Here is a 55574-nt window from a genome sequence, read left to right on the forward strand (position 1 = left end):
TGCACACCCTGGCCGCCATCGCGCACGACAGCGGCATCCCGTTCCACACCGACGCCGTGCAGGCGGTCGGGCAGCTGCCGGTGTCGTTCGCCGACTCGGGCGCCGACGCGCTGACGGTGACCGGGCACAAGGTCGGCGGCCCGCTGGGCGTCGGCGCGCTGCTGCTGGCCCGCGGGCAGACGCCGGTCTCGGTCATGCACGGCGGCGGCCAGGAGCGCGACGTGCGCTCCGGCACGCTCGACGGGCCCGCCATCGCCGGTCTCGCCGCCGCGATCCGCGTCGCGGTCAAGGAACAGCAGGCGCTGAGCCGCCGCCTGACCGAGCTGCGCGACGACCTCATCCAGCGCGTACGCCAGGCGGTGCCCGACGTGGTGCTCAACGGCGACCCGGTGGACCGGCTGCCGGGAAACGCCCACTTCTCCTTCCCCGGCTGCGAGGGCGACGCCCTGCTCATGCTGCTCGACGCCAAGGGCGTGGAGTGCTCGACCGGATCGGCCTGCTCGGCCGGGGTGGCCCAGCCCTCCCACGTGCTGCTGGCGATGGGCGCCGACGCGGCGGCGGCCAGGGGCTCGCTCAGGTTCTCGCTCGGACACACCTCGACGCAGGACGACGTCGACCGCCTGATCGAGGTGCTGCCCGCGGCGGTCGAACGCGCCCGCCGCGCCGGCCTGAGCTGATCGCTAGTCGATGCCCAGCTAGTTGATGAAGGCCACCACCGCGGTCCACGCGGGGTCGGTCGCCACGTCGACCCGCGGCTCGCCTTCCTCCCAGCTCACGATCAGCTCCTTGGCGTGGATCGCCGCGTCGCCGGTCGGGTCGGCGTAGATGTGGATGACCCGGTGGCTCTCGGCGCTCAGGTGCGCCGCCAGCACCGCGTCGTCGTGCAGCTTGAGCAGCCGGGCCGCCAGCCGTTCCTCGAAGTCGCGCAGCGCCGCCAGCGACTCGCCGACGGGCAGCCCGTTCTCGTCGCGATGCGCGTACGGGAGCGTGATCGCGATGTGCTGGTCGAACAGCGGATAGTCGACCGGCCGCAGCGGATAGCGGGCGGTGGCGATCAGCGGCGCGCCTGCCGCAGTCTGGCCCTCCAGCAGCGCCCACTGCTCCTCTTCGTAGCCGGAGGCCAGGTCGGCCACCACGGCGGGCAGGTGCACGGCGGCGACCGAGTCGATCGGCTGGAACGTGGCCGGGGTGATCTCGCCCACCCAGCGCGCCACGTCGTCCTCGCCGAGCAGCCAGTCGAGGGCCAGCAGCGTGGCCTCCAGCCGGGTGTCCTCGTCGAGCTGGCCGAAGATCGGGTGATAGGCGGCCACGTCCACGCGCGGTGCGTTGGGCGGCACCCGCAGCCCCAGCATCAGCTTGTCCAGCGCGAACTCGAAGCCGCCCACGTCGAGCGTGAGCTCCAGCGCCTGGGGATTGACCTGGCGTGACGGATGGAACTCCCACAGCAGGTCGGCCGGCGGCGCGCCCTTGACCCAGCGGTGCGCCAGCGAGCGCAGCTCGGGGTCGCCGGCGGCGGTCACGACCAGCGCGTGCGCCGCGTTCCTGCCGGGAGCCACCTCCCAGACCAGGTCGGGATGCACCGCGGCCACGGCCGGGGCGATCCATTCCGACAGCCCCTCGGCCTCACCGGCGGCCACCAGCGAGTCGAGCCGCGGCCTGGTCTCCTCCCACCACGCCCAGAACGGCGCGATGCCGTCGGTCGGCTCGGTGGGCTCTTCTTCGTCGTCCTTGCGCCCGAACAGTCGCATGGCCTGAATACTCCCAGACGCGGAGCCCACTTGTGCAGATGGCCGGGCACCCTTGGCGGGACAGTACGCTGGAATGGTCATGGGATTGCGTGTGCTTGCCGCCATGTCGGGCGGCGTCGACTCAGCCGTGGCCGCAGCCCGGATCGCCGAGGCCGGTCACGACGTCACTGGCGTGCATCTGGCCCTGTCGGCCAACCCTCAATCCCACCGCACGGGGGCCAGGGGCTGCTGCACGGTCGAGGACTCCCGCGACGCGCGGCGCGCCGCCGACGTGATCGGGATCCCGTTCTACATCTGGGACATGGCCGAGCGCTTCCAGCGCGACGTGGTCGAGGACTTCGTGGCCGAGTACGCCGCGGGCCGCACGCCCAATCCGTGCCTGCGGTGCAACGAGAAGATCAAGTTCTCGGCGGTGCTCGACCGGGCGCTGGCACTGGGCTTCGACGCGGTCGCCACCGGCCACCACGCCAGGCTGGTGGACGGCGTGCTGTCCAGGAGCGCCGACCAGGGCAAGGACCAGTCCTACGTGCTGGGCGTGCTCACCCGCGAGCAGCTCGGCCACGCGATCTTCCCGCTGGGCGACTCGACCAAGGCCGAGGTACGCGAGGAGGCCGCCAGGCGGGGCCTGACGGTCGCCGACAAGCCCGACAGCCACGACATCTGCTTCATCGCCGACGGCGACACCCGCGGCTTCCTGGCCAAGCGGCTCGGCGCGGCCGAAGGGCCGATCGTCGACCAGGAGGGCGAGGTCGTCGGCAACCACCACGGCGCCCACGGCTTCACGATCGGCCAGCGCAAGGGGCTGCACATCGACCGGCCCGCCGCCGACGGCCGGCCGCGCTACGTGCTGTCGATCGAGCCCGTGTCCAACACGGTCACGGTGGGGCCGCGGTCGGCGCTGGAGGTCACCTCGATCACCTGCGGCCGCCCGGTCTGGAACGGGCCGACCGCGCCTGTCGAGCTGGGCGTGGGCGAGCTGAAGGTGCAGTTGCGGGCCCACGGTGAGGTCTACGGGTGCCGCTTCGAGGAGACCGGCGAGGGGCTGCGGATCACCCTCGACCGCCCCGCCACGGGGGTCGCGGCGGGGCAGGCGGCGGTGCTCTACTCAGGCGAGATCGTCATCGGCTCGGCCACCATCGCCGCAGCCAACTGAATGCCTCAGGTCAGCTCGACCGACTCGCCGACCTTGAGTCGCCGCATGTCGGCGTGCTGCTTGCCGGACTCCAGCTTCAGGTAGTTGTCGACCAGGCTGAGGCCGATGTCGTTGAGCAGCCCGTCATGGGTGGAGTACGCCCTGGCCGGCCGGACCGCGCGCAGGTAGTCGACCATCTCCAGCAGCTTCATCCACGGAGCGTTCGTGGGCACCAGGAGGGTGGGCACCTCGACCCCCGGCAGCGTCAGCGCGTCACCCGGGTAGAAGACCTCATCGTCGACCATGAAGCCGACATTCTGCACAATCGGCACGTCAGGGTGGTTCTTTGCATGCCACTCACCGAACGCCTTCACCGCGAAACCCGCCGCCGTGAAGTCGTCGCCATGCCGTACGACCTGCACCTTCGCCGGCACCTCCGTCAGCTGGGCGGCGACCGCCTCGCAGGTCCAGATCTCCAGGTCGGGAGAGGCGGCCTTGAGCCGCTCGACGTCGACGTGGTCCATGTGCTCGTGGGTGATGAGCACCGCGCCGGCGCCGTCGAGGACCGGGCCCTCGGTGAAGGTGCCAGGGTCGATGACGAGGACGTTGTCGTCCTTCTCCAGGCGTACGCACGCGTGGCCGTGCTTGGTCAGCTTCATATTTCCAGAGCCTACGCTGGTGCCATGTCGACGTTGGAAGCCACCGGAGTCGGGTCGCATCCGGGTGAGGATCATTTCGAGGCGCTTCGGGTGGTGTTCGGGGAGTTGCCCGGACTGCCGTACCTGCCGGAGCTGCCGGCCCGCGGTGTGGGCGCCGACCTGGTGGGGCGGACGGCGGGGCTGCTCGTCGACCTGGCGGTGGAGGTGCAGCCGTCGGGATGGCGGCTGGCCGACCGGCCGGGACGCGACCACCAGCGGGCCGTCGACCACCTCAGACGCGATCTCGACGGCCTGGAGGAGGTCGGGCACGACTACACGGGGCCGCTCAAGCTGCAGGTCTGCGGCCCGTGGACGCTGGCGGGCGCCATCGAGCTCAAGTACGGCGACAAGATGCTCTCCGACGCCGGAGCCGTACGCGACCTGATCGCCTCGCTCGCCCAGGGCGTCGAGGACCACGTCGCGGAGGTGCGGCGGCGCCTGCCCGGGGTCACCGAGATCGTCCTGCAACTCGACGAGCCGGGCCTGCCCGGCGTGCTCGCGGGCACCGTGCCGACCGCCTCGGGCTTCGGGCGGCTGGCCCCCGTGGAGGGCTGGCGGGTGTCGGAGTCGCTGCCCCTGTTCGGCGACCCGATCGTGCACTGCTGCGCGCCGTCGGTGCCCCTCCGACTCCTCCGTACGGCCGGCGTCCGCGGCGTCTCGCTGGACGCGTCCCTGCTCAGCCGCCGGGACGACGACGCGCTCGGGGAGGCCCTGGAGGCGGGGCTGCTGCTGTTCCTCGGGGTGGTGCCGGGCACCGACACCCGGCTGGCCGATGCCGGTGTCGTCGCCAGGCCCGCGCTGGACCTGTGGCGGCGGCTCGGCTTCCCGCCCGACAAGCTGGCCGGGCAGGTCGTGCTGACCCCGGCCTGCGGGCTCGCCGGCGCCTCTCCCAGATACGCGCGGGCCGCACTCGCCGCCTGCCGCAAGGCCGCTCAGGTGCTGCGCGACGATCCGGCAAGCGGGTTGCAACCCGGCTGAGTAGCCTCCTTTTTATGATCTTTCGTACTGTGGCGGTCGGCGTCACCCTCCTGATCTCGTCCGCGTCGCTCGCCGCTCCGGCCGCGGCCGCCGCCAACCCCGAGATATGGAACTGGGGCTCCATTTACTCGTCAGACAAGGCGGGCAAGGCCAAGGGCAAGGTCGTCCTCGACCGGCCGGGCTTCACGGTCAACGGCAAGCTCTACGACTTCCCCGGCCGGAGCGGGTGCTCGTGGCTCAAGTTCCGGTGGGTCAAGGACGACGGCGGCAGGGGCGCCAAGACGTTCCACAACTGCTCGGGGGCCAAGCCGCTGGCGTTCTCCTTCCCCACCGGCTACATGCTCTCGATCGAGGGCCGGGTCTGCCGCGGCACGGCCACGAAGGTCACCGGCAAGTGCTCGTCCTGGGACGGCGTCTGGTCCCAGGGCGGCTGACCCCGTTCACGCCGCGACCGGGCACCTCGGAAGGTGCCCGTTGCCGGTGCTCGGCGATAGCGTTTGCTCAGGGTGTTGGACGGAAGGAGACCCTGGTGAGCGAGCCAAGCGTCGATGGCGTGCCTGTGGCCGCGCGTGAGCGGCACGCCGAGGTGAGCGAGCTGGTGGAGGAAGCCCGCTATCGCTACTACGTGCTCGACCGGCCCACGGTCAGCGACGGTCAGTTCGACGAGTGGTTCAACGAGCTGCTCGCGCTGGAGGCGGCGCATCCGGGCCTGGTGACGCCCGACTCGCCGACGCAGAAGGTGGGCGCGCCGGTCGCCGGTGACTTCGCCAAGGTCGATCACCTGGCGCCGATGGAGAGCCTCGACAACGCTTTCGACCCGGCCGGGATGGCCGGGTGGCAGGCGCGGGCCGAGCGGCTGGCCGAGGGCGATCCCGGGCCGTACCTCTGCGAGCTCAAGATCGACGGGCTGGCGATCGCGCTCGTCTACCGCGACGGGCGGCTGGAGCGCGGCGCGACCAGGGGCGACGGCCGGACGGGCGACGACGTGACGCCCAACGTCCGCACCATCGAGGGCGTGCCCCACCGGCTGAAGGGCGCTGACATCCCCAGCCTGATCGAGGTCCGGGGCGAGGTCTACATGCCGGTCAAAGAGTTCGGCGGGCTCAACGAGCAGCTCGTCGAGCAGGGGATCGCGCCCTTCGCCAACCCGCGCAACGCGTCGGCCGGCTCGCTGCGCCAGAAGGATCCACGGGTTTCCGCCCAGCGTCCGCTGCGCATGATCGTGCACGGTGTCGGCGTCTGGGAGGGCGCGGCCGAGCCCAAGGCGCAGTCCGAGGTCTACGAGCGGCTGCGCGAGTTCGGCCTGCCGGTCAGCGACCTCTACCGGGTGGTCGGCGACCTCGCCGAGATCGACGCCTTCATCGAGCACTACCGCGTGCACCGCCACGACCCTCCGTACGAGATCGACGGCGTGGTGGTCAAGGTCGACGACTTCCGCACCCAGCGCGAGCTCGGCTCCACCTCGCGGGCGCCGCGCTGGGCGATCGCCTTCAAGTACCCGCCGGAAGAGGTCAACACCAAGCTGCTCGACATCCAGGTGGGCGTCGGCCGCACCGGCCGCGTCACGCCGTTCGCCGTGATGGAGCCGATCAGCGTGGCCGGTTCCACGGTCGAGCGCGCCACGCTGCACAACGCCGCGGTGGTGGCCGCCAAGGGCGTGCTCATCGGCGACACCGTCGTGCTGCGCAAGGCGGGTGACGTCATCCCCGAGATCCTCAGCCCGGTCACCGACCTGCGTGACGGGTCCGAGCGCCCGTTCGTCATGCCCACCCACTGCCCCGAGTGCGGCACGGAGCTGGCTTATGAGCAGGAGGGCGACGCCGACCTGCGCTGCCCCAACGCTCGCGGCTGTCCCGCGCAGATCCGCGAGCGGCTGTTCTTCGCGGCCCGGCGCACCGCGTTCGACATCGACGGGCTCGGCTACGTCGCGGCGACCGCGCTCACCCAGCCGCTGCCGCCGCAGGAGCCGGTCGTGCGCACCGAGGCCGATCTGTTCGACCTGACGCTGGAGCGGTTGATCCCGATCAGGTCCGTGGTCCGCGACAAGGACAGCGGCCTGCCCAAGATCGATCCGAAGACGGGCGAGGAGAAGGTCGTCTCGTTCTTCTCCAACATCAACGGAGAGGCCAGCCAGAACGCCCACAAGCTCATCGAGGAGCTCGAGCGGGCGAAGCAGGCGCCGCTGGCCAATGTGCTGGTCGCGCTCTCCATCCGGCACGTCGGGCCGCCCACGGCCCGCGACCTGGCGGTCGCCCTGCGCTCGATCGACGCCGTCATGGCCGCCTCGGAGGAGGAGCTCGCCGCGATCAAGGGCATCGGGTCGCGGGTGGCGGCCACCATCCGCGCCTGGTTCGAGGTCGACTGGCATCGCGAGATCATCACCCGCTGGCGGGCCGCGGGCGTCCGCATGGAGGACGAGCCCGCTCCCGAGAAGGGGCCGCAGACGCTGGAGGGGCTGACCTTCGTGGTGACGGGCACGCTGCCGGGCTTCACCCGCGACTCCGCCGCCGAGGCGCTCGGCGATCGGGGCGGCAAGGTCGCGAGCTCGGTGTCGAAGAAGACCTCGTTCCTGGTGGCGGGGGACAACGCCGGGTCCAAGTACGACAAGGCCGTCAGTCTGGGCGTGCCGATCCTCGACGGGGCGGGCTTCGAGGTGCTCCTGACCGAGGGACCGGACGCGGCCGCACAGGTGGCTGTCACTCCGGAGCCATAGGCCATCTACAGATTGTCGCGGGTAGCATACGAAGAGTGGTTTTGGGGTATATGTCCGAAGGATAAGTGACGGAACGTACGCGGTTGGTTTCGCGAAGTGGGGTAAAGGTCGTACCCTCCCATAGTGACCTAATGGGGGTTCTGTTACTGATGGCTGACCCAACCGACACCCGCGACACAGGGCCACGCGTCGGGACGCCTCTGTGGGCGTTCCTCGCCGGCATCACCGTGATCGGCTTCACCGCGCTGGCCGTGGCCATGCTCCGGCTCGACCCGGCCGGCCTGGCGGAGCTCGCCCGCACACCCTTGTTCTGGGTGCTGACCATCCTCGCCGTGCTGGGCGAGCTCAGGCCCGTCATGGTGTCCTCGGCGACCGCCGTCGGCGGCACGTACCCCTCCACCATGTTCACCTTCGCCGTGCTCCTGCACTTCGGCCTGCCCGTGGCGGTGCTGATGCAGGCGGTGGCCGTGACGATGAACGGCATCGTCACCCGCAAGGCGTGGCACCGGGTGATGTTCAACATCGCCCAGTCGACGCTCGCGCTGACCGCCGCCGGTGTGGTGCTCGGCCTGTTCGGCATCGTGCCGCGCCCGGCCGCGCCGTGGGTGCCCACGGGCTCCGACATGCTGGCGATCACGCTGGCCGGCATCGCCTACTTCGCCGTCAGGGCCGCGCTGGTGAGCGGCGCGGTGGCGCTGCACGAGCGCCGGTCGATCACCCGCGTGCTGCGGGCCAGCCTCGGCCCGCAGAGCCTCGTCTACGCCGCGCTGCTCGGCCTGGCGCCCCTGGTCGTCGTGGTGATGACCCACGCGCCCTCCCTCGTGCCGCTGTTCGTGGCGCCCCTGGCGGCGGTCTACTTCACCGCCACGCTGTCCATGCGCCGCGACCATCAGGCGATGCACGACGAGCTGACCGGCCTGCCCAACCGCAAGATGCTGATCGTGAGCACCGAGGAGGCGCTCGCCGAGGCCCGCCAGGACGAGCGGGTCGGCCTGTTCCTGCTCGACCTCGACCGGTTCAAGGAGGTCAACGACACGATGGGCCACCCGGTCGGTGACCGGTTGCTGCAGATGGTCGCTCACCGGCTCACCCATTCCGTACGCCCCGGCGACGTCGTGGCCCGGCTGGGCGGTGACGAGTTCGCCGTCCTGCTGCCCTCGATCAGGGACGCCCACGCGGCCCGCGAGGTGGCGGCCAGGCTGCGGGCCGCTCTCAGAGAGCCGGTACGGCTGGAGGGCATGTCGTTCGACCTCGACGGATCCGTCGGCATCGCGCTCTATCCCGACCACGCCCCCGACTTCGAGCTGCTGCTCCAGCGCGCCGACGTGGCGATGTATCTCGCCAAGGAGGGGCGTACCGGTGTGGAGCTCTACCAGCCGGACAAGGACCGCAACTCGCCCGAACGCCTCAACCTCCTCGGCGACCTGCGGCGCGCGGTCGACAACCGCGAGCTCAGGCTGCACTACCAGCCCAAGGTCGGCCTGGGCACCGGCGCCGTGCACGGCATGGAGGCCCTGCTGCGCTGGCGCCACCCGGTGCACGGCCAGCTCCCGCCGTCGGAGTTCATCCCGCTGGCCGAGCAGTCCTACCTCATGCGCCAGCTCACCGAATACGTCATCGAGGCCGCCCTGGAGCAGGCCGCCCGCTGGTGGCACAGCGGGCTGCGGGTGCAGGTCTCGGTCAACATCTCCGCCCGCGACCTGCTCGACTCGGCGCTGCCCGACCAGTTGGAGGCGGGGCTGGCCAAGCTCCGGCTACCGCCCTCGGCGATCCAGCTGGAGGTCACCGAGCGCATCCTGATGGGCGACCAGGCCTACACGCACGAGACGATCAAGGCGCTGGCCGTGCTCGGGGTGCCGCTGTCCCTCGACGACTTCGGCACCGGCTACTCCTCGCTGATCAGGCTGCAGCGGCTGGCGGTGTCCGAGGTGAAGATCGACGCGTCGTTCGTCAAGCGCATCGCCGAGTCCGACGACGACTACCGGATCGTGCGCTCCATCGTCGACCTGGTCCGCTCGCTCGGCCTGCGCTCGGTCGCCGAGGGCGTGGAGTCGGACGACGTGGCGATCCGGCTCACCGAGATGGGCTGCGAGATGGGCCAGGGCTGGCTGTTCAACGAGCCCATGCCGCCCGCCGAGGCCACGGTCTGGCTGCGCGAACACTTCGAGAGCTCGCCCGGGATCGAGTACGGCTACCGCTCCGAGGTCACTCAGACCGCCTGACCCGGCGCTTCCACCGTGGCGAGGGTTAACGGTTCGGTCTAGCTCCGTCAAGGCCCCTAGGATGACAGTGTCCCAACTCCATCCACGAAACGGGTTAAACGACTCATGTCCGCCATAACCCGCGACGAGGTCGCACACCTGGCCCGGTTGTCCAGGCTGGCCCTCACCGATGACGAACTCGCCCACTACGCCACCCAGCTCGATGCCATCATCGAGTCGGTCGCGAAGGTGGCCGAGGTCGCCGCCGAGGACGTTCCGCCTTCGTCGCACGCGCTTCCGCTGACCAATGTCTTCCGTGCCGACGAGGTGCGACAGTCCCTGACGCCCGAGCAAGCGCTGTCCGGCGCGCCAGCCGTCGAGGACGACCGCTTCCGGGTCCCGCGCATCCTGGGGGAGGAGGCATGAGTCTGATCCACAAGACCGCCGCCGAGCTGGGCGCGCTGATCGCCGGTGGCGAGGTGACCGCCGTCGAGGTGGCCGAGGCGCACCTCGACCGCATGGCCGAGGTCGAGCCCAAGATCAACGCGTTCCTGCACATCGACCGCGAGACCACCGTCGAGCAGGCGCGGGCCGTCGACGCCCGGCTGGGCGCCGGTGAGCGGCTCGGTCCGCTGGCCGGGGTGCCGATCGCGCACAAGGACATCTTCGCGACCGCCGACATGCCGACGACGGCCGCGTCCAAGATCCTCGAAGGCTGGCGCCCGCCGTACGACGCGACCGTCACGAGCCGCCTGCGCGCGGCCGGGCTGGTCATTCTCGGCAAGACGAACCTCGACGAGTTCGCCATGGGCTCCTCCACCGAGAACTCCGCCTACGGCACGACGCACAACCCCTGGGACCTGACCAGGATCCCCGGCGGGTCGTCCGGTGGTTCCAGCGCCGCCGTCGCCTCCTACGAGGCGCCGCTGTCCACCGGCACCGACACCGGCGGCTCGATCCGGCAGCCCGCCGCGGTCACCGGCATCGTGGGCATGAAGCCGACCTATGGTGGTTCGTCGCGTTATGGGTTGATCGCGTTCGCCAGCTCGCTCGACACGCCCGGCCCGTTCGCCCGCAACGTGCTCGACGCGGCGCTGCTGCACGAGGTGTTCTCCGGGCACGACCCGATGGACTCCACTTCGATCGACGCCCCCGTACCGTCCGTGGTGGAGGCCGCTCGCAACGCCGACATCTCCGGCCTGCGCGTCGGCGTGGTCAAGGAGTTCGGCGGCGAGGGCTACCAGGCCGGCGTGCTGGCCCGCTTCCACGAGGCCGTCGAGCTGCTCGAATCGCTCGGCGCCAAGGTCGTCGAGGTCTCCTGCCCGTCGTTCTCGACCGCGCTGCCCGCCTACTACCTGATCGCGCCGTCGGAGTGCTCCTCCAACCTGGCGCGCTTCGACGCCATGCGCTACGGCCTGCGCGTCGGCGACGACGGCACCCGCAGCGCCGAGGAGGTCATGGCGCTGACCAGGGCCGCCGGGTTCGGCCCCGAGGTCAAGCGGCGCATCATGCTCGGCACCTACGCGCTGTCGAGCGGCTACTACGACGCCTACTACGGTCAGGCGCAGAAGGTGCGCACGGTCATCTCGCGCGAGTTCGAGGCCGCCTTCCACCAGGTGGACGTGCTGGTGTCGCCGACGACGCCGACGACGGCGTTCCCGATCGGCGAGCGCGCGGACGACCCGATCGCCATGTACCTCGCCGACCTGTGCACCATCCCGTCCAACCTGTCGGGCAACGCGGCCATCTCGGTCCCGTGCGGCCTGGCCGACGAGGACGGGCTGCCGGTCGGCCTGCAGATCATGGCCCCGGTGCTGGGCGACGACCGCTGCTACCGCGTCGGCGCCGCCGTCGAGCGGGCCCTCGAAAGCCGCTGGGGCGGCAGCCTCCTGTCCAAGGCTCCGGCTCTCTGAACTAAGGACTCCACCATGACTGTCGGTACGCACATGCCGTACGACGAGGCGCTCGCCCGGTTCGAGCCGGTGCTCGGGCTGGAGACGCACGTCGAACTCGGCACGGCGTCGAAGATGTTCTGCGGGTGCAAGACGACCTTCGGCGCCCCGCCCAACACGCAGGTCTGCCCGACCTGCCTGGCTTTTCCCGGCTCGCTGCCCACGGCCAACGCCGTCGCGATCGAGTCGACGATCCGCATCGGCCTGGCGCTGAACTGCTCGATCGCCGAGTGGTGCCGCTTTGCCCGGAAGAACTACTTCTATCCGGATATGCCGAAGAACTACCAGATTTCCCAGTACGACGAGCCGCTCTGCTTCGACGGCTACCTCGACGTCGAGATCGACGGCCGGACCGTGCGGGTCGAGATCGAGCGGGTGCACCTGGAGGAGGACACCGGCAAGTCCACCCACGTGGGCGGCGCGACCGGCCGCATCCAGGGTGCCGACTACTCGATCGTCGACTACAACCGGGCCGGCATCCCGCTGGTGGAGATCGTCACCAAGCCGATCGAGGGCACCGAGAGCCTGGCGCCCGAGGTGGCCAAGGCGTACGCGACCGAGCTGCGCGAGATCATGCGCACGCTGGGCGTCTCCGACGTGCGCATGGAGGAGGGCTCGATGCGCTGCGACGTCAACGTCTCGCTCATGCCGCGCGGCTCGTCCGAGTGGGGCACCCGTACCGAGACCAAGAACGTCAACTCGCTGCGCAGCGTCGAGCGTTCCGTGCGGAGCGAGATCGAGCGGCAGGCGGCGATCCTCGCCGACGGCGGCCGGATCATCCAGGAGACCAGGCACTTCCACGAGGACACCGGCGTCACCACGCCCGGCAGGTCCAAGGAGGAGGCGCAGGACTACCGCTACTTCCCCGAGCCCGACCTGGTGCCGATCGCGCCCGACCCGGCCTGGGTGGCCACGCTCAAGGAAGCGCTGCCCGAGCTGCCGTCGGTCCGGCGCAAGCGGCTGCAGGCCGAGTGGGGGGTGTCCGACCTCGACATGCAGGCCATGCACAACGCCGACGCGTTCGACCTGGTCGAGGCCACTGTCGCGGCGGGCGCGCCGGCCGCCGACGCGCGTAAGTGGTGGATGGGCGAGCTGGCGCGGCGCGCCAACGAGTCCGCTGTGGCCCTGGCGGACCTGCCCATCACGCCCACCCAGATCGCCCGGGTCACCGAGCTGGTGGCCTCCGGCGCGCTCAACGACAAGCTGGCCCGCGAGGTGCTCGAAGGCGTGCTGGCCGGGGAGGGTTCGCCCGACGAGGTGGTCGAGCGGCGCGGGCTGAAGATCGTCAACGACGAGGGTGAGCTGTCGGCGATCGTCGACCAGGTCATCGCCGGCAACGCCGACGCGGCCGAGAAGGTCCGCTCCGGCAAGATCGCCGCAGCCGGTGCGCTGGTGGGCGGCGTGATGAAGGCCAGCCGCGGCAAGGCCGACGCCGGCCGGGCCCGCGAACTGATCCTGGAGAAGCTGGGCGTCTCCGAGTAAGCCCGTCGACGGGTGATTCGCCGAAGGCCCCGCCACTCGCTGAGGAAGCGAGACGGCGGGGCCTTCGTCGTAAGGCCGGTAGGGGCCGTTAGTCCTCCCGCGACGTGTGCATGACCGGTTCGACGTGGCGCCGTTCCATCAGCTTCCTGAACAGCGGCGCGAGCAGCGCGAGGAGGGCGAGCAGCAGCAGGATCACCGCGATGGGGCTGCTCACCAGCACGGTCACGTCGCCCGCCCCGATGGCCAGGGCCCGGCGTAGCTGGATCTCCGCCATCGGCCCCAGGATCAGGCCGATCACCGCCGGGGCGACCGGCAGTCCGAAGCGCCGCATCGCGTACCCGAGCAGGCCCAGCAGGAAGAGCGCGACCAGGTCCACCACCGAGCCGTTCAGGGCGTACACGCCGAGCGCGGCGAACAGCACGATGCCCGCGTACAGGTACGGCCGGGGGATGCGCAGCACCCGCGCCCAGAGCGGCGCCAGGGGCAGGTTCAGCACGAGGAGCATCGTGTTGCCGATGAACAGCGACGCGATCATGCCCCACACCAGGGCCGGGTTGTGGTCGAACAGCTGCGGCCCGGGCTGCAGACCGTACTGCTGGAAGGCGGCGAGCAGGATCGCGGCCGTCGCGGACGTGGGCAGGCCCAGCGTCAGCAGCGGCACCAGGGTCCCGGCGGCCGAGGCATTGTTGGCCGCCTCGGGCCCGGCGACGCCCTCGATGGCGCCCTTGCCGAACTCCTCCTTGGCGACGCCGCGGGCCAGCCGCTTCTCGGCCGCGTACGACAGGAAGGTCGGGATCTCGGCGCCGCCGCCGGGCAGCGCGCCGAACGGGAAGCCGAGCGCGGTGCCGCGCAGCCAGGGCAGCCACGACCGGCGCCAGTCCGTACGGCCCATCCAGGCCCGGCCCACCGGCACCACTTCGGGCAGGGAGTGGCGCAGCCGCGAGGCCACGTACAGGGCCTCGCCCAGCGCGAACAGCCCGACGGCCACGACCACCACGTCCACGCCGTCGAGCAGCTGGTCCATGCCGAGCGTGAGCCGCGCCTGCCCGGTCTGCTGGTCGATGCCGATCAGCCCGATCACCAGGCCGAACCCGAGCGAGGCCAGTCCGCGGACGACCGAGCGGGACAGCACCGACGACACCGCGGTGAAGGCCAGGATCGCCAGCGCGAAGTAGTCCTCGGGCCCGAACGCGATGGCGAAGCTCACCACCGCGGGCGCCGCCACGACCAGCAGCGCGGTCGCGATCGTGCCCGCCACGAACGAGCCGATGGCCGCGGTGGCCAGCGCCTGCGCCGCCCGGCCGCGCCTGGCCATCTTGTTGCCCTCCAGCGCGGTGATCATCGAGGACGACTCGCCGGGGGTGTTGAGCAGGATGGAGGTGGTCGAGCCGCCGTACATGCCGCCGTAGTAGATCCCGGCGAACATGATGAACGCGCTGGTCGGCGGCACGGTGAAGGTGATGGGCAGGAGCAGCGCCACCGTCATGGCGGGCCCGATGCCGGGCAGCACGCCGACGAGGGTGCCGAGGGTGACGCCGATGAGGGCGTACATGAGGTTGATCGGCGTCAGCGCCCCGGCGAAACCGTCGAGCAGGAGCTGGAAGGAGTTCACCTAGATCACCCCCCGCAGCAGCCCGCCCGGCAGCGACACGCCCAGGCCCTTGACGAACAGCAGGTAGGTGGCGATCCCCAGGATCACCCCGACGCCCGCCGCGCGCAGCCTGTGCTCCGCGCCGAGCACCAGCGACAGGCCCCAGAACAGCAGGCTCGCGGAGATGATCCAGCCGAGCACGTTCAGCACCGCGGTGAACGCCAGGAAGATCCCGCTCACCAGCCCAACGCTGCGCCAGTCGGCGGGGGCGTCCACGTCGACGTCCTCGCTCTCCTCGGGGTCGCCGCGCCCGCCCCTGAGCACGTCGGCCACGTAGAACAGGCCGACGACGATCATGGAGCCGCCCACCAGCATCGGGAAGAACCGCGGCCCGATGCCGAGCTGCGAGGCGGCGGCGGACACGTCGAGCGTCCCGATCACGACGAACACCCCGAGCGCCAGCACGATCAGCGCCAGCCCCAGCTCGGGCCGCCACCGCCAGCGGCGCTTCTCGCCGTCACCGGGGCCGGTACGACCGGCCGTGGTCTCGGACATCAGGAGACAACGCCCAGCTCGGCGATGATGGTCTTGACCTTGGCCTGCTCGGAGTTGAGGTAGTCGGCGAACTGCTGCCCGGTCTGGAAGGAGTCGATCCAGCCGTTCTTGGCCACCGCGTCCTTCCAGGCCTGCGAGTCGTGCATCTTGGTCACCAGGTCGGTCAGCGACTTCTTGGCCGCGTCGTCGATCCCGGGAGGCGCCACGAAGCCGCGCCAGTTGGTCAGCTCCACGTCCAGCCCGGCCTCCTTGAGCGTGGGCGCGTCGAGATCGGGCAGCCGCTGGGCCGAGGTCACGGCCAGCGCGCGCAGCTTGCCGGACTTCACGTGCTCGGCGAACTCACTGACGCCCGAGATGCCGACGCTCACCTTGTTGCCGAGCAACTCGTTCAGCGCCTCGCCGCCGCCCGAGTGAGCGATGTAGTTGACCTGCTTCGGGTCCACGCCGGCGGCCTTGGCCATCAGCCCGGCCGCGATGTGGTCGGTGCCGCCGGCCGAGCCGCCCGAGATGGACACCTTCTTCGGGTCGGCCTTCCAGGCGGCGACCAGGTCGGCCATCGACTTGAACGGGGAGGCCGCCGGGACCACGATGATCTCGTACTCCTCGGTCAGCTTGGCGATCGGCGTGGTCTGGGCCAGCGTGACCTTGGACTTGTTCTGCTCGATCGCGCCGACCATGACCAGGCCCATGGTCATCAGCAGGTTGCCGTTGCCCTTCTCGCCGGCCAACTGGGCCAGGCCGATGGTGCCGCCGGCACCGGGCACGTTGTACACCTCGACCCGGCGCTTCGGGTCGACGGTCTTGATCGCTTGTTCGGCCGTACGGGACGTCTGGTCCCAGCCGCCGCCTGGTGAGGCGGGAGCCATGATGCGCAGAGCGCCGGTCCCCCCGCCGTCAGAACCGGAACCGGAGCCGGCGCCGCAGCCGGACACCGCGGCGACGGAGAGCGCCGCGACGGCGGCGAGTATGCGGAGACGCATGATCACTCCAAAGGGGGGATTTCACGTAACGAGATACTGGATGGTGAAGTCCGTTGCCGATGGAGTCGACCTTTTTACGATAGCTGTCGTATAGGTCGTATTGGTCGCAACCCCCCTGTGACCTCGGCATGTTTCCATGGGCCAGGTGAGACGGGTACGTGACGCCTCCCTCGGAACCCAGCTGTTCGTGCTCCAGATGGTCATCGTGCTGCTGGCCGTCGGAGGCACAGGAGGCGTGTGGGCCAATCACACGCGCGCCCAACTGGACTCGCTGTACGAGCAGCGGGCGCTGGCGATCGCCCAGTCCGTGGCGGGGCTGCCTCAGGTCAGGGCCGCGTTCGACATCAAGGATCCGCAGAGCGTGCTGCAGCCGCTCGCGCTGAGCGTCCAGCAGACGACCGGCGCCGACTACGTGGTCATCGCCAACCGCGAGCAGACCCGGTACGCCCACCCCAACGCGGCGCTGATCGGCAAGCGGCTGTCCACCGACGGCGCCTCGGTCCTCAACACCGGCAAGAGCTGGGTCGGCACCGAGACCGGCACGATCGGCACCACGGTCAGGGGCAAGGCACCGATCTTCGACGAGTACGGCAACGTCATCGGCCTGGTCTCCGTCGGCGTGCTCCAGACCACGGTGACCAGTCAGCTCGCGGGCGCGCTGCCGCCGCTGGTGTGGACCGCGCTGGCCGTGCTGCTCTCCGGCCTCGCGGCGGCGGCGCTGATCACCGCGCGGGTCCGGCGGCAGACGTTCGGCCTGGAGCCGCGCGAGATCGCCGGGCTGCTGGAGCAGCGCGAGGGCGTGCTGCACGGGGTCAAGGAGGGCGTGCTCGCGCTCGACCTCGCGGGCCGCGTGACGCTCGTCAACGACTCCGCCCGCGAGCTGCTCGGCGAGGTGGGCGAGGACCTCACCCAGATGCCGGTCTCCGAGCGGATGCGCGACGTGCTCGGCGGGGCCGACCCGGGGGAGGACCGGATCGTGCTGCACGGCGAGCGGGTGCTGGTACTCAACCGCACGCCGGTCTCCGTACGCGGCCAGCACCGCGGCTGGGTGGTCACCCTCAGAGACCGCACCGAGCTCGTACGGCTGGCCCGCGAGCTCGACGACACCAGCAGCGCCACCGAGGCGCTCAGGGCCCAGGCGCACGAGTTCGCCAACCGCATGCACACCGTCGTCGGCCTGCTCGAACTGGGCGAGCACGACGCCGCGATCGGCTTCATCACCCGCACCACCCGCGGCACGTACGCCACCGGCCTGCGCGATCGCGTCCAGGACCCGACGCTGGCCGCGCTGCTGCTCGCCAAGTCGGCGGAGGCGGCCGAGCGCGGCGTCCAGCTCGTCCTGTCCGAGGACTCCGCCGTGGCGGAGGACGTCCTCGGCGACCCGCAGGACGCGGTCCTGGTGGTCGGCAACCTGGTGGCCAACGCGATGGACGCGCTCGACGGGGCCACGGGCACGATCGAGGTGTCGGTGCTGACCGACGCCGAGGGCCTGCACGTGCGGGTCGGCGACTCGGGCCCCGGTATCGCTCCTGACCTGGTCGAAGAGGTGTTCAGGGAGGGGTTCACCACCAAGGCCGCCCAGTCGGGACCGCGCGGGCTCGGCCTGGCGCTGACCCGGCAGGCGTGCCTGCGCAGGGGCGGCTGGGTGAAGGTGGGCAACGCGGACGGCGCCGTCTTCACCGCCCTGCTGCCCGCCCCGCTCCGGGAACCGGTGCGATGAGCGAGATCCGGGTGCTGGTCGTGGACGACGACTTCATGGTGGCGCGCATCCACAGCGGCTACGTGGCGCGGATGCCCGGCTTCCAGGTGGTGGCCGCCGCGCACACCGGGGCCTCCGCGCTCGCCATGACCGCCGAGCTCCGGCCCGACCTCGTGCTGCTCGACATCTACCTACCCGACATGTCGGGACTTGAGGTGCTCAAGGCGCTGCACGACGTGGACGTCCTCATGATCAGCGCCGCCCGCGACGTGTCCACGGTCAGGGAGGCGATGCGCGGCGGCGCGGTCAACTACCTGATCAAGCCGTTCACCGCCGCCGCGCTGACCGAGCGGCTCCAGCAGTACGCCGACACCCGCAAGCGGCTCACCGCCATCGGCGCGGAGGCCCGCCAGGACGACGTCGACCGGCTCTTCGGCACGCAGCCCATCGCCGCGCCGCTGCCCAAGGGCCTGTCGTCGGCGACATGCGCGCTGGTCGCCGACACGCTCCGGGAGTCGGGCCGCGACCTGTCGGCGGCCGAGGCCGCCTCGCTCGCGGGCCTGTCCCGCGTCAGCGCCCGCCGCTACCTCGAATACCTGTGCGTCGCCGGGCACGCCGAACTCAGGCCCCGGTACGGCACGGCCGGACGCCCCGAACATCGCTACCGGTGGCTAGGTTGACACACTTCCGTAGTCATTTCTCGTGACATATCCCATTGCGCGTGCCTTACTGTTGCCTGAGGATGTGGCTGCGGAGCGGGAGGAGATTGAGGCGTGCGTAACGCCGGACCGATCGAATCGCCGACCGACCCTTTCGCTTCGGTGCCTTTGCCCATGTCAGGCGGCAGCAAGAAGCCTCGGGTCGAGGGGCTGCCCCCAGGGGTGTCCCGTGACATCTTCGGGCCGCCGGGTCAGCCGGAGCCCCGACCGGCGACTCCCAGTGCCCCGAACAGCCCGAATGGCCAGAACGGCCAGAAGGCCGGCGGCGCTCTGCCTCCGGTGGCACCCCCGCCACAGCCGTGGCCGGTGAACGAGGGACGCTGGCAGAATCCGCCCGCGCCGCCCGCCCCCGTGTTCGGCCGGGGCGCCTCCGAGCGGCTGCCCGCCTTCATCGATCCGGAGCCGCCCCGCCGCCGTCGCCTCCTGCCCGCGCTGGTCCTGCTCGTCGTGATCCTGCTCGCGCTGGCGTACCTGGTGCCGGCCGTGCTCATGTCGGGGTCCGTCCTGCGAGGCACGCGTGTGGCCGGGGTGGACATCGGCGGACTCACCGTGACGCAGGCGGCCGACAAGCTCCGCACCGAGCTCTCGCCCAAGCTGAACAAGCCCGTCGTCGCCGACATCGGCGGCCGCAAGGAGACCATCCAGGCCGACGAGGCCGGCCTCGAGCTCGACGTGGTCAGCACGATCGGGCAGGCGCCCAGCGGCTTCCCCAGCCCGGTCGAGGTATGGCGGGGGCTCACCGGCACCACCGAGCTCCAGCCGAAGATGACGATCGACTCCTCCCAGCTGGCCAGGACCGTCGAGGGGCTGGCGGAGACCTACGACAAGAAGCCGCGCGACGGCCGGGTGGCCTTCAAGAACGGGCAGCCCGTCACCTCGGATCCGCACGACGGCGTGGTGCTCGACAAGCCCGAGGCCGTCCGCGTGATCACCGACGCCTTCCTCACCGGCCGCGAATCGGTCTTCCTCACGCTCAGGCCCGCCAAGCCCGACACCACACCCACCGCCGTCAAGCAGGCCGAGACCGCCGCCAAGCGGGCCGTCGCCGCTCCGCTCACGCTGAAGCTCGGCGCCAAGCAGGCCCAGCTGCCCCCGGCCACGATCGCCGCCAACCTGACCTTCGTCTCCGACGAGAGCGGCGGGCTGTCCCCCCAGTTCGACGCCGAAGCGGCGCTCACCTCGGTGGAGAGCAAGCTGGTCGACGCGGCGCAGGCGCCGCGTGACGCCACCTACCAGATCGTCAACGGCAAGCCGGTGCTGGTCCCCGCCCACCGCGGCAGGGGGATCGACGCCAAGCAGCTGGCCCGCGACGTGGCCAAGACGGTCGGCGGCGGCGGCGCGCGCGTCATCCCCGTGTCGCTCGCCGTGGTCTCCCCGAGGGTGAGCACCGAAGAGGTGAGCGGGCTCGGCATCAAGGAGAACATCGCCGAGTTCACCACGACCTTCGACTGCTGCCTGCCCCGCGTGACGAACATCCAGCGGATGGCGACCCAGCTCGACGGCTACCTGGTAAAGCCGGGGGAGACGTTCTCGATCAACGACGTCGTGGGCGAGCGCACCGTCGAGGGCGGCTACGTCCAGGCGGGGCAGATCGTCGGCGGCCGGATGGTGCCCATGATCGGCGGCGGCGTCTCGCAGTTCGCCACCACGATGTACAACGCGGTCTTCTTCGGCGGGTTCGACGACGTCGCCCACGTGCCGATGGACTACCACGCCGCCCGCTACCCGTCCGGCCGCGACGCCGCGCTGCTCTACCCGGACATGGACCTCAAGTGGCGCAACGACTCCGACTTCGGTGTGCTGATCAAGACGGCGTCGACCGGCACCTCGGTCACCGTGCAGCTGTGGAGCACCAAGCGCTACGACAAGATCGAGGCCGTCGAGTCGGAGAAGCGGAACTTCACCCCGTTCCGCCGCGAGACCAGCTCCGCCCCCGGCTGCATGGCCGCGATCGGCGAGCAGGGCTTCACGATCGACGTCACCCGCGTGTTCCTCAAGGACGGCAAGGAAGTCAAGCGGGACAAGAAGCTGACCACGAAGTACCGGCCGCAGGCCCAGACGACGTGCGCGACCAGTAACTAGGAGCGGCGGGGGCCGACGGACAGGATCCGGTCGTCGCCGTCCCTGGGGTCGCCCCGGCCGTCCTTGTTGCTGGTGGACATCCACAGCGTGCCGTCGGGGGCCGTGGCCAGGCCGCGGAGCCGGCCGTACGTGCCGGTGAAGTGCGCGACCGGCGTGCCGGCCGCGCCGTCCTGCCCGAGCGGGATCTGCCACAGGCGCTCGCCGCGCAGCGCGGCCACCCAGAGCGAGCCGTCGGCGTAGGCCGCGCCGGACGGTGAGGCCTCCGACGGGGGCCAGGTGATGATCGGGTTGACGAACTCCGGGTCGTCGCCCCTGCCCTCCACCTCCGGCCAGCCGTAGTTGGCGCCCGGCTTGATGAGGTTGACCTCGTCGTGGCGGTTCTGGCCGAACTCCGAGGCGTACAGCCGGCCCGCCGGATCCCAGGCCAGGCCCTGCACGTTGCGGTGGCCGAGGCTGTAGACCAGCGTGCCGAACGGGTTGCCGGGCGCGGGGGCGCCGTCCACCGTCATGCGCAGGATCTTGCCGCCGAGGGAGTCGCGCCGCTGGGCGAGCTGCCGGTCGCCCGTCTCGCCCGTGGTGGCGTACAGGAAGCCGTCGGGGCCGAACGCCAGCCGGCCGCCGTTGTGAATGGCGCCCTTCGGGATGCCCTTCAAAATGACCTTCGGGTCGGACAGCGTGTCGCCGGTGAACCGGTAACGGACGATCCGGTTGTCGTCGGCCGCGGTGAAGTACACGAAAAGCTGGTCCCCCTTGACCGCCACGCCCATCAGCCCGCCCTCGCCGTGGGCGGAGACCCCGTGGATGCGGCCCAGCTCGGTGACCTTGCCCGCCGGGGTCACGCGTAGCAGCCTGGCCGTGTCACGCTCGGTCACCAGCGCGTCGCCGCCGGGCAGGAAGGCGATCCCCCACGGCACGGCCAGATCGCGCGCCACGGTCTTGGGCTTACCGGGCGGTGGCGCCGCGGGAACGGTCGACACCGCGCCACCGGCGCTGGAGCAGGCGGTCAGCAGGGCGGACAGCAACAGGATCAGGAGCTTTCTCATGTGTTCCATACTTCCTCCCTGGCCGTAAGGTTCTCGGCATGAAGATCTGGGTCCCTTCTGGTGCTGTTGCCGATGTTCTGACCGATCTGCCCGGGGTGGAATGCGACGTTTATGACGGTACGGGGCCAATTCCTGATGGCATAGGCGAGGTGGAGGTGTGGATCCCGCCGCTGGTCACGGTGGCGGATGTGCCGGGCCTGCTGGCCGCTATGACCTCGCTGCGCCTCGTACAGACCGTCACCGCGGGCGTGGAACCGTACCGGCCGCACATGCCCGAAGGCGCGGTGCTGTGCAACGCGCGCGGCGTGCACGACGCCGGCACCGCCGAGTGGGCGGTCGGCGCGATGATCGCGGTGCTGCGGGAGTTCCCGGGCTTCGTCGACGCGCAGCGGCAGGGGGAGTGGACCTACCACCACACGGACGTGCTGGCCGACTCCAAGGTGCTGATCGTCGGCTACGGCTCCATCGGCGCGGCACTGGAGCGGCGGCTCGACGGCTTCGAGGTCGAGATCGTCCGGGTGGCCAGGAGCGCGCGTGACGGCGTGCACCCCTTCGACGAACTGCCCGCGCTGCTGCCGGACGCCGACGTCGTGGTGCTGCTCGTGCCCGCCACGCCGGAGACGGCCGGGATGTCCGACGCCGGGTTCCTGGCCCGCATGAAGGACGGCGCGGTACTGGTCAACGCGGCGCGCGGCGGTGTCGTCGACACCGACGCCCTGGTCTCTGAGCTGAAGACCGGCAGGCTGCGCGCCGCGCTCGACGTGACCGAGCCCGAACCGCTGCCGGCGGGCCACCCGCTGTGGAGCGCGCCCGGCCTGCTGATCACCCCGCACGTCGCCGGCAGCACCCCCGCGTCGGGGCGGCGCATGCTGCGGCTGATGCGCTCGCAGCTCCTCCGCTATCTGTCCGGTGAGCAGCTGAACAACATCATCACCGACGCATATTGAGAGGATTCCGGAACGTGGCTGGCCCGTGACCTTCGGTGCGTACGGTTGCCTCTAACTGAGGCTTCCTGACTCGCTGTCAAGTGAATCTTCGGGGCAATTGGTCTGTGTGGTTATCAGATCGGTGACGACATCGCCGTTGTCACCACCTGCACACCCGCAAACGCACACACTGGCGATGTGATCGACCGGACTTCGGTGATCACTGAGACAGCGTTCGAGACGGGATGGGCTAACGACTGTGATCCGCTGGCGTGGTCCACGGGCACCACTGGCCGCCGCGGCGGCGTTCGGTGCGGCGGGGTTCGCGGCTGCGCTCCTTGCGGGCGGCCCGGCTCTGCTCACCGGCGCGATCGCCGGACTGCTCGCGGCGCTGCTCGCCGCCGCCTCACTCCTGGTCGCCTCGATCAAGCTGGGCGAGCACCGCTCGACCGCGATGGGCGCCCGCTGGATGGGCAGCGGCGCCATCGTCTGGGCCGCCGGGGTCGGTGTCCGCCCGATCGTCGACAGTTCGAGCGTCGCGGTGAGTTTCGCGGACCTGCTCGTGCTGCTCGGCGGGGTGCTCACGGCGGGCGGGGTGCTCATCGCGGCCCGGCGCAGGGTGCCCGCCACGGTGGTGCTGCGGCACGTCACCGGCGCCTACCTGTGCGCCGCCTCGCTCTTCGTGATCGCCTGGGTGGTGCTGCTGCGGCAGGTCTACGCCGACGCCGGCGACCCGGCGATGTTCACCTTCGCCATGCTGCCGCCGATGATCACCCTGCTGGTGGCCTGCGCCGTGATCCCCTCCGTCATCACGAGCCGGAGCGCGGCCTGGCCGCTCGGCCTCGCGGGCATCGGCGTGCTCGCCACCACCACGGTCGCCGGGGTGGCCGCCGCGATCGCGCGCCTCACCGGCGGTGTCCCGCCGACGTGGAGCATCATGATCGCGCCCGTGGCGTTCCTGCTCCTGGCCGCCGTCCCCTGGGGGCGCCGCCCGGCCGACCCGGACGCCCGCCCGGACCGCGGCACCCTCGGCAACCTGATCGCGATGGTGCCGATGGCACTGGTCGCCGTCGCGACCTGCACGCTGCTGGTGCACCTGGCGGGCGGGCAGGCGCAGACCCCGGTCACCGGCGTCGTCGTGCTCATCGCCTCGGTGGTCCTGCTCCTGGTCATCCGGTTGTTCGTGCTCGCCTCGGCCAACATGCGGCTGCGCAGGCAGGTCTCGCTCGGCGACCGGCAGCTCAGGGAGCTGGCCGAGAGCACCGGCGACGTGGTGCTGATCTGCGACTACGAGGGCGTGGTGTACGAGATCGGCGCCGGGGTCGAGGTGACGTACGGCTACCGCCCCGAGCAGCTCGTCGGCGGGACGATCTTCGACTACATCCACCCGGAGGACGTACCCGGCATCCAGGCCGCGCTGCGCGCGATGGGCCTCGACGACGAGGGCGCCACCTCCGGCGCCTGTCTGATCGCCTGCCGCGTACGCGCGGCCGACGGCACCTGGCGGCCCACCGAGTCCGTCGCCACCCGCCACGTGGGCGGCGAGGACCAGCTGCTGGTGACCACCAGGGACGTGAGCGACGAGGAGGCCCTGCGCAACCAGGTCGCCCACCTGACCTTCCACGACGGCGTCACCGGGCTGCCCAACCGTTCCTACTTCGAGGAGCGCACGCGCGAGGTGCTGTCCGGCCGGATGTCCGGCAACGTCGCGGTCATCTTCCTCGACCTCGACGGGTTCACCTCGGTCAACGACTCCGTCGGCCACGCCAGCGGTGACTACCTGCTCGGGCAGGCCGCGCGCCGGCTGCGCGGGGCCGTACGCCCCGACGACACGCTCGCCCGGTGGGGCGGCGACGAGTTCGCGGTGCTCCTGGAGACGGGCGGCGAGGCGCAGATAGCGGTCGACCTGGCCGAACGGCTGGTCAGAGCGGTCTCGCAGGAGCCGTTCCGGGTGGCCGACCGCGACGTGGCGCTCACCGCGAGCGTGGGCGTGGCCTTCGCCGAGGAGGACATGCCCTCCGGCGACCTCATCCGCAACGCCGACGTGGCCATGGCCAGGGCCAAGGAGCTGGGCGGGCGCCGGGTGGAGGTGTTCGCCGCGCAGATGCACACCGACGTGGTACGCAGGCTGGAGCTGGCGGCCGACCTGCAGCGGGCGCTGATCGAGCACCAGTTCGCCATCGAATACCAGCCGGTCGTCGACCTGGCCACCTCCCGGGTGACCGCGGTGGAGGCGCTGGTGCGGTGGTGGCGCGGCTCGGAGTTCGTGCCACCCGACCAGTTCCTCGGCCCGGCCGAGGACACGGGCCTGATCGTGCCGCTGGGCGAGTGGATCCTGCACGAGGCGTGCCGCGAGGTGGCCGCCTGGCGGGCCTCCTCCTGGGACATCGGGCTGTCGCTCAACCTGTCGGCCCGCCAGATCACCGCGCCGCGCTTCGTCGAGACGGTCGAGGAGGCGCTCGCCGAGAGCGGGCTGCCCGCCTCCGCCCTCACCCTCGAAGTGATCGAGGAGATGCTCGTCGAGGACGCCGAGGAGACGGTCAAGCGGCTGTCGGAGCTGCGCGCCCTGGGCGTACGGCTGGCCATCGACGACTTCGGCACCGGCTACGCCTCGCTGGCGTTCCTCCGGCAGCTCCCGGTCGACATGATCAAGATCGATCCGTCGTTCGTGTCCGGGCTGGGCCGGGACGAGACGCTGACCCTGCTCACCCGCACGATCGTCCGGCTCGGCCATGACCTGGGCCTCATCGTGGTGGCCGAGGGCATCGAACGCCCCGAACAGCTCGAACTGCTGCGGGAAATGGGCTGCACCAGGGGTCAGGGCTTCCTGGTCGCGCGGCCGATGGCGGCTCGCGGAGTGGACTCACTGATGCGAACGAGTCTCACTGTTTGAGACATGTGTCCACGAAGTTGACACCAGGCCCTCCGGTGGGGCTAAGGTGTGGCCATGCTTCGCAGTGAGATTCTCGTAGTACTTCGCCGGCGCGCGGGCCGATAGCGAAGCACTACCGCCTGCGCGCCGCCCCAGTCCCACCTCCGGTGGATGGGGCATTTTTTATGTCCTTAAGGTGTAGCCACGCAAGGAACGAGCCGATGACCGAACGGATGACAGGTGCACAGGCCCTGGTCAGGGCGTTGGAGCACGTGGGAGTCGACACTGTGTTCGGGATCCCCGGCGGCGCCATCCTGCCCGCCTACGATCCCCTCTACGACTCGACCAAAGTCCGGCACGTGCTCGTACGGCACGAGCAGGGCGCGGGGCACGCGGCCGAGGGATACGCGCAGGCCACCGGCAAGGTCGGGGTCTGCATGGCGACCAGCGGCCCCGGCGCGACCAACCTGGTCACGCCCATCGCCGACGCCTACATGGACTCGGTGCCGATCGTGGCGATCACCGGCCAGGTGGCCAGCGGGGCGATCGGCACGGACGCCTTCCAGGAAGCCGACATCTCCGGCATCACCATGCCGATCACCAAGCACAACTTCCTGGTCACCGATCCGCAGGACATCCCCCGCACGATCGTGGAGGCCTTCCACATCGCCTCCACGGGGCGTCCCGGTCCGGTGCTGGTCGACATCTCCAAGGACGCGTTGCAGGCCGACGCCACGTTCAGCTGGCCGCCGACCATGCAGCTGCCCGGCTACCGCCCGGTGACCAGGCCGCACTCCAAGCAGATCCGCGAGGCCGCGAAGCTGATCGCCGAGGCCAAGCGCCCGGTGCTCTACGTGGGCGGCGGCGTGCACAAGGCGGGCGCCGCGCCCGAGCTGCGCCGGCTGGCCGAGCTCACCAACATCCCGGTCGTCACCACGCTGATGGCGCGCGGCACCTTCCCCGACAGCCATCCCCAGCACATGGGCATGCCGGGCATGCACGGCAGCGTCACGGCCGTCGGCGCGCTGCAGAAGTCCGACCTGCTCATCGGCCTGGGCGTGCGCTTCGACGACCGGGTGACCGGCCAGCTCTCGACGTTCGCGCCCCACGCGAAGGTCGTGCACGCCGACATCGACCCGGCGGAGATCTCCAAGAACCGGCACGCCGACGTGCCGATCGTGGGCGACTGCAAAGAGGTCATCACCGACCTGATCGCGGTCATCGAGGCCGCCGGGCCGGAGGGTGACTACGCCGACTGGTGGAAGCTGCTCAACGGCATGAAGGAGACCTACCCGCTCGGCTACGAGGAGTTCGCGGACGGGTCGCTGGCCCCTCAATACGTCATGGAGCGGCTCAGCGCCATCGCCGGGCCCGACACCTACTACGTGGCGGGCGTGGGGCAGCACCAGATGTGGGCCTCGCAGTTCATCGACTACGAGAACCCCGGCACGTTCATCAACTCCGGCGGCCTCGGCACGATGGGCTTCGCCGTGCCGGCCGCGATGGGCGCCAAGATGGGGCGGCCGGACAGCACCGTGTGGGCCATCGACGGCGACGGCTGCTTCCAGATGACCAACCAGGAGCTCGCCACCTGCGCCGTCGAGGGCGTGCCGGTCAAGATCGCCATCATCAACAACGGTAACCTCGGCATGATCCGCCAATGGCAGACGCTCTTCTACGAGCAGCGCTACTCCAACTCCGACCTGCAGACGACACGCCGGATCCCCGACTTCGTCAAACTGGCGGAGGCCTATGGTTGTGTCGGACTGCGCTGCGAGCGGCCGGAAGACGTCGACGCGACCATCAAGAAGGCCATGGAGATCAACGACGTGCCCGTCGTGGTCGACTTCGTGGTCCACCAGGACGCGATGGTCTGGCCGATGGTCGCGGCGGGCACGAGCAACGACAGCATCAAGATCGCCCGGGACATGGCGCCGAAGTGGGAGAGCGAAGATGAGTAGGCATACGCTTTCTGTGCTTGTCGAGAACAAGCCGGGCGTACTGGCGCGTGTGTCCGCGCTGTTCAGCAGGCGCGGCTTCAACATCGACTCGCTGGCCGTGGGCCCGACCGAGCACGACGACGTCTCGCGCATGACCATCGTGGTCAGCGTCGAGGAGCTGCCGCTGGAGCAGGTCACCAAGCAGCTCAACAAGCTGGTGAACGTGCTCAAGATCGTCGAGCTCGACCCGGGCCAGTCCGTGCAGCGCGAGCTCATGCTGATCAAGGTCAAGGCCGACGCCGACAGCCGCTCGCACGTGCTGGAACTCGTCCAGCTCTTCCGCGCCCGCTGCATCGACGTGGCGGCCGACGCCGTGACCATCGAGGTCACCGGCACTCCCGACAAGCTCGAGGCCTTCGTCAAGGTGCTCGAACCGTTCGGGATCAAGGAGCTCGTCCAATCGGGCATGGTGGCCATCGGCCGCGGCGCCCGTTCCATCACCGACCGGTCCCTCAGGGCACTGGACCGTACCGCCTGAAAGGTTTATGCAAGTGACCGAGATTTACTACGACGACCAGGCCGACCTCTCGATCATCCAGGGGCGTCACGTGGCCGTGCTGGGGTACGGCAGCCAGGGCCACGCCCACGCGCTCTCCCTGCGTGACTCGGGTGTCGACGTGCGCGTCGGCCTCCCCGAGGGCTCCAAGAGCCGGGAGAAGGCCGAGAACGACGGCCTGCGCGTCCTCACGCCCTCGGAAGCGGTCGAGGAGGCGAACCTCACGATGATCCTGGCGCCGGACCACATCCAGCGCCACCTGTACGCCGACCACGTCGCCCCGAACCTCGTCGAGGGCGACGCCCTGTTCTTCGGCCACGGCCTGAACATCCGCTACGGCCTCATCGAGGCCCCCGAGGGCGTCGACGTCTGCATGGTCGCCCCCAAGGGCCCGGGCCACCTGGTGCGGCGGCAGTTCGAGGCCGGGCGCGGCGTGCCGGTCCTCGTCGCGGTCGAGAAGGACGCCTCGGGCAAGGCCCTCGACCTCGCCCTCTCGTACGCCAAGGGCATCGGCGGCACCCGCGCCGGCGCGCTGCGCACCACGTTCACCGAGGAGACCGAGACCGACCTCTTCGGCGAGCAGGCCGTGCTGTGCGGCGGCGTTTCGGAGCTGATCAAGGCTGGTTTCGAGACCCTCATCGAGGCCGGTTACCAGCCCGAGGTCGCCTACTTCGAGTGCCTGCACGAGATGAAGCTCATCGTCGACCTCATGTACGAGGGCGGCATCTCGAAGATGTACTGGTCCGTCTCCGACACGGCCGAGTACGGCGGCTACACGCGTGGGCCGCGCGTCATCACGGACGAGACGCGCGCGGAGATGCGCCGCATCCTGGGCGAGATCCAGGACGGCACGTTCGCTCGGCAGCTCGTGGAGGAGTTCGACGGCGGCCAGAAGGAGTTCACGCGTTTCCGCGAGGAGCTGGCCGAGAACCCGATCGAGAAGACCGGCGCCAAGCTGCGTCCGATGATGAGCTGGCTCAAGGCGTAGCCAAAGGGCCTCGCTACGCTCGGGCTGTTCTTTCTTTGGGGCTACAGGCAAGGTCCTCGTTGGGGGGCTTCGCCCCAATGGCTCGGGCTGTGTTTAGTGGGGGGCTCAGCGCCCCCCACACCCCCACAAGGGCGTGGTCCTCGCTACGCTCGGGCGTTCTGCCCGAGGGCGAGGGCTGCGCCCTCGCGCTGTCGCCAGGTCTTGGCCGTTGGGGCTTCGTTCACGTTGGGCCGCAAGAGGCCCCTCACATGTGCTGCTGTGTCGGCGCTTTGAGAGGCCCTGGGCGGCTGCCACCTCGGACTGTTTCTTGTCCAGAGACTTACGCAGCTCCTTGAGCTGGTATTCAGCGATGTTATGCGTTCAGGTGCGCGTCTGCGGCGGCTAAGGCTTGTTTACGGAGGCGGAGCCTTCGTCTGGCTGATCAAGTGTTACGGCAAGATGTGATGCATGTTCGGTTCCCCGCTGTCCGCCCGGCTTGAGCGTTCCAGCCGGATCCTCGTCGCCGGCGCGGGCGGGGGCTCCGACGTGTACGCCGGGTTACCCCTCGCCCTGTCCCTTCGGGAGGCCGGCAAGGAGGTGCATCTGGCGAACCTGTCGTTCAGCCACCTCGACGCCCTCGACCTCGACGTCTGGCTGTTCGAGGATGTCGCGGAGATACACCCGGACACCGAGGCCCGCGACTGGTACTTTCCCGAGGGCTGCCTGGCCCGCTGGCTGGCCACACATGGCCAGCCGTCGACCGTGTACGCCTTCCCCAAGGTGGGCGTCCGCCCGCTGCGCGCCGCGTATGCCAAGCTCGCCGAGCACCTCGACCTGGACGCGGTCGTCCTGGTGGACGGCGGCACCGACATCCTCATGCGCGGCGACGAGGCCGGCCTGGGCACCCCGGCCGACGACATGACGAGCCTGGCCGCCGTCCACGCCCTCGACGTCCCTGAGAAGATCGTGGCCTGCCTGGGCTTCGGTGTGGACGCCTATCACGGCGTCAACCACGTACAGGTCCTGGAGAACCTGGCAGCCCTGGAACGCGATGGCGCCTACCTGGGCGCGTTCTCCGTCTCCAGGTCCACGAAGGCGGGCGCGCTCTACCTCGACGCGGTAGCCCACGCCCAGGCCGAACTGCCAGCGTACCCGAGCATTGTGAACGGCTCGATCGCGGCGGCGGTGCGCGGCGAGTTCGGGGACGTGCGCTTTACTGACAGGACGAAGGACAGTGAGTTGTTCGTCAACCCGCTCATGGCCATCTACTTCGCCGTGGACCTCGACGCGCTGGCCCGGCGCTCGCTCTACCTGGACCAGCTCCGGGACACCGTGCTCATGCGCCAGGTCGTCTCCGTCATCGAGGAGTTCCGAGACGAGGTCACGCCGCGCCCGCCGAAGACGTTCCCGCACTAGATGATCTATTCCAAGGGGTCAGTGATCGTAGGCGATCAGTGAGCGTAGGGCGGTTTGTCCGGTGGCGTCGTTGTGCCAGATCGCGGCGGTCAGCGCGAGGATGCGTTGCATGACGCGGGCTATGACACCTCCGGGTGTGCGCCCTTGGTGCCGTTCGAGGTCGAGCTGTCCCTTGAAGGTCTCGTTGATCGATTCGATGACCTGTCGCAGCGGCTTGAACAGGGCTGCGCCAGGCCGTTCCCGTTCACCTTTACGGGCAGGCCGCAGCAACTGGACTCCGTGCTCGGACAGTTCGCGTTCGAAACCACGGCCGAAGTAGTTCTTGTCGCCGATGAGAGTCTGTCGGGGGCGCTCTCGCAGAAGCTCGCATTCGGCGGCCTGGAGGTCAAGGGGGTCTCGCGTTCGTTGGCCTTGGCCCCGGTCAGGGCGAAGGCGATGGGCAGGCCCTGAAGGGTGCAGACCAGGTGCAGGCGCAGGCCCCAGAAGAAGCGGCTGTGGCTGGCGCAGTAGCCGGACTCGGCCCAACCTGCCAGGTCGGAGCGTTTGACGGTCTCGCGGGAGCGGCCGCATTCCACCGGGTGGAGTCCGCGGCCCATACGTCGTCGCTCCACGCCGAGGTGGTGGTGGCCAGGTTCCGATTGGCGCTTCGCATCAGACCGGCGGCCTTGCGCAGCCGCTTGTTGTAGCCGGACTGCTGGGGCAGGTAGGAGAAGAGGTGGCGCAGGTGGGCACGGGCATGGCGGAGCCATTTGGCCTCGGAGGTGTAGCCGAGTATGGCCTGCATCGTGGCGAGGGTGACCAGTTCGGCATCGCTCAGGCGGGCGTAATGCCGACCGGCGGGCGCCACGGCGCCAGGTCGGGATGCTCCTTCAGCATGTCGTCGGTCGTCTCATAGAGTGCTGTCGCGAGGGTGTCCACGTCGTTCGTCACAAAACGATCTTGGACACCCTCGTTCTCGTCTCCCCAGGCATCCCTTGGACCACACCACCAGGAGGAACCAGTGTCATACCCGCAACTGCTCACCCCCGAGGAGAAGCTCGCCGACGCGAAGAAGCTGTTGAGCCTCCCGCGTATCGTCGTGATCTGCGGCTCCACCCGCTTCATGACCGAGATGAACGAGGCCGATCTGCGGGAGACCAAAGCCGGAAAGATTGTCGTTAAACCGGGCTGTGACATGAAGTCGCCGCACGAACTTTGGTCCGATCCTGTCGAGGCCGAGGCGCTGAAGGTTCGACTCGACGATCTGCACCGGGCGAAGATCCAGCTCGCTGATGAGGTGCTCGTAGTCGGCGACTACATCGGAGACAGCACCCGAGCCGAAATCGCCTACGCCCGGTCGCTGGGCAAGCCCGTACGGTTCACGCACCCCGAAGTCGACCGCGACGCCTGACCGCCCACCCCCACACCCTCCGCAGGCACCCCTTTGGAATTGATCATCTAGAGGCTTGATTTCACAATTGCGCGCGGAGGGGGCCGCCAGCCAGGCGGTCAACGTCTGTCGCTCCAGCGGTGCGGCCCATTCGGTCGAAGCCGAGAAACTGGAACGCCGTATCGCCTACTTGCGTACTTTCGCGGAGGTCACCCAGGTGCAGTTGCGCGCGGTTCTCGAAGGACTGGCGAACGAGGTCAACAAGCTGGGCACCCTGCCGGACACGAACCGAAACGTCGCCGCCTACTCCTCGTTCCCCTCGTTGAGCCAAGACTAATTCCAGCCAGGTCGGGCGCCCGCCGACTCCAGCGGCCGACATCGTATGAAGTGAAGGCGAAGCAGCCTGATCCGATTAGAGGAGGTGATCGTTTCAAGGACGTACGCTCGGGGCCATGACCCGCCATGTCGAAGTTCACGTGACCGCCGAAAGCCGCGAAGAGGCCGAGCGCATCGTCAACGCGGCGGTTGAGAGCCGTGTGGCGGCCGGCGCCCAGATCGGCGGTCCGATCCTTTCCACTTACTGGTGGAAGGGCAAGATCCAGCGGAACGAGGAGTACTTGATCCTCATGAAGACCATCGCTGACCGGCTGGATGACCTCATTGTGGTCGTCAGGGAAGCCCACTCCTACGAGACGCCGGAGATCGTAGCCGTCCCCATTGAGGGAGGCCTCGCGGACTACCTGAACTGGATCACAGAAGAGACGGCTGTTTCCGCGAAGGGCGAGTAGCGGCGTACTCGGTGCGGAATTCCTTGGCGACTTGGGTTCGGGAGGGCTTGAACTCCGCGGCGACGTTGTCGAGGCGGTCCCAGCCGAGGGGGAAGCCCATCGCTGTTGTGGCGTCGAGTGCGGACCGTGCGGAGTTGACCGCCTCGGTGACATCTCCTAGGCGGTACTGTGCGAGCGCCATCTCGGCCTTGACGACGCACAACTTTTTGATCTCGGTCGTCGCTCCGAGGTGCAGCGCGATCTCGTGCATGGCGGTGACGGAATCGTCTTGACGCCGGAGCCGCGAGTAGACGGTCAGGCTCATTGACGAAAAGCGCCCCGGGTCGAGGAAGCACGTCCACGGACGGGCGTCTATGTCCGCGCCCGCATAGATATCCATCGCTTCACGGATCGAGCACAACGCGCTGCGGTGGTCGCCGAGGAGCGCCTTCTCCTCGCCTTGGCGAGCCAGCAGCCACGCCCGCGTTGCGGGATCACCTTCGCCGATCCGGTCGAGCCCCCACCGAATGAGCTGAGTGCTCCGCACGCCGTTCCCGCCCACCATGTACGAGCGGTATCCCGCCATGCAGGCGGCGATGGAGTCATCGTTTGTGTGCCTCGCGGCGAGGTTGGCCAGCCGGGTATGAGAGGCCGTCATTTGCTCGTCCCCCTGCTCCCAGGCGAACCAAGCAGCCAGGATGGCGCTCTCCCCGGCCACCACCGCCAATCGATGCCGGTGGTCATCCGGGAGTCCGCTTTCCAACAGAGCGCTTACCTCGTTCATGTGGGTGATCAAGGCCGGGTAGAGGGACTTACCGGGAATATGCTCTTCGAGGCGGTGGAAGCCTCGTGTTCGGTCTTCGAGGTGAGCGATCGTCGTATCGTCCGGCCGGTGGTCTCCAGCCAGGGCGCGCATGAGACGTTGGGCTGGGTCGATTGCCGCCCCGGCTGCGGCGGTCGCGGCCAGTTGCAAGACGGTTCGGCGGTCCACGCGCAGGTTGAGCCTTCCTACTGTCCAAGCCAGGGCCATGGGGTCACTGGGCAGATCGGATGGTGATTCGGCCGTCGGTTCTGGGTTCCGCATCCATACACGACGGTAGAGCTCGGCGTACACCGGGCCAGGCTGGTGAGTTCCTGCTTCATGAAAGCGGACCTCCCGGATGATCGAGCTTCGGCTCGGCAGGGCGGCGCGTGTCCTGGAATCGGCGGCGAGCTCTAGCTGCCGCGCCAATTCGTTCTGGGTCCAGCATCGGCAGAGTCGCTTCGCGCGGATGTCCTCCGCCCAGCCAGGCCTGACACCATTTTCGCTCATTTGGGATCACCTATGCGCCGGTAACTGAAGGGTCCTCCTGCAACCTCCTCCAGTCTCAGCCTGACAAGGTCCATTTCGCAGGTGTTCGCTGTCGGTAATCAGATCAGTACTCAAAGAGAAGGCTTGAGGTACCGCACTGATGGAGTCCGGATGATGGCGCCCGACGGCAATGGAGTCGGCGGACATCGTCGGCCTGTACTGGACGGCTTGATCCCTGACGTGAAGTCGGGTGTCCAAAGGGGTTCGTCACATCCATCCGGACGCGACAGCCAACGACGACGGGAGGAACACAGCGAATGATCGGAACAACGAAACCGCAGCAACGGCAGGAATGGATGCGCACGCCCGACCGGATGTCGTGGCGGTGCGTGTTCCTTGGGAACACCGAGCATGTCGTGCAGGCCCGGCGGATGGTCGAGGCGTTGTTCGTCGGAACGGGACGCGAATACGACGCTGCGCTCATCGTGTCCGAGCTCGCGTCCAACGCTTTGCTGCATACCCGGTCGGCCACGCCGGAGGCTGGTTCGGGGTGGAGGTCCGTCTCCCGGAAGACGGCCCCGCCTACCTCGGGGTATGTGACCTCGGGGGAGGAGGGATCCCGCGGTTCGAGCGTCAGCAGGCTGAGTGGAGGTTGAGCGCGGGCGGGCGTGGGCTCGTGATCGTCAAGGAGCTCGCCGTGAAGCTCTCTCAGATCGGTAGCCCGGCGGTCGGGCATACGGTGTGGGTCTACCTCGATCTCGAGGTCAAGGACGTCGACTATGCAGGTGTCGAAGCGGGATGAAGAGAGGTCGGCCTGCTGCTATCAGGCTGACTATCTGAGCCGCGTTGGCGCCCAAGAGGTGTGGGACCAACTGGCTGCTATCCGGCTGGTCCCACCCCCCTCAGAGTACGGATCCGCCCGTTGCGGGAAGACATGGACCGCACAGGCCGAGTGCCATTGCCTCGGAGCGACCGCTTAGGATCGGTTGGCTCTCAGCTCCATCAATTCAGGTCGCCGTTCTCGATCTGGTGAACGCGCGCTTGTGAGGTGCCCTGGGCGGCTGCCACCTTACGCAGTTCCTTGAGGCGGTAACCAGCGACGTATGCGTCCAGGTGCGCGTTCGCGGCGGCCTGACGCTGTGGGTCGACCATCTGGGGGCACAGCCGGTGAGCTTCAGCTTTGACGTCCTGCCAACGGCGTCCAGGGCTCATCGCTTACCCTCTCTGTCTCTCTCGGCGAGGTAGTCGGCGTATCCAGCTTTGACCAGCGGGCTCATTCCGACATCGATCAGGTTCGCAGATTCTGGGTCGCTCTCGTTCATCAGACGGGCAGGTCCAAAGTGACCGAAGGCGGCCCCGTGCGAAACCGGCTAAGACGTCTTGGGCTTGGGGGCGACCCAGAAGTCATCAGGCACCTTCTGGTCGGACTCCAAGTTCGTGAAGGTGGGGAACTTCTTGGTATCGATCTTCGCAGTGGAGAAGTCCACATCGCGCAGCTCCGCCCTCGAAAAGCCGCTTGGATCGAAGAGCGTTTTCGCCATGCCGTCCATTTCCGCGGCCTGGGCGGCGACGACGGCAAGAACGGTCGCCTGTCCCATGACGTAGGTGATGAGCGCGGCGCACATCCCGGTCAGCACCTTGTCCGCGGCACTCGCCAGGTACCTCAGGTACACGCGAGCGGTGTAGGGCGACGTCAGCATCATGGTGAGCGCGTACACGGAGGCGGCCGAGATCGTGACGCCCAAGCCCGCCATCGCCTTCCCGAACACCCGGAACGCGAAGGCCGTGGTCTCCAGGACCTCGCCCATTTTGTCGAGCGCGTCCCGCAGCTCCTCGGTAGAGGTGTGCATGTGGCCCGTCACCCGGGAGAACTCGTGCTGATCGCCGGCGATCCAGCCTTTCCGCGCCGCGGCGGGGAGCCCGTCCAGCGTCTCGACCGGGCGGTCGAGGGCTCTGGCCGCGTTTCTCCAGAGCTTGGCGGCCTGCTCGATCTTGTCCACGTCCATGTTCAGGTTCTCCAGCAAGGAGAGTCCCACCAGGGGCACGCCCGCGAAGACGCTGAGCCGCCGGATCGCGACAAGGGTTCCCATGGGCGCGATCATCGGTACGTCACCGTGCTCGCCTGCTCGGCCCGCTGCCAGTTGCGGGCGCAGGTGGACAGGGCGCCGGACATGTTCCCGGCCGCCTCGCGGCCGTCGTCCAGCGCGTCGACGCAGCCTTCGTACGCCTTGTCGTACGCCGACTTGAAGATCTTCGACAGGGTCACACCGAAGGTGGCGTCGTCGAGGTCGGCCTCGAGCCAGACGCGTTTCTTGCTGAGCAGGAAGTCGTCCCAGACGTCGCCGTAGCGCTCGCTCATCGCGTTGATCGTTTTCGAGGTGATGAAACGTGCTGCTTCCTGGGAAGACATGCGGCTCCTCTTGAGGTGGTACGTCAAGGTCATCTTTGCGACTCGGCGGACCTTGATCGTCTGGGTTCACCCAATGTTCGGCGGAATGCCACCGTTCGCTGGGGGCCGGTTAAGACGACCTTGATCAACTCGACGCCATGTTCGACGTCACGCCCGAGGAACTCGAAAAGATCAGCAGGCAGGCCGACGAGGCCATGGTGAAGCTGGGCGAGGCGATGCGCGGGCTCCGTGACGTCACCGGTGAGGCCACGGCGGCGGACGGGAAGATCAAGGCGACCGTGGAGGCCGACGGCCTGGTTCGCGACCTCCGGCTCGACCCGCGCGTGCTGCGGACGATGGGCATCGACGAGCTGTCCGAGGCCATTGTGGAGGCGCTACGCGCGGCCCAGATGTCCGTCCGCGAGCAGATGGAGGAGCAGGTACGCGCGGTGGGCGTCGACCACGCCGCCCCCCTGTCCATGGACCCGGCCGAGGCCCGCGCCCGCCTGGACTCCCTCCAGGCGGACTTCATCGCCGCCCTCCAGAGCCGCTGACCGCGAGGCGGAAGGACGGTCAGACCGGTCGGCCACCTGGCACCAGCCTGATCCAAGATGCGGTGGGACTGCCGGAGATATCGGTCATGCCAGGTCGGATAGGCATTTAAGGCGCACAGGCTGTCTAAAACGGACATTACATGCGGACCGATTGTCTAAAACGGAACACTTTCCGTGTTGGACAAGTTGCGAGCGCCTTGATCAGCCCCTAGTGTGCCTGGGAAATGATCGCGTGCTCGGAAGCCTGAAGGGGCTAGGGCCAGTACAGGTATACGGCCTGCACGGGGGACCCGCTCTATGGGGGCATGAATGGCGCTCAGACCGCCCGCGGCGATGGCTGAGGTGGCGGCAACGGTAACGCCGGGATACGGCGTCATCCCGCGGCCGGTGCTCGTCGGCCCGCTTCTGCCTGCTCTCCGCCGGTCGGCTCATCCATCGGCGATGGAGAGTCCCGTGTGGCCCGCGCGGGCGGACGAGACGCCCGCGGCCGCCGCTTTCGATGGACCCGCCGACCCATGCCGTGTCCCGAGCATGCGTACGGACAAGACGGACGTGACCTCCATCGAGGGGGACCCCCAGGCGAACGACTGACGGCCGCCCAACTGGATGGGGCGCCGCGACGGCGCATGGCCACGGAATTGACTTCCTGCGACACAGACAGTTACCCCGGAAGTGACGCGCACTCCTGTGTGTCCGATTTAGGAGGATTTGTAATACCTATGGTTTCGCACTATGAGAAGGTCGGCGGTGCTCCGACCGTCCGCGACGTGGTCGACCGCTTCTACATGCTCGTGCTGGACGAGCCCGACCTCAAGCCGTATTTCGACGGCATCGACATGCCCCGGCTCAAGCGGCACATGGTCATGCTGCTCTGCTCCGTCCTCGGTGGCCCGGAGGTGTACGAAGGTCATGACTTAGCCGACGCGCACCGGGGCATGGGCGTCACCGGCGAGCACTACGAGAAGGTCGGCGGCCTGCTCGTCGGGGTGCTCCGGGACGAGTACGGCGCCGATGAGGAGGTCGTGCAGCACGTCGTCACGGTCCTGGGCCAGGTGCGAGGGTCCATCGTGGAGCAGTCCGCAGAGGCAGCCGAGTAAGTGGACACGCAAGCTTTAAAGGACAGCTGGCACGTGGTCGCCCGGTCGGGTGATCAGGTGCCGCTGTTCTTCTACTCGGCCCTTTTCCTGATGTACCCCGAGACGCGCGGCCTGTTCCCGGTGTCCATGGCCACTCAGCGCGACCGGCTCGTCAGCGCGTTGGGACGCGTCGTCAGCAACGTCGACCAAGTGGAAGACGTCGTCCCGTTTCTCCAGCAACTCGGCCGTGACCACCGCAAGTTCTCCGTGGTCGCGCAGCACTATCCCGCTGTCGGGCAGGCGCTGCTCGCCACCCTGCAGCACTTCCTCGGCGATCGCTGGACTCCCGCCCTGGCCCACGACTGGACAGCGGCGTACGGCCTGGTCTCGAAGGTGATGATCGAGGCGGCCGAAGAATCAGCGGCCACGTCGCCGCCCTGGTGGGAGGGCGAGATCATCCTGCACGAGGTCCGCGCCCCTGGCATCGCGGTGATCCGGGCCCGCCTGAACTACCCCTACCCCTTCCGCGCGGGGCAGTCCGCGTCGATCTCGCTCGCGCAGCGGCAGAGAATGTGGCGGTTCTACTCCTTCGGCAACGCGCCGCGCCGGGACAACACCATCGACCTGCACGTACGCGTGGTCGACGCGGGCGCGGTCAGCACGGCTCTGGTGCACGGCACGCAACGCGGCGACATGCTGCGGGTAGGCGCCCCGATGGGCGATCGGCTGACGCTCGACACGAGCCAGCCCAGGGAACTCCTCCTGATCGCCGGCGGCACGGGCCTCGCTCCCCTCAAGGCACTCGTGGAGCAGGTGGCCTACGAAGGGGCGCGCTGCAACGTCCGGCTCTTCATGGGCGCGCGGACATCTCGCGAGTTGTACGACCTCGAGGCCCTGTCCAAGATGGACGCCGAGAACCCCTGGCTGAGCGTGGTGCCCGTCGTGTCCCATGACAGCTTCTACAGCGGTGAGAACGGCTACGTGGTGGACGTCGCGTTGAAGGCCTGGCGCGGTCAGGACGTCTTCGTATGCGGCTCCGAAGAGATGGTTCAGAGCTCGGTCGCCCGGCTTCTGGACGCCGGCGTGCCGCACCAGAAAATCCGCTTCGACGAGTTCACCAGTGCCGTAGGTAGGGAGCAGTGATGGGAGAGACGCCCTGGGCACAGAGCCCGCCGAACGCCCGCCAGCCACTCACACCGGATCGGGTGCGGAACAAGGACTTCTCACGCGCCAAGCTCGGAAGCCGCGGCTACAACGTGGATGAGGTACGCACCTTCATGTACCGCATGGCCGAGGAGATTTCGGCCGGCGACATGGAGAAGGCCGACCTGCGCGCGGAGGTCGACCGCCTGAAGAACTGGTACAAGGACCACGGCACCGACACCACCAACCCGGGCGCCGCCCAGCAGGCCAGGCTCAACGTCGACGCGGTCAACCTCCTGTCCCGCGCTCAGCAGACGGCCGACGCCCAGATAGCCGAGGCGGAGGACTACGCCCGCCGGCTGGTGGGCCAAGCGCGTCAGCAGTACGAGCAGTTGCTCCAGGAGGCGCAGCAGCGCGCGGAGGAGGCCGCCAGCCAGGCGGTCAACGTCTATCGCTCCAGCGGGGCGGCCCATTCGGTCGAAGCCGAGGAACTGGAACGCCGCATCGCCTATCTGCGCACGTTCGCGGAGGTCACACAGGTCCAGTTGCGCGCGGTTCTCGAAGGACTGGCGAACGAGGTCAACAAGCTGGGCACCCTGCCGGATACGAACCGGAACGCCGCCGCCTACTCCTCGTTCTCCTCGTTGAGTCAAGACTAGTTGTTAGTGTCGGGCGCGTTCGGCAATGGATTCTCTATATCGAGGGGTAACGATGCTGCGTGCTGTGTTCGTACGAACCCTGAAGGCGGGCGTGACGTATGAGCAGTTCAAGGAGGCTTGGGTTCCGGAGGATGTGGACGGCTATCCCGCGAGGGTCAGCGTCTCGCGCAATGTCGCCGACGACAGGCAGGTGATCACGGTCCTTGAACTGGACATGTCCCTGGCTGAGTTCGAGGACAAGCGCACGGCGCTGACCCGTCCGGACGCACTGGAGCGGCTCGCTGAGATCGTGGAGACGACCGAGCTCGAGGGCCTGTATGAGGAGGTCTTCAACGGCAAGGATCTGTGAATTTTCGGCTGAGTGATGTCGTTCGAGACGACTGTTTCCGCGAAGGGCGAGTAGCGGCGCACTCGGTGCGGAACTCCCTGGCGACTTGCATGGGGCGGATCGTCGACACCTGGCCGCTGGAACGATCCGTCGGCGTGGCACGCCAGGCTTTCCTTTCTGTCATGCGCGAGAGGTCGTCCGCAAGGGCGAGAGCTGACGACATTGATCAGATCACTTGATAAATCTCTCCGATCCCCGGCTTGTCCCACCCTGCGATGATCTTCGTGCATTGTCCCAAGTGGTGAAGGGGAGTCAAAGATGCGTGTACGGACTGCGCTCGCGGGCGCGGGAATCGCCGTTATGGCCGTTGTTGGACTCGGTCTGCCCGCTCAGGCGGCCGACTGGGTGTCCTACGGCCATTTCCCGACCAAGAAGAAGTGCGTCGACGCAGGTCAGCAGTATGTGCGCGAGAACTTCAACGCGTACAAGTGCACCGACTATCCCGACGGCTGGATCCTCTGGCTCAAGTAGCCCCGCTGCCGGTCCCCGGCTCGCCGGGGACCGGTCAGCTGCGCCAATAAGGTAGGCGTATGTCGCCGCTCCGCACCCGTATGGCTGCTCGTGATCTCGCGGAGCAGCACCGGGCCTCGAGCCCGCTGGAGCTGCTCTTCGATCTCACCTTCGTCGCCGCCGTCTCGCAGATCGTGGGCCGGCTCGCCCACGCGACCGAGCAGGGGCATGGCGTGGCGGCCATCGGGCCGTTCCTCATGGTCTTCTTCGCCATCTGGTGGGCGTGGATGAACTTCACGTGGTTCGCCTCCGCGTACGACACCGACGACGTGCCGTACCGCGTCATGACGCTTCTGCAGATGGCCGGGGTGCTCGTGCTCGCGGCCGGGGTGCCCACGGCGTTCGAAGGCGACTTCACCGTCGTGACGATCGGCTACCTGGTCATGCGGGTCGGGCTGGTGAGCCTGTGGTTGCGCGCGGCGGTCGCGCACCCCGAAGGACGCGCGACGGCGCTGCGCTACGCGATCGGCATCTCGCTCGTCCAGGTGCTCTGGGTGTCCAAGCTCGCGCTGCCGGGTGGCGGGCCGGTCTGGCTGTTCGTCGGGTGCGCCGTCCTCGACCTCGCGGTGCCGCCGATCGCGGAGCGTACGGGATCGACGAGCTGGCACCCGCACCACATCGCCGAGCGGTACGGGCTGTTCACCATCATCCTGCTGGGCGAGAGCGTGCTCGCGGCCACGAACGCGGTGCAGGGCGCGGTCGCGCACGGACTGAGCGTAGGCCTCGTCGTCATCGCGATCGCCGGGCTCGTCATCCTCTTCGCGCTGTGGTGGATCTACTTCTCCGAGCCCGCCGGTGACGGGCTCGAGGAACGGCGGGAGAGGTCGTTCTTCTGGGGTTATGGGCACTACGTGATATTCGCGGCGCTTGCCGCGCTCGGCGCCGGGCTTGAGGTCGCGGTGGCCTCGCTAGGGGAGGGGGAGCACCACATCGCGGCAGGTGCGCAGGTCGTGGTCGCCTCGGTCGCCATCCCGGTCGTCATCATGCTCGTCCTGTTGTGGGTGCTGCACGCACCCCTGGTGAGCCGTACGGTGGTGCGGCCGGCGGCGATCGGTGTCGCGGTGGTGCTCGTGCTGCTCGCCGCGTTCTTCGCGCCGATCATCGGCGTCGCCGCGGGACTGAGCGCCATCGCCGCGGTGCTCGTGCTCCTGCTCGGGACGACCTTGGCGCGCGAGTCCAGAAGCTGAACAGCCCCGATCACATCACATCAGCTCGTCCGGCGACGCGAGCCATCAGCGTCAAGGCTCAACCGGCTGCTCCGGACCCTCCACGCCTCATTGACCGGCTGAGGGCACCTCGACGAACGACGCCGTGAAGGAGTTGCGGGCGATCTGGTCCAGCTGCGCGTCCGTCATGCCCAGCTCGTCGCGGAGCGCCTGGTAGTTGTCCTCGACGTAACCGCCGAAGTACGCCGGATCATCGGAGTTCACCGTGACCAGCAGGCCCTCGTCCAGCATCGCGGGCAGGATGTGGTCCCGCAGCGACGGCACCGTGCGCAGCCGGACGTTCGACAGCGGGCACACCGTCAGCGGGATCCGCTCCTCCCGCAGGCGGGCGACCAGCGACGGGTCCTCCATGGCGCGGATGCCGTGGTCCACGCGCTCCACCTTGAGCACGTCCAGGGCCTCCCACACGTAGTCGGGGCCGCCCTCCTCGCCGGCGTGCGCGACCCGGCGCAGCCCCTCCGCGGCCGCCATGTCGAACACCCGGCGGAACAACGCCGGCGGATGACCGACCTCCGCCGAGTCCAGCCCGACGCCGATGAAGTGCTCCCGGTACGGCAGCGCGGCCCGCAGCACCTCCTCGGCCTCCGCGGCGCCCTGGTCACGCAGGAAGCACATGATCAGGGCCGCCGACACGTCGCTGTCCTTGAGCGCGGCCGACAGCCCGCCGAACACCGCCTCCAGCGACACGCCCCTGCTCAGATGCGCCTGCGGGTCGAAGAAGATCTCGGCATGCCGTACGCCCTGCGCCCGCGCCCGCGCCAGGTAGGCGGTGGCGAGATCGTAGAAGTCCCGGTCGGTGCGGAGCACGGCCATGTTCTCGTAGTAGATGTCCAGGAACGACTGGAGATCGGCGAAGTCGTACCGGGCCCTGATGGCCTCCGCGTCGAAGGTCGGCAGGTCGATCCCGTTACGCCTGGCCAGCTCGACGACGAGCTCGGGTTCGAGAGTGCCTTCGATGTGCAGGTGGAGTTCAGCTTTGGGCCGCATGTGATCGAGTAAACCTGACAACGCGCCGGGGGCGGTATCGTGCGAACCTCCGAACTGTCACTCGTTGACCTGGCATAACATCAGATTCATGAGGCTGGCGGATCTGCTGGGGCGCGACGACCTGGGCCTCGTGCCGGTGACCGGTCATGAAGGGCTCGGCCGGGAGGTGAAACGGGCCTATCCGACGGATCTGCCCGACCCTCGGCGCTACCTGCGTTCCGGTGACCTCGTGCTGACCAGCGGGGTCTGGTACAACCAGCCGTCCGACTGCGAGACGTTCGCCGACGCGCTGTGGACGAGCGACGTCGCCGGGCTGATCGTCGGGCTGGTCGTGCTGGGGGAGTTGCCGGACGCGCTGGTCAAGGCGTGCGAACGCCGTCGGTTGCCGTTGCTCCTGGCCGCGCCCGACCAGTCGTTCGGCGCGATCACCGAGGTGGTGACCGAGGAGGCGTTCGCGGCCGAGCGGCGCAAGGACGAGCAGGCCAGGGCGCAGACGCTGCTCGACCTCCTGGGCACGCAGCGGATCGCGCCCGGCGAGGTCTCGGCCCACCTGCGGCTGCTCGGGGCCGATCCGGGGCTGCCGACCACGGCCATGGTGGTGGCCAGGACGGGCGGCAGCGACGAGGACGACGTGCCCGCCCTCATGTACGCCCTGGAGCGCAGAGGCCGGCATCTGGTCGTCGGCGGACGGCCGGACGAGGCGATGGTGCTGGTGAACGGCAAGGTGTCGCGTCAGGCACTGACCGAGGAGCTGCGCCTGCTCGTGACCAACCGGCCGGGCATGCGGGTGGCGGCCGGGATCAGCGACGCGACCGCCAGCGTGTCGCAGCTCGGCGAGGCGTTGGAGACGGCGCGGCGCGGGATGGAGTCGGCCCGCTACGGCGAGGGGCCGGTGTCCGTCATGTCGGTCGCCGACGTCGACAGCCACGAACTCCTGCTGGCCCAGCTGCCCGTGAGCGTGCGCCGCTCGTTCAGGGAGCACCTGCTCGGGCCGATCATCGACTACGACGCCCGGCACGGATCCGAGCTGCTGCGCACGCTCGACGTCTTCCTGGAGACGTGCGGCTCCTGGCAGCGGACGGCCGACGAGCTCTATGTGCACGTCAACACGTTGCGCTACCGCATGCAGCGGATCGAGGAGCTGACCGGGCGGCGGATGTCGTCGATGCGTGACCGTACGGACCTCTATCTGGCGCTCAGGTCAGGGCAGCCGGCCCGCGACGAGCCGGCCACGTGAGACCACGGCGACGATGTTCGCCACGGCCAGGTCCGCGATCCGCTCCCACGGGCGGCCGCGCAGCACGATGAAGTCGGCCCCGAGGCCCGGCGCGATCCGGCCCACCGGCATGCCGATCGAGTCGGCGGCGTCGGAGGTGGCCGCGCGCAGCGCCTCCTGGGCGGACATGCCCAGGATCTCGGTCATGTGGACCACCTCGGCGAGCTGGTCGCCGAACTGGACGTGGTGCCCGTTGGCATCAGTGCCCAGGACGAAACGGACGCCCAGCCGCGCCGCCTCGGCGAGCAGCACGTTGCGCGTGGCCACCAGCTCGGCGGCCTTGGCCATGGACTCCGCGGCGACCGGGACCCGGCCCTCGGCGATGGCCTCGTTGATCAGCAGGGTCGGCGCGACGGGTGTGCGGCGGGCCGCGAGCACCTCGGCGAGGTCCCTGCTCAGCAGCGTCCCGTGCTCGATGGAGTCGACGTGCTCCTCGACGGCGACGCGGATGCCGTCCTCGGAGTGGGCGTGCGAGGCGACCAGCATGCCGAGCGCGTGCGCCTCGTCGACGACGGCCCTGATCTCCTCGCGCGTGTAGTTGCGCCAGCCGTTCTTGTCGCCGATCGACAGCACGCCGCCGCTGGTGGTGAGCTTGATGCCGTCCATCCCGGCGCGGGCCCAGGTGCGTACGAGCTTGCGGCACTCGTCGGGGCCGTCGGCGGTGGGCTTGCGCTGCGGGATCGCGGGCGGCACGAACAGGTCGTTGTGCCCGGCCGTCATGCCGACCACGCCGTGGACCTGGACCCGCGGGCCGGGCAGCACGCCGGCGTCGAAGGCCCGGCGCAGCGCGATCTGCGCCTCGTCCCCGGCCAGGTCGCGCAGGGTCGTCACGCCGTGGCGCATGGCCCGCTGGGCGTGGGCGACGCCGTGCAGCACCTGTTCGTCGCGGGTCGTGACGAGCGGCCAGGTGGCGAAGTCCGGCGGCGGGCCCTCACCGGCGTGGCCGATCAGGTGTACGTGCGTGTCGACCAGGCCGGGGAGCACGCACAGGTCGTCGTGCCGCTGTGTGGCGGGCCGCACGTCGCCGATCCGGTCCGGCTCCCAGGTCAGCTCGACCGGGCCCCTGAATTCGGTACCGTCCCAAAGCGGGATTCCGTCAAGTCTCATCTCATCAAGGACGCTACCGGACGCCCTCCGCCGCTGGAGGGATCTACGGACCTCACCGGGCGCTCTCGTAGGGACCTACAGGGTCCGAAGCGCCGGGGCTGGGCTTTTCCCCACCCGATCATCCCACCCCATGCCGTGACCGGTTTTCCGTCACACGATGGTAATAATCGCTGTATAGCTTCCTGACCTGCACGTTCATCGCCGTTCCAAGGAGAATTATGGCTACCCTCGACCGTCGCGCGTTCCTGCGGACGACAGGTCTGGCCGGACTGGCGCTCGGCCTGGCCGCCTGTGGCGACAGCGGTGCGTCCGGTGGGAGCGGGAGTGGGAGCGGGTTCGGCGCGGTCAAGATCCAGCTCTCCTGGAAGAAGAACGTCGAGTTCGCCGGCGAGTACTTCGCCGACAGCAAGGGCTACTACAAGGCCGCCGGATTCTCGCAGGTGGAGCTGCTGTCGGGTGGCGGCTCCGGCACCTCGGTCGAGTCGGGCCTGACCACCGGCCGCTGCTGGATCGGCCTGTCGACGCCGACCATCACCGCGCCCGCCGTGCTCCAGGGCGCGCCGCTGAAGATCGTCGGCGCGACCTTCCAGAAGAACCCCTTCGCCATCGTCTCCCTCGGCAAGAGCCCCATCCAGGACCCCAAGGACCTGGCCGGCAAGAAGATCGGCGTCCAGGACTCCAACGAGCTGGTCTGGAACGCGCTGCTCAAGGCCAACAACCTCGACCCGTCGAGCGTGACGCGGGTGCCGTTCCAGTCCGACCCGTCGATGCTGACCTCCGGCCAGCTCGATGGCTATGTCGGCTTCGTCACCAGCGGCCCGGTGCGGCTGAAGATGCAGGGCGTGGACGCGGCGCACATGCTGTTCGCCGACCACGGGCTGCCGCTGGTCGCCGAGACGTTCACGGTGACGCAGGAGACGATCGACAAGGAGCGTGACAAGCTCAAGGCGTTCCTCACGGCCGAGATCAAGGGTTGGAAGGACGCCGTCGCCGACCCGGCCAAGGCGGCGGAGCTGGCCGCGAAGACATACGGCAAGGACCAGAACCTCGACGTCGCCGAGCAGACCGAGGAGGCCAAGATGCAGAACGAGCTCGTCGTCACCCCTGACGCCAAGGCCAACGGCCTGTTCACGATGACCGCCGAGCTGATCGAGCAGAACATCGCCTCCCTCGCCAAGGCCGGGCTGACCGTCAAGGCCGAGAGCCTCTTCGACCTGACGATCCTGGACGAGATCTACAAGGCCGACGCGAGCCTCAAGCTCTCATGACCGGCATCGGCATCACGGGCCTGAGCAAGACGTTCAGCAGAGGGCTGACCGCGATCGAGCACATCGACCTGGAGACGCCGAAAGGCTCCTTCCTGTCGCTGCTCGGCCCCTCGGGCTGCGGCAAGTCGACCGTGCTGCGCATCCTGGCCGGGCTCGAACAGCCCACCACCGGCGAGATCCGGGTGAACGGCGAAACCCCGGAGGAACTCCGCAGGAGCCACCACCTCGGCATCGCCTTCCAGGACTCGGCGCTGCTGGCCTGGCGGAGCGTCGCGGCCAACATCCGGCTGCCGCTGGAGGTCGCCGGGATCAAGCCGGAGCCCGGCGTGATCGACGACCTGATCAAGCTGGTCGGCCTGCAGGGCTTCGAGAAGGCGCGGCCCGCCGAGCTGTCGGGCGGCATGCGGCAGCGCGTGTCGATCGCCCGCGCGCTGGTGGTCAAGCCCAGTGTGCTGCTGCTCGACGAGCCGTTCGGCGCCCTGGACGACATGACCCGCCAGCGGCTCAACCTGGAACTGCTGCGCATCTGGACCGAGAAGCCCGCCACCACGCTGATGGTCACCCACGGCATCGGCGAGGCGATCTTCCTGTCGGACGTGGTGGCCGTCATGAGCCCGCGCCCGGGCCGGATCGTGGAGCTGGTGGAGATCGACCTGCCCCGCCCCCGCGTGCCCGAGATGATGCGGACACCGGAGTTCCACGCCATCCACGACCACCTCAGCGACCTGCTCTTCGGGCAGGGCTCGTGAAGGGGCACGGCTCGTGAAGCGGATCCACGGCCTGCTCGGCGTCGCCGTCCTGATCGCCCTGTGGTGGCTGCTCGCCGTGACGGTCTTCGCGGACGGCGGCGCGGTGCCGACACCGTGGGCGGTCCTGGCCGGTATGGGCCACGACGGCTGGGCCTTCTACGGCCCCAACACGACGGCCACCGTCGGCGCCGCGCTCCAGGGCTTCCTCTGGGGCAACGGCCTGGCCATCGGGGTCGCGCTGCTCGTCCTGCTCGTCCCGCGCCTGGAGGCCGTGGCGACGCAGCTCGCCGTGATCAGCTACTGCATCCCGCTGCTGGCCATCGGCCCGATCATCCTGGTCGTCTTCGGCGGTGAGGCCGCCGTGGTGTTCCTGGCCGCTGTCTCCGTCTTCTTCACCACGCTCATCGGCGCCCTGCTCGGGCTCCGCTCCGCCGACCGGACCAGCCTCGACCTCATCGCGGTGTACGGCGGCGGCCGGCTGGCCAAGCTCCGGCACGTCCAGATCATCGCGGCGCTGCCGAGCACGTTCGCCGGGCTGAAGATCTCGGCCCCCTCCGCGCTGCTCGGCGCCATCATCGGTGAATACCTCGGCAGCAACGACCAGGGACTCGGCGTCTCCTTGATGATCTCCCAGCAGCAGTTCCAGGTCCCGCGCACGTGGGGGCTGGCGCTCGTGGCCGGCCTGGTCGCGGGCCTCGGCTACGCGGTCGTCGCGCTGGTCGCGCGCGTGGTCACACCCTGGTCGTACGGCAGAGCGAGGTCCTCCCGATGATCGGCCGCATCGTGTTGCGAGTCGTCGGCCCGCTGCTGCCCTCCGTGGTCATCGTGGTGGCGATCTGGTGGCTGTCCCTGGAGGCGTTCGGCATCAGCCCGCTGGTGGGCAAGCGTCCCCCGCAGGTCTGGGAGTACCTGTTCGGCTCGTCCGCGGCGCATCGCGACGCGGTCTTCGCCGCCCTGGGCATCACGATCAGGGACGCGGCCATCGGCTTCGCCACCGGGATGGTCGCGGCGGTCGTCGTGGCGATGGCGTTCGTGCTGTTCAGGACTGTCGAGCAGACGTTCATGCCGGTCGCGATGCTGTTGCGCTCGGTGCCCCTCGTGGTGATGACGCCGCTGATCACGCTCGTCTTCGGCCGCGAACTCGTCGGCGTCGCCGTCATCGGCGGCATCGTGGTGTTCTTCCCCGCCCTGGTGAACATCGCCTTCGGGCTGCGCTCGGCCTCGCCGCAGGCCACCGACCTGGTGATGGCGTACGGGGGCGGGCGGCTGACCGTGCTGCGCAAGGTGGCCGTGCCGACGGCGATGCCCTCGGTGTTCGCCTCGGCGCGGATCTCCGTGCCCGCCTCGATCATCGGGGCGCTCATCGCGGAGTGGCTGGCGACCGGGCAGGGGATCGGGGCCGGGATCCTGCGGGCGATCGGCGGGTTCCGGTACGACGAGGTGTGGGCGGACATCGTGGTGGTCACGGCGGTGTCGATCCTGGCGTACGCGGTCGTGGGCGTCGTCGAGTCACTGGTCCTGGCCCGTTTCTCGGACACCCGCGACTGACCGGGGCCTGAGCGCTCAGGAGGCGCTGGTCCGGAAGGAGGAGCGGTAGGAGCGCGGGGTGACGCCGACCACGCGTTTGAACCGCTCCCGGAAAGCGGTGGGCGAGCCGAACCCGGCCTGTGCGGCGATGCGCTCGACGCCGTCGTCGGTGGTCTCCAGCAGCAGTTGCGCCCGCCGTACCCGGGCGCGCAGCAGCCACTGCAGCGGGGTGGTGCCGGTCTGCTCCCGGAAGCGGCGGCTGAAGGTCCGCTCGCTCAGCCCGCTGCGCCCGGCCATCGCCGCCAGGGTCACCTCCTCGGCGAGGTTGTCCTCGACCCACGACAGCACCGGCTCCAGCAGCGAACCCTGGGGCACCGGCGGCCGGGCGGTCACGATGAACTGCGCCTGCCCGCCCTCCCGCTCCAGCGGCATCACCGACAGCCGCGCCGAGTCCGCGGCGACCGCCGAGCCGAAGTCCCGCCGGACGATGTGCAGGCACAGGTCCAGGCCGGCCGCGGCCCCCGCGGAGGTAAGGATCTGGCCGTTGTCGACGTACAGCACGTCCGGCCGCACATCGACCAGCGGGAACAGCTCCGCCAGCCGGCCAGCCGCCACCCAGTGCGTGGTCGCGCTCAGCCCGTCCAGCAGCCCGGCCGCGGCGAGGGTGAACGCGCCCGCGCAGATGGACGCGATCCGGGTGCCGGCGGCCGCCGCCGCACGCAGGGCGTCGAGCACCTCCGGGCACGGCGGGGCGGCCTGGTCCGAGCAGCCCGGTACGACGATCGTGTCCGCCTCCCGCAGCGCCTCCAGGCCGTACGGGGCGATGAGCGTGAAGGTCTCACTGACCACTTGCGGCGTCGCCGCACAGACCTGGACCCGGTACGGGCGGCGCCCGTCCGCCAGCCGGGCGCGCCCGAACACCTCGATCGGGGTCGCCATGTCGGCCGCCACCACCTGGTCCAGCGCCAGGACCGCCACAGTGTGCATGGCAACCACGGTAGGGGTGGCGAGAACCCGTTGGAGATTGTCCATCCAGCCTCTGGGGGCCGACGAGCGGTCGGCCTAGCGTGGTGATCCAATCCCCGCTCGTCAACCGAAGGATCGCCACGCCCATGTCCATCCTCATGCCGATCCTGATCGGCCTGATCGCCATCTGCGGCATGTCCCTGATCCGCGAGCCGCATCGACGCCGCGTCAACGCCCTGGCGATCGCCGGCGCGGGTGCCGCCTACCTCAGCGGCGGCGGATTCGGCCCCTGGGAGTTCGTCCTGCCGGTCGTCATGACCTGTGTCGCCTACAAGGGGCTCGACAACTGGACCTTCATCGGCATCGGCTGGTTGCTCCACACCGCCTGGGACATAGGCCACCACCTGCAGGGGAGCCCCCTCATCCCGTTCGCCGAGTCCTCCTCCTTCGGCTGTGCCATCTGCGACCCGGTGCTGGCGCTGTGGTGCTTCGCGGGCGGACCGTCGATCATCGACTGGACGCGTACCCGCTGGAAAGGGGTGCGGGCCCGGTCGCGGTCCGCTGTGCGGGGGGAGGCGCGACCGGGCCCGCCGGATGGGAGCGCCGTGGCGTTGCGGTGGGAACCGGCGCGGTGGCGCGCCTGGTGGAGGCCCGACGCTCCCTGGCTGGGTGGGGTTCTGTGGTCTAGTGCGCGGCGAAGTCCTGAGTCCAGTAGGGGCCCTTGGTGGACTGGCCGACGCCGATATGGGTGAAGGAGCAGTTCATGATGTTGGCGCGGTGCCCAGGGCTGTTGAGCCAGGCCTGTACGACCGAGGCGGCCGTCGGCTGACCCATCGCGATGTTCTCGCCCCAGGTGCTGATCGGCGCGAAGCCGGCCGCCGATATGCGATTGCCCGGGGTCCGGCCGTTCTTGGAGTCGTGGTCGAAGTAGCCTTGAGCGGCCATGTCGGCGGAGTGCCGCTCGGCCGCCGCGTGGAGCTTGGGGTCATGGGTGAGGGGGCGGCAGCCCTTCTTGGCGCGCGCCTGGTTGGTGAGCTTGACGACCTGCTCCTCGATGGTCGAGGCGGTGCTGGTCTTCGGCGATGTCCGCCCCGCGCAGGACAGTGCCACCGACGGCGACTGGATCGGCTTGCTCTGGTAGTCCATGGCCACGACGTAGTAGCGGCCGGGGGCGGCACAGCGGACGCGGGCGGCGATCCGGCCGTTCAGCACGAGCTTGGATCCGCTCTTCACCGTACGGTCGGGACCGGCCACGGCTCGGACGATCCGAACCCTGAGCGTGGCCTTGGCATCACAGCCGACCCGGCCGGCCGTGCCGGTGACCATGCCCCTGGACAGGGACGGCTTGGCGGCCACGACCCGGCACGGAGTCTTCGTGCTCGCCGCCTGGGCGGTGGCGGGCGCGGGGAAGCTCAATGCCGCCAGACTTCCGAGGCAGACAAGTGCCTGGAGTTGCCCGCGCATCCTGTCCCTCCGGTGCTGCTAGATCCTGCGTCGATCCCGCATTCTGGTAGGCCCGCAACGCTCATGTCACGAAAAACGCTGCTATATCTGGAGTACCAGGTGACCCAATCGTAACGATCTCCCCATCCACCTCGGTAAACCTCCCACGCCACCTGGGCGTCACACGCCAAAAATATGGCCGTGCGGCGTGACGCCGCACGGCCATGGACGGACATCGCCGGCTCAGCACTCGCCGGGCGCTGCCCGGTCGATCAGCACTCGGCGGGCTTGAGCCAGGAGCACTCGAGGTCGGCCGTCGCGGTCTCACCCGTCGAACGGAGCTGCGACACCGCGTCCACCGGCGCGGTCCGCGAGAACTGGGCGAGCCGGATGGCGATCTTGTCCTCGATGTCCTTCGGCGAGCTCGACAGGAACTGGTTGAGCATGATGGAGAACACCAGCGGCTCGCCCTCCGCGCTGTTCACGTAGCCCGACAGCGACGTGACGCTGGTCAGCGACCCGGTCTTGGCGTGCACGTTGTTCGCCGCGGCGGTGTTACGCATCCGGCTGCGCAGCGTGCCGCCGGTGAAGCGGTCGGCGTTGCCCGCGATGGGCAGCGCGTCGTACCAGGTCTTGAACCACGGCTTGGCGCGTACGGCGCTCAGGAGCTGGGCGATCGAGGTCGGCGTGAAGCCGTCGCGGCGCGAGAGGCCGGAGCCGTCACGCATGTTGAGCACCTGCACGCCGTTGGCCTTGGCGAAGTCGGTGGTCACCTTGAGCCCGGCCGCCCAGGTGCCCTGGCCGGAGACCTTGCGGCCCATCGCCTTGGTCAGGATCTCGGCGTGGATGTTGTTGCTCAGCTTGAGGAAGGGCACCAGCAGCTCGCTCAGCGGCATCGACTGGTGCTCGGCCAGCGTGGCGGCGCCGGACGGAGCCGCGCCGGTGACGGTCGGGCCCGCCACGCGGACGCCGTGCTTGGCCAGCGCCTTGCGGAACAGCGACGCCACATAGCGGGTGGGGTCGTCGACGGCCACCCACTCCTGGTACGGGTCGGCCACGGTGCCGGTGATGACCACGGTGTTCGTGGAGTGCTGCCGTTCGATGAGCACGTCGGTCGTGGTGCCCACGGTGGCCTTGTTGACGATCTTCAGGTAGTCGGTCTCGGGCGTGGTCGACACCTTGACCTGGCCGCCGGCGGCCGCCACCGAGACGATCACCGAACCGGCGTCGTAGTCCCGGTCCGGGGAGGCGGTCAGCGCGGAGATCTGCGCCGCGTAGTAGGCCGTCTCGTCGTCCCAGGTCCAGTCGTTGCCGAGCCGTACGGAGTCGAACCACGTGTCGTCGGCGACCAGCTTGCCCGCGACCAGCTTGATGCCCGCGGCGGCGACCTTGGCGGCCAGCGCGTCGTAGTCCTCGGCCAGCATCGTCGGATCGCCGGTGCCGCGCAGGACCAGGTCGCCGGTCAGAACGGAGCCGAGCTTGCGCCCGCCGCTCAGCACGGTGGTGGGGAAGCGGTAGTCGAGGCCGAGCGTGTCGACGGCGGCGGCGGAGGTGAACAGCTTGGTGTTGGACGCCGGGATCATCAGCTTGCCGGCGTCGGTGGCGTACAGCTCGTCGCCCTTGGCCGCGCTCTTGACGACCACGCCGGCCCGGCCGACGGTGAGCCGCGAGTCGGCGAGGATCTGGTTGATGTCCTGGGTCAGGTCCGCGACGCCCGCCGAGGGGTCGACCGCGACGGCGGGTGAGGAGGGGCTGGACGCCCACGCGAGGGCCGCGACGAGCGCGCCCGCGACGAGGGATGCTGAGGTGCGCCGCATGGAGTCTCCAATGAGGGCTGGGGGTCTCACCTGGGAGCATGAGGCAGCGCACGCAGCCTGTAATACGCAAATATCCGTATATTTCGAGTCGGCTGTACGGCAGGCGCCGCCCACGGTCAGCCTGACAGGAGGCCCTCGCCCACGAAAGACGGCGCGCTTACGTGAGCTGGCCCGCGTTCACCAGGAAGCCGCAGTCGCCGAAGGAGATCTCGTCACCCGACTTGATCTTGGCGGGCCCCACCAGTCGCCAGCCGTTCAGCCGCGTGCCGTTGAGCGAGCCCAGATCGACCAGCATCCAGCCGCCGTCGTCCTCGCGCCGCAGCTCGGCGTGCACCCGTGAGACCGTCAGGTCGGACAACACCAGGTCGCAGGCCGACCCGCGGCCGACCACGTAACGGACGCGGTGGTCGTCGGGCAGGGCCAGCCGGGGCAGGCGCGGCTTGCGCCAGGCCGCCTGGAGGCGGGTGGTGAAGTCGGAGGCGCTGGACACCGCGTCGGTCAGCCGCTGGCGGAACGTCCGGCGGCGGGGCAGATCGGCGACCAGGTCGTCGAGCTCGTGCCGGTTGCGCGCCCGGAGCGCTTGATCCACCCGGCCGACGAAGGTGTCGTGGGAGATCCGCCCTTCGACGGCACGGTCGCGGAGCTCGTCGATCGCGCGATCGCGTTCCCCGTCGGACGCGCGGAACGGTGGATGCGTCGAGCTCATGCCCCGAGTATCGGCCTGAACCGCGTCCCCTGTCCAGAATATGCGGATCTCTTGCGTCGACCATACTCAGTATGCATACTCAGTATCCATGTCGATCAGACACGGACTGCTCGCGTTGCTGAGCAGGGGGCCGCGTTACGGCTACCAACTCCGGGTGGAATTCGAGGCGTCGACGGGGGCGACCTGGCCGCTCAACATCGGCCAGGTCTACACGACGCTCTCCCGGATGGAGCGTGACGGCCTCGTCGAGCCCGGCGGGGCCGACGAACAGGGGAGGGCCGTCTACACGGTCACCGAGGCCGGTCGGGCCGAGCTGGGGCGATGGTTCAGCACCCCCGTCGACCAGACCGACCGGCCTCGGGACGAACTGGTCATCAAGCTCGCCATGGCCGTCGCCGCCGGCGACGTCGACGTCTCGGCGGTGATCCTGGCCCAGCGCACCGCCACCATGCGTGCGCTGCAGGAGCTGACCAGGGCGAAACGGGCGAACACCGAGGGGCTCGGGCAGCGGCTCGTCCTCGATTCATTGATCTTTCAGGCCGAGGCGGAACAGCGCTGGCTGGACCACTGCGAGGCCGTTCTCAAGGAGAAGAGCACATGACTGTGATGAGGTTGGATGAGGTGACGCGCGTGCACGGCCAAGTGCACGCGCTCAAGGGGGTGAGCCTCGAAGTCTCCGGCGGCGAGCTGGTCGCCGTCATGGGCCCGTCAGGCTCCGGCAAGTCGACCCTGCTCAACCTCGCGGGCGGCCTCGACCGGCCGACCTCGGGCAGCGTGACGATCGAGGGCACGGACCTGGCCACCGTGACGGACCTGGCGGCGCTGCGGCGCGGCAGCGTCGGGTACGTCTTCCAGGACCTGAACCTGATCCCGTCGCTCACGGCCGCCGAGAACGTGATGTTACCGAGAGAGCTCGACGGCGTCCGCTCCCGGCAGGCCCGGGAAGAGGCGCTGGCCGTACTGGCCTCGGTGGGGGTGGACCACATCGCCGACCGCTTTCCCGAGGAGTTGTCCGGCGGGCAGCGGCAGCGCGTGGCGATCGCCAGGGCACTGGTCGGCGAGCGGCGCCTGGTGCTGGCCGACGAGCCGACGGGCGCGCTGGACACGGCGAGCGGCGACGAGATCCTGCGCCTGCTGCGCGAGCGCTGCGACGCGGGTGCGGCGGTGCTGCTGGTCACCCACGAGCCCCGCTACGCCGGGTGGGCCGACCGCGTGGTGTTTCTGCGCGACGGGGAGATCGCCGACTCGACGGCCGTGCCTCTGGAGAGCGCCCGATGAGCGCGTTCGCCGCCGCACTGCGGATCTCCCGCAGGGACGCGGTGCGGTTCAAGGGACGGACAGCACTGATCATGGTGATGATCGGCCTGCCGGTGCTGCTCATCACCGGCGTGCTCACGGGGTACGCCACCATCGATGTGGACGCCCGCGAGGGGCTGACCACCCGGTTGGGGTCCGCGGACGCGTGGATCGGCACCAGCAGGTTCGGGTCTATCGAGCAGGACCCCTTCGGCATGAGCTGGACGTCGGGCAGTGGAGAGCCGTCCACGGACTCACCAGGGACGCAGGCAAAGGTTGCCGCGCTGGTCGACGGCCGGATCATCCCCTACAACGAGGACTACGGGGAGTTCCAGGACAAGGACGGCTACGACCGGGTGAGTGCCGTCGAGGTGGACCTGCGCGACCCGATGACCCGGGGAATGCGGCAACTGAAGGAGGGCCGGTTCCCGGCGTCGCCCAGCGAGGTGGTGGCGACGCCCGCGCAACTGCTGAGGCAAGGAGCGAAGGTAGGCGACACGATCAGCGTCACCCGGCGGAACACGCGGGTGCGTGTGGTCGGCGTGATCGAGAATCCCAGCAGACCCGGCTCCGCCGAGATCATCGGCTTCCAGGGCGTGCTCCTGCTGGACAAGGTTGGTGGCCTCGGCGCCGGCTGGCTCGCGGACACCACCGCGCCGCTCGACTGGGCGCGCGTGCAGGGGCTGAACAGACACGGGCTGCTCGTCCGTTCCAGAGCCGTCATTGAGAACCCGCCCGCCGGCGTCATCCTCGACAGCCCGGACGGCACCGCCCCGATCAAGACCGCGCTCGCCGTCGTCTTCATCGTCA

At 69.2% G+C, this 55574-nt stretch carries 55 protein-coding genes and 1 pseudogene (2 of these 56 cut by a window edge); 39 read left to right on the forward strand and 17 right to left on the reverse strand.

Annotated elements, in window-relative coordinates; genetic code table 11:
- Nucleotides 1–677, forward strand: partial view of a cysteine desulfurase family protein gene (locus tag KME78_RS24540; protein WP_308127117.1) — the 3' portion only. Its footprint begins 487 nt before the window's first position; 677 of the gene's 1164 nt are visible here — the last part of the coding sequence; its start codon lies off the left edge, out of view; its stop codon occupies nt 675–677.
- Between the two features lie 18 nt (nt 678–695).
- On the opposite strand, the gene KME78_RS24545 is transcribed toward KME78_RS24540, so the two are convergent.
- Nucleotides 696–1748 (reverse strand): DUF695 domain-containing protein, encoded by a 1053-nt coding sequence (locus KME78_RS24545; protein ID WP_219531532.1) that lies wholly within the window; start codon nt 1746–1748, stop codon nt 696–698.
- A gap of 79 nt (nt 1749–1827) precedes the next feature.
- On the opposite strand from KME78_RS24545, the gene mnmA reads away from it, so the two are divergent.
- Nucleotides 1828–2901, forward strand: coding sequence for a tRNA 2-thiouridine(34) synthase MnmA (gene mnmA, locus KME78_RS24550; RefSeq protein ID WP_219531533.1), 1074 nt, complete (start codon nt 1828–1830; stop codon nt 2899–2901).
- 5 nt (nt 2902–2906) lie between these two features.
- Here mnmA and KME78_RS24555 read toward each other — a convergent pair whose 3' ends face one another.
- The gene (locus tag KME78_RS24555) at nt 2907–3539 is read right to left on the reverse strand and encodes an MBL fold metallo-hydrolase (protein WP_219531535.1); all 633 of its coding nucleotides are present in this window, start codon (nt 3537–3539) and stop codon (nt 2907–2909) included.
- A 24-nt stretch (nt 3540–3563) separates the two neighbouring features.
- Between KME78_RS24555 and KME78_RS24560 the strand changes: the two genes are divergently transcribed.
- From KME78_RS24560 to gatB, 7 genes are all read left to right on the forward strand, one after another.
- Complete coding sequence (locus KME78_RS24560) at nt 3564–4556, forward strand: methionine synthase (protein WP_219531537.1); 993 nt, start codon at nt 3564–3566, stop codon at nt 4554–4556.
- Nucleotides 4557–4570: 14 nt separating this feature from the next.
- Complete coding sequence (locus KME78_RS24565) at nt 4571–4990, forward strand: hypothetical protein (protein WP_219531539.1); 420 nt, start codon at nt 4571–4573, stop codon at nt 4988–4990.
- Nucleotides 4991–5085: 95 nt separating this feature from the next.
- Nucleotides 5086–7269 (forward strand): NAD-dependent DNA ligase LigA, encoded by a 2184-nt coding sequence (gene ligA / locus KME78_RS24570; protein WP_308127118.1) that lies wholly within the window; start codon nt 5086–5088, stop codon nt 7267–7269.
- A gap of 149 nt (nt 7270–7418) precedes the next feature.
- Entirely contained in the window at nt 7419–9491 is a 2073-nt protein-coding gene (locus KME78_RS24575) for a putative bifunctional diguanylate cyclase/phosphodiesterase (protein WP_219531540.1), read from the forward strand.
- 105 nt (nt 9492–9596) lie between these two features.
- The gene (gatC, locus tag KME78_RS24580) at nt 9597–9896 is read left to right on the forward strand and encodes an Asp-tRNA(Asn)/Glu-tRNA(Gln) amidotransferase subunit GatC (RefSeq protein WP_219531542.1); all 300 of its coding nucleotides are present in this window, start codon (nt 9597–9599) and stop codon (nt 9894–9896) included.
- Nucleotides 9893–11383 carry an Asp-tRNA(Asn)/Glu-tRNA(Gln) amidotransferase subunit GatA gene (gene gatA, locus KME78_RS24585; protein WP_219531544.1) on the forward strand — a complete coding sequence of 497 codons (1491 nt, stop codon included), beginning with the start codon at nt 9893–9895 and terminating at the stop codon, nt 11381–11383. Before gatC ends, gatA begins: the two co-directional genes overlap by 4 nt.
- A gap of 15 nt (nt 11384–11398) precedes the next feature.
- A complete protein-coding gene (gene gatB, locus KME78_RS24590) occupies nt 11399–12904 on the forward strand; it encodes an Asp-tRNA(Asn)/Glu-tRNA(Gln) amidotransferase subunit GatB (protein ID WP_246651768.1) in 1506 nt (501 codons plus the stop codon).
- Between the two features lie 88 nt (nt 12905–12992).
- On the opposite strand, the gene KME78_RS24595 is transcribed toward gatB, so the two are convergent.
- From KME78_RS24595 to KME78_RS24605, 3 genes are read right to left on the reverse strand one after another with little or no spacing between them, the layout of a single operon-like run.
- Nucleotides 12993–14516, reverse strand: a complete 1524-nt coding sequence (locus tag KME78_RS24595) for a tripartite tricarboxylate transporter permease (protein WP_219531546.1) — start codon at nt 14514–14516, stop codon at nt 12993–12995.
- Nucleotides 14517–15050, reverse strand: coding sequence for a tripartite tricarboxylate transporter TctB family protein (locus KME78_RS24600; protein WP_219531548.1), 534 nt, complete (start codon nt 15048–15050; stop codon nt 14517–14519).
- Nucleotides 15050–16030 carry a Bug family tripartite tricarboxylate transporter substrate binding protein gene (locus KME78_RS24605; protein WP_219531550.1) on the reverse strand — a complete coding sequence of 327 codons (981 nt, stop codon included), beginning with the start codon at nt 16028–16030 and terminating at the stop codon, nt 15050–15052. The genes KME78_RS24600 and KME78_RS24605 overlap by 1 nt, the downstream gene beginning before the upstream one ends.
- Nucleotides 16031–16166: 136 nt before the next feature.
- Here KME78_RS24605 and KME78_RS24610 point away from each other — a divergent pair, with 136 nt between their 5' ends.
- The 3 genes from KME78_RS24610 to KME78_RS24620 all read left to right on the forward strand — a co-directional run bounded on the left by KME78_RS24610 (nt 16167) and on the right by KME78_RS24620 (nt 20530).
- A complete protein-coding gene (locus KME78_RS24610) occupies nt 16167–17750 on the forward strand; it encodes an ATP-binding protein (protein ID WP_219531552.1) in 1584 nt (527 codons plus the stop codon).
- Nucleotides 17747–18409, forward strand: coding sequence for a response regulator (locus tag KME78_RS24615; protein WP_219531554.1), 663 nt, complete (start codon nt 17747–17749; stop codon nt 18407–18409). Before KME78_RS24610 ends, KME78_RS24615 begins: the two co-directional genes overlap by 4 nt.
- Nucleotides 18410–18754: 345 nt before the next feature.
- Nucleotides 18755–20530 (forward strand): VanW family protein, encoded by a 1776-nt coding sequence (locus tag KME78_RS24620; protein WP_219531555.1) that lies wholly within the window; start codon nt 18755–18757, stop codon nt 20528–20530.
- Here the strand turns inward: KME78_RS24620 and KME78_RS24625 are convergent.
- On the reverse strand, nt 20527–21582 hold the full coding sequence (locus tag KME78_RS24625; protein WP_246651770.1) for a PQQ-dependent sugar dehydrogenase: 1056 nt from the start codon (nt 21580–21582) through the stop codon (nt 20527–20529). The genes KME78_RS24620 and KME78_RS24625 overlap by 4 nt on opposite strands.
- Before the next feature lie 140 nt (nt 21583–21722).
- Here KME78_RS24625 and KME78_RS24630 point away from each other — a divergent pair, with 140 nt between their 5' ends.
- From KME78_RS24630 to KME78_RS24655, 6 genes are all read left to right on the forward strand, one after another.
- Nucleotides 21723–22520, forward strand: a complete 798-nt coding sequence (locus KME78_RS24630) for a 2-hydroxyacid dehydrogenase (RefSeq protein WP_308127119.1) — start codon at nt 21723–21725, stop codon at nt 22518–22520.
- 238 nt (nt 22521–22758) lie between these two features.
- Nucleotides 22759–25392, forward strand: coding sequence for a putative bifunctional diguanylate cyclase/phosphodiesterase (locus KME78_RS24635; RefSeq protein WP_308127120.1), 2634 nt, complete (start codon nt 22759–22761; stop codon nt 25390–25392).
- A 200-nt stretch (nt 25393–25592) separates the two neighbouring features.
- The gene (locus tag KME78_RS24640) at nt 25593–27332 is read left to right on the forward strand and encodes an acetolactate synthase large subunit (protein WP_246651771.1); all 1740 of its coding nucleotides are present in this window, start codon (nt 25593–25595) and stop codon (nt 27330–27332) included.
- On the forward strand, nt 27325–27849 hold the full coding sequence (gene ilvN, locus KME78_RS24645; protein WP_219531561.1) for an acetolactate synthase small subunit: 525 nt from the start codon (nt 27325–27327) through the stop codon (nt 27847–27849). Before KME78_RS24640 ends, ilvN begins: the two co-directional genes overlap by 8 nt.
- Nucleotides 27850–27871: 22 nt before the next feature.
- Nucleotides 27872–28855, forward strand: coding sequence for a ketol-acid reductoisomerase (gene ilvC, locus KME78_RS24650; protein WP_308127122.1), 984 nt, complete (start codon nt 27872–27874; stop codon nt 28853–28855).
- 447 nt (nt 28856–29302) lie between these two features.
- The gene (locus tag KME78_RS24655; protein ID WP_219531565.1) at nt 29303–30250 is read left to right on the forward strand and encodes a DUF1152 domain-containing protein; all 948 of its coding nucleotides are present in this window, start codon (nt 29303–29305) and stop codon (nt 30248–30250) included.
- A gap of 18 nt (nt 30251–30268) precedes the next feature.
- Here the strand turns inward: KME78_RS24655 and KME78_RS68455 are convergent.
- A pseudogene (locus tag KME78_RS68455) lies at nt 30269–31180 on the reverse strand (IS982 family transposase).
- 70 nt (nt 31181–31250) lie between these two features.
- Here KME78_RS68455 and KME78_RS24665 point away from each other — a divergent pair.
- The 3 genes from KME78_RS24665 (at nt 31251) to cutA (ending at nt 32407) form a co-directional block, all read left to right on the forward strand.
- Complete coding sequence (locus KME78_RS24665; protein ID WP_308127121.1) at nt 31251–31640, forward strand: hypothetical protein; 390 nt, start codon at nt 31251–31253, stop codon at nt 31638–31640.
- Nucleotides 31641–31695: 55 nt separating this feature from the next.
- Nucleotides 31696–31956, forward strand: a complete 261-nt coding sequence (locus KME78_RS24670; protein ID WP_219531567.1) for a hypothetical protein — start codon at nt 31696–31698, stop codon at nt 31954–31956.
- A 115-nt stretch (nt 31957–32071) separates the two neighbouring features.
- On the forward strand, nt 32072–32407 hold the full coding sequence (cutA, locus tag KME78_RS24675; protein WP_219531569.1) for a divalent-cation tolerance protein CutA: 336 nt from the start codon (nt 32072–32074) through the stop codon (nt 32405–32407).
- Here cutA and KME78_RS24680 read toward each other — a convergent pair.
- Nucleotides 32370–33698 carry an NsdA family TPR-like regulatory protein gene (locus KME78_RS24680; protein WP_219531571.1) on the reverse strand — a complete coding sequence of 443 codons (1329 nt, stop codon included), beginning with the start codon at nt 33696–33698 and terminating at the stop codon, nt 32370–32372. The genes cutA and KME78_RS24680 overlap by 38 nt on opposite strands.
- Nucleotides 33699–34227: 529 nt before the next feature.
- Between KME78_RS24680 and KME78_RS24685 the strand changes: the two genes are divergently transcribed.
- Nucleotides 34228–34479, forward strand: coding sequence for a hypothetical protein (locus KME78_RS24685; RefSeq protein WP_219531573.1), 252 nt, complete (start codon nt 34228–34230; stop codon nt 34477–34479).
- 200 nt (nt 34480–34679) lie between these two features.
- On the opposite strand, the gene KME78_RS24690 is transcribed toward KME78_RS24685, so the two are convergent.
- The 3 genes from KME78_RS24690 to KME78_RS24700 form a co-directional block, all read right to left on the reverse strand.
- Nucleotides 34680–34889: a hypothetical protein gene (locus KME78_RS24690; protein ID WP_219531575.1), complete on the reverse strand. Its 210-nt coding sequence runs from the start codon at nt 34887–34889 to the stop codon at nt 34680–34682.
- Between the two features lie 158 nt (nt 34890–35047).
- A complete protein-coding gene (locus KME78_RS24695) occupies nt 35048–35767 on the reverse strand; it encodes a WXG100 family type VII secretion target (RefSeq protein WP_219531577.1) in 720 nt (239 codons plus the stop codon).
- Nucleotides 35768–35775: 8 nt separating this feature from the next.
- Entirely contained in the window at nt 35776–36036 is a 261-nt protein-coding gene (locus tag KME78_RS24700) for a hypothetical protein (protein WP_219531578.1), read from the reverse strand.
- A 188-nt stretch (nt 36037–36224) separates the two neighbouring features.
- Here KME78_RS24700 and KME78_RS24705 point away from each other — a divergent pair, with 188 nt between their 5' ends.
- The 8 genes from KME78_RS24705 to KME78_RS24740 all read left to right on the forward strand — a co-directional run bounded on the left by KME78_RS24705 (nt 36225) and on the right by KME78_RS24740 (nt 41583).
- On the forward strand, nt 36225–36620 hold the full coding sequence (locus KME78_RS24705; protein WP_219531580.1) for a YbaB/EbfC family nucleoid-associated protein: 396 nt from the start codon (nt 36225–36227) through the stop codon (nt 36618–36620).
- Nucleotides 36621–37061: 441 nt separating this feature from the next.
- Nucleotides 37062–37211, forward strand: a complete 150-nt coding sequence (locus KME78_RS24710; RefSeq protein WP_219531582.1) for a hypothetical protein — start codon at nt 37062–37064, stop codon at nt 37209–37211.
- 128 nt (nt 37212–37339) lie between these two features.
- Nucleotides 37340–37717: a group I truncated hemoglobin gene (locus KME78_RS24715; RefSeq protein ID WP_219531584.1), complete on the forward strand. Its 378-nt coding sequence runs from the start codon at nt 37340–37342 to the stop codon at nt 37715–37717.
- Nucleotides 37718–37750: 33 nt separating this feature from the next.
- Nucleotides 37751–38839 carry a globin domain-containing protein gene (locus KME78_RS67275; RefSeq protein WP_219531585.1) on the forward strand — a complete coding sequence of 363 codons (1089 nt, stop codon included), beginning with the start codon at nt 37751–37753 and terminating at the stop codon, nt 38837–38839.
- Nucleotides 38839–39498: a DivIVA domain-containing protein gene (locus KME78_RS24725; RefSeq protein ID WP_219531587.1), complete on the forward strand. Its 660-nt coding sequence runs from the start codon at nt 38839–38841 to the stop codon at nt 39496–39498. The genes KME78_RS67275 and KME78_RS24725 overlap by 1 nt, the downstream gene beginning before the upstream one ends.
- 64 nt (nt 39499–39562) lie before the next feature.
- Nucleotides 39563–39847: a hypothetical protein gene (locus KME78_RS24730; RefSeq protein WP_219531589.1), complete on the forward strand. Its 285-nt coding sequence runs from the start codon at nt 39563–39565 to the stop codon at nt 39845–39847.
- Between the two features lie 297 nt (nt 39848–40144).
- A complete protein-coding gene (locus KME78_RS24735; RefSeq protein WP_219531591.1) occupies nt 40145–40357 on the forward strand; it encodes a hypothetical protein in 213 nt (70 codons plus the stop codon).
- 59 nt (nt 40358–40416) lie between these two features.
- Nucleotides 40417–41583 (forward strand): low temperature requirement protein A, encoded by a 1167-nt coding sequence (locus tag KME78_RS24740; protein WP_219531593.1) that lies wholly within the window; start codon nt 40417–40419, stop codon nt 41581–41583.
- An 87-nt stretch (nt 41584–41670) separates the two neighbouring features.
- On the opposite strand, the gene KME78_RS24745 is transcribed toward KME78_RS24740, so the two are convergent.
- On the reverse strand, nt 41671–42609 hold the full coding sequence (locus KME78_RS24745) for an adenosine deaminase (RefSeq protein ID WP_219531595.1): 939 nt from the start codon (nt 42607–42609) through the stop codon (nt 41671–41673).
- Between the two features lie 88 nt (nt 42610–42697).
- Between KME78_RS24745 and KME78_RS24750 the strand changes: the two genes are divergently transcribed.
- Nucleotides 42698–43846 (forward strand): PucR family transcriptional regulator, encoded by a 1149-nt coding sequence (locus KME78_RS24750; protein WP_219531597.1) that lies wholly within the window; start codon nt 42698–42700, stop codon nt 43844–43846.
- On the opposite strand, the gene KME78_RS24755 is transcribed toward KME78_RS24750, so the two are convergent.
- Complete coding sequence (locus KME78_RS24755) at nt 43811–44992, reverse strand: metal-dependent hydrolase family protein (RefSeq protein ID WP_219531599.1); 1182 nt, start codon at nt 44990–44992, stop codon at nt 43811–43813. The two genes, KME78_RS24750 and KME78_RS24755, sit on opposite strands and share 36 nt — an antisense overlap.
- 218 nt (nt 44993–45210) lie before the next feature.
- Here KME78_RS24755 and KME78_RS24760 point away from each other — a divergent pair, with 218 nt between their 5' ends.
- Genes KME78_RS24760 through KME78_RS24775 form a run of 4 tightly spaced genes read left to right on the forward strand, consistent with a single transcriptional unit; the run spans nt 45211 to nt 48557 of the window.
- Nucleotides 45211–46260, forward strand: coding sequence for an ABC transporter substrate-binding protein (locus tag KME78_RS24760; protein WP_219531601.1), 1050 nt, complete (start codon nt 45211–45213; stop codon nt 46258–46260).
- The gene (locus tag KME78_RS24765; protein WP_219531603.1) at nt 46257–47009 is read left to right on the forward strand and encodes an ABC transporter ATP-binding protein; all 753 of its coding nucleotides are present in this window, start codon (nt 46257–46259) and stop codon (nt 47007–47009) included. Before KME78_RS24760 ends, KME78_RS24765 begins: the two co-directional genes overlap by 4 nt.
- A 13-nt stretch (nt 47010–47022) precedes the next feature.
- Nucleotides 47023–47781 carry an ABC transporter permease gene (locus KME78_RS24770; RefSeq protein ID WP_219531605.1) on the forward strand — a complete coding sequence of 253 codons (759 nt, stop codon included), beginning with the start codon at nt 47023–47025 and terminating at the stop codon, nt 47779–47781.
- Nucleotides 47778–48557: an ABC transporter permease gene (locus KME78_RS24775; protein WP_219531607.1), complete on the forward strand. Its 780-nt coding sequence runs from the start codon at nt 47778–47780 to the stop codon at nt 48555–48557. The genes KME78_RS24770 and KME78_RS24775 overlap by 4 nt, the downstream gene beginning before the upstream one ends.
- Nucleotides 48558–48572: 15 nt before the next feature.
- Here the strand turns inward: KME78_RS24775 and KME78_RS66310 are convergent, their stop codons facing one another.
- Nucleotides 48573–49523 (reverse strand): GlxA family transcriptional regulator, encoded by a 951-nt coding sequence (locus tag KME78_RS66310; protein ID WP_219531609.1) that lies wholly within the window; start codon nt 49521–49523, stop codon nt 48573–48575.
- Between the two features lie 125 nt (nt 49524–49648).
- Here KME78_RS66310 and KME78_RS64580 point away from each other — a divergent pair, with 125 nt between their 5' ends.
- Entirely contained in the window at nt 49649–50254 is a 606-nt protein-coding gene (locus tag KME78_RS64580) for a DUF6010 family protein (protein ID WP_246651773.1), read from the forward strand.
- On the opposite strand, the gene KME78_RS64585 is transcribed toward KME78_RS64580, so the two are convergent.
- The 3 genes from KME78_RS64585 to KME78_RS24800 all read right to left on the reverse strand — a co-directional run bounded on the left by KME78_RS64585 (nt 50187) and on the right by KME78_RS24800 (nt 53468).
- Nucleotides 50187–50918 (reverse strand): CAP domain-containing protein, encoded by a 732-nt coding sequence (locus tag KME78_RS64585; RefSeq protein ID WP_246651774.1) that lies wholly within the window; start codon nt 50916–50918, stop codon nt 50187–50189. The genes KME78_RS64580 and KME78_RS64585 overlap by 68 nt on opposite strands.
- Before the next feature lie 299 nt (nt 50919–51217).
- Nucleotides 51218–52762: a D-alanyl-D-alanine carboxypeptidase/D-alanyl-D-alanine endopeptidase gene (gene dacB, locus KME78_RS24795; RefSeq protein WP_219531611.1), complete on the reverse strand. Its 1545-nt coding sequence runs from the start codon at nt 52760–52762 to the stop codon at nt 51218–51220.
- Nucleotides 52763–52919: 157 nt separating this feature from the next.
- A complete protein-coding gene (locus tag KME78_RS24800; RefSeq protein ID WP_219531613.1) occupies nt 52920–53468 on the reverse strand; it encodes an FHA domain-containing protein in 549 nt (182 codons plus the stop codon).
- 88 nt (nt 53469–53556) lie between these two features.
- Between KME78_RS24800 and KME78_RS24805 the strand changes: the two genes are divergently transcribed.
- The 3 genes in view from KME78_RS24805 to KME78_RS24815 are tightly spaced (each overlapping or abutting the next) and all read left to right on the forward strand, a layout consistent with a single transcriptional unit that may run on beyond the window.
- Entirely contained in the window at nt 53557–54069 is a 513-nt protein-coding gene (locus KME78_RS24805) for a PadR family transcriptional regulator (protein ID WP_219531615.1), read from the forward strand.
- Complete coding sequence (locus tag KME78_RS24810; RefSeq protein WP_219531617.1) at nt 54066–54746, forward strand: ABC transporter ATP-binding protein; 681 nt, start codon at nt 54066–54068, stop codon at nt 54744–54746. The genes KME78_RS24805 and KME78_RS24810 overlap by 4 nt, the downstream gene beginning before the upstream one ends.
- On the forward strand, nt 54743–55574 hold the beginning of the coding sequence (locus tag KME78_RS24815) for an FtsX-like permease family protein (RefSeq protein WP_219531618.1). It continues 1721 nt past the right edge of the window; only the first 832 of its 2553 coding nucleotides appear in the window; its start codon is at nt 54743–54745; its stop codon lies off the right edge, out of view. Before KME78_RS24810 ends, KME78_RS24815 begins: the two co-directional genes overlap by 4 nt.

Origin of the sequence: Nonomuraea guangzhouensis, assembly GCF_019396345.1 — a bacterium.
Taxonomy (GTDB): domain Bacteria; phylum Actinomycetota; class Actinomycetes; order Streptosporangiales; family Streptosporangiaceae; genus Nonomuraea; species Nonomuraea guangzhouensis.

Excerpts from the sequence above, each read along its gene's own strand:
- KME78_RS24710 (WP_219531582.1), top strand. The coding sequence starts at position 37,062 with ATGGAGAGTCCCGTGTGGCCCGCGCGGGCGGACGAGACGCCCGCGGCC.
- KME78_RS24755 (WP_219531599.1), bottom strand. The coding sequence starts at position 44,992 with ATGAGACTTGACGGAATCCCGCTTTGGGACGGTACCGAATTCAGGGGC.
- KME78_RS24575 (WP_219531540.1), top strand. The coding sequence starts at position 7,419 with ATGGCTGACCCAACCGACACCCGCGACACAGGGCCACGCGTCGGGACG.
- KME78_RS24560 (WP_219531537.1), top strand. The coding sequence starts at position 3,564 with ATGTCGACGTTGGAAGCCACCGGAGTCGGGTCGCATCCGGGTGAGGAT.
- KME78_RS24600 (WP_219531548.1), bottom strand. The coding sequence starts at position 15,050 with ATGTCCGAGACCACGGCCGGTCGTACCGGCCCCGGTGACGGCGAGAAG.
- gatA (WP_219531544.1), top strand. The coding sequence starts at position 9,893 with ATGAGTCTGATCCACAAGACCGCCGCCGAGCTGGGCGCGCTGATCGCC.
- KME78_RS24555 (WP_219531535.1), bottom strand. The coding sequence starts at position 3,539 with ATGAAGCTGACCAAGCACGGCCACGCGTGCGTACGCCTGGAGAAGGAC.
- KME78_RS24690 (WP_219531575.1), bottom strand. The coding sequence starts at position 34,889 with ATGAGCCCTGGACGCCGTTGGCAGGACGTCAAAGCTGAAGCTCACCGG.
- KME78_RS64580 (WP_246651773.1), top strand. The coding sequence starts at position 49,649 with ATGTCCATCCTCATGCCGATCCTGATCGGCCTGATCGCCATCTGCGGC.
- KME78_RS24625 (WP_246651770.1), bottom strand. The coding sequence starts at position 21,582 with ATGGAACACATGAGAAAGCTCCTGATCCTGTTGCTGTCCGCCCTGCTG.
- KME78_RS24655 (WP_219531565.1), top strand. The coding sequence starts at position 29,303 with ATGTTCGGTTCCCCGCTGTCCGCCCGGCTTGAGCGTTCCAGCCGGATC.
- gatC (WP_219531542.1), top strand. The coding sequence starts at position 9,597 with ATGTCCGCCATAACCCGCGACGAGGTCGCACACCTGGCCCGGTTGTCC.
- KME78_RS24610 (WP_219531552.1), top strand. The coding sequence starts at position 16,167 with ATGGGCCAGGTGAGACGGGTACGTGACGCCTCCCTCGGAACCCAGCTG.
- KME78_RS24700 (WP_219531578.1), bottom strand. The coding sequence starts at position 36,036 with ATGAGCGAGCGCTACGGCGACGTCTGGGACGACTTCCTGCTCAGCAAG.
- KME78_RS24680 (WP_219531571.1), bottom strand. The coding sequence starts at position 33,698 with ATGAGCGAAAATGGTGTCAGGCCTGGCTGGGCGGAGGACATCCGCGCG.
- KME78_RS24715 (WP_219531584.1), top strand. The coding sequence starts at position 37,340 with ATGGTTTCGCACTATGAGAAGGTCGGCGGTGCTCCGACCGTCCGCGAC.
- KME78_RS24705 (WP_219531580.1), top strand. The coding sequence starts at position 36,225 with ATGTTCGACGTCACGCCCGAGGAACTCGAAAAGATCAGCAGGCAGGCC.
- ilvN (WP_219531561.1), top strand. The coding sequence starts at position 27,325 with ATGAGTAGGCATACGCTTTCTGTGCTTGTCGAGAACAAGCCGGGCGTA.
- KME78_RS24605 (WP_219531550.1), bottom strand. The coding sequence starts at position 16,030 with ATGCGTCTCCGCATACTCGCCGCCGTCGCGGCGCTCTCCGTCGCCGCG.
- KME78_RS24800 (WP_219531613.1), bottom strand. The coding sequence starts at position 53,468 with ATGAGCTCGACGCATCCACCGTTCCGCGCGTCCGACGGGGAACGCGAT.
- KME78_RS24775 (WP_219531607.1), top strand. The coding sequence starts at position 47,778 with ATGATCGGCCGCATCGTGTTGCGAGTCGTCGGCCCGCTGCTGCCCTCC.
- KME78_RS24765 (WP_219531603.1), top strand. The coding sequence starts at position 46,257 with ATGACCGGCATCGGCATCACGGGCCTGAGCAAGACGTTCAGCAGAGGG.
- KME78_RS24565 (WP_219531539.1), top strand. The coding sequence starts at position 4,571 with ATGATCTTTCGTACTGTGGCGGTCGGCGTCACCCTCCTGATCTCGTCC.
- KME78_RS24760 (WP_219531601.1), top strand. The coding sequence starts at position 45,211 with ATGGCTACCCTCGACCGTCGCGCGTTCCTGCGGACGACAGGTCTGGCC.
- KME78_RS24545 (WP_219531532.1), bottom strand. The coding sequence starts at position 1,748 with ATGCGACTGTTCGGGCGCAAGGACGACGAAGAAGAGCCCACCGAGCCG.
- KME78_RS24725 (WP_219531587.1), top strand. The coding sequence starts at position 38,839 with ATGGGAGAGACGCCCTGGGCACAGAGCCCGCCGAACGCCCGCCAGCCA.
- KME78_RS24640 (WP_246651771.1), top strand. The coding sequence starts at position 25,593 with ATGACCGAACGGATGACAGGTGCACAGGCCCTGGTCAGGGCGTTGGAG.
- KME78_RS66310 (WP_219531609.1), bottom strand. The coding sequence starts at position 49,523 with ATGCACACTGTGGCGGTCCTGGCGCTGGACCAGGTGGTGGCGGCCGAC.
- KME78_RS24750 (WP_219531597.1), top strand. The coding sequence starts at position 42,698 with ATGAGGCTGGCGGATCTGCTGGGGCGCGACGACCTGGGCCTCGTGCCG.
- KME78_RS24810 (WP_219531617.1), top strand. The coding sequence starts at position 54,066 with ATGACTGTGATGAGGTTGGATGAGGTGACGCGCGTGCACGGCCAAGTG.
- KME78_RS24695 (WP_219531577.1), bottom strand. The coding sequence starts at position 35,767 with ATGGGAACCCTTGTCGCGATCCGGCGGCTCAGCGTCTTCGCGGGCGTG.
- dacB (WP_219531611.1), bottom strand. The coding sequence starts at position 52,762 with ATGCGGCGCACCTCAGCATCCCTCGTCGCGGGCGCGCTCGTCGCGGCC.
- KME78_RS24615 (WP_219531554.1), top strand. The coding sequence starts at position 17,747 with ATGAGCGAGATCCGGGTGCTGGTCGTGGACGACGACTTCATGGTGGCG.
- KME78_RS24805 (WP_219531615.1), top strand. The coding sequence starts at position 53,557 with ATGTCGATCAGACACGGACTGCTCGCGTTGCTGAGCAGGGGGCCGCGT.
- KME78_RS24740 (WP_219531593.1), top strand. The coding sequence starts at position 40,417 with ATGTCGCCGCTCCGCACCCGTATGGCTGCTCGTGATCTCGCGGAGCAG.
- KME78_RS24745 (WP_219531595.1), bottom strand. The coding sequence starts at position 42,609 with ATGCGGCCCAAAGCTGAACTCCACCTGCACATCGAAGGCACTCTCGAA.
- gatB (WP_246651768.1), top strand. The coding sequence starts at position 11,399 with ATGACTGTCGGTACGCACATGCCGTACGACGAGGCGCTCGCCCGGTTC.
- KME78_RS24735 (WP_219531591.1), top strand. The coding sequence starts at position 40,145 with ATGCGTGTACGGACTGCGCTCGCGGGCGCGGGAATCGCCGTTATGGCC.
- mnmA (WP_219531533.1), top strand. The coding sequence starts at position 1,828 with ATGGGATTGCGTGTGCTTGCCGCCATGTCGGGCGGCGTCGACTCAGCC.
- cutA (WP_219531569.1), top strand. The coding sequence starts at position 32,072 with ATGACCCGCCATGTCGAAGTTCACGTGACCGCCGAAAGCCGCGAAGAG.